The 56106-nt window shown below is 61.4% G+C and carries 54 protein-coding genes, 4 tRNA genes and 1 riboswitch (1 of these 59 only partly in view); of the genes, 18 read left to right on the forward strand and 40 right to left on the reverse strand.

What is annotated here, in order from left to right; translation table 11 throughout:
* Positions 1-22 precede the first annotated feature (22 nt).
* Positions 23-985, reverse strand: a complete 963-nt coding sequence (locus tag RG836_RS12635) for a zinc-binding dehydrogenase (RefSeq protein ID WP_310845830.1) — start codon at positions 983-985, stop codon at positions 23-25.
* Positions 986-1164: 179 nt separating this feature from the next.
* Between RG836_RS12635 and RG836_RS12640 the strand changes: the two genes are divergently transcribed.
* Both RG836_RS12640 and RG836_RS12645 read left to right on the forward strand, forming a co-directional pair.
* Positions 1165-3246 carry a carboxy terminal-processing peptidase gene (locus RG836_RS12640; protein ID WP_310845832.1) on the forward strand — a complete coding sequence of 694 codons (2082 nt, stop codon included), beginning with the start codon at positions 1165-1167 and terminating at the stop codon, positions 3244-3246.
* A 142-nt stretch (positions 3247-3388) separates the two neighbouring features.
* Positions 3389-5173, forward strand: a complete 1785-nt coding sequence (locus RG836_RS12645) for a bifunctional diguanylate cyclase/phosphodiesterase (protein WP_310845834.1) — start codon at positions 3389-3391, stop codon at positions 5171-5173.
* Between the two features lie 92 nt (positions 5174-5265).
* On the opposite strand, the gene RG836_RS12650 is transcribed toward RG836_RS12645, so the two are convergent.
* The 5 genes from RG836_RS12650 to RG836_RS12670 all read right to left on the reverse strand — a co-directional run bounded on the left by RG836_RS12650 (position 5266) and on the right by RG836_RS12670 (position 7970).
* Positions 5266-5685, reverse strand: a complete 420-nt coding sequence (locus RG836_RS12650; protein ID WP_310845835.1) for an SEL1-like repeat protein — start codon at positions 5683-5685, stop codon at positions 5266-5268.
* Positions 5686-6057 carry a hypothetical protein gene (locus RG836_RS12655; protein ID WP_003179080.1) on the reverse strand — a complete coding sequence of 124 codons (372 nt, stop codon included), beginning with the start codon at positions 6055-6057 and terminating at the stop codon, positions 5686-5688.
* Complete coding sequence (locus tag RG836_RS12660; RefSeq protein WP_310845837.1) at positions 6054-6392, reverse strand: helix-turn-helix domain-containing protein; 339 nt, start codon at positions 6390-6392, stop codon at positions 6054-6056. The genes RG836_RS12655 and RG836_RS12660 overlap by 4 nt, the downstream gene beginning before the upstream one ends.
* A 112-nt stretch (positions 6393-6504) precedes the next feature.
* Entirely contained in the window at positions 6505-6960 is a 456-nt protein-coding gene (locus tag RG836_RS12665; RefSeq protein ID WP_310845839.1) for a YkvA family protein, read from the reverse strand.
* Positions 6961-7253: 293 nt separating this feature from the next.
* Positions 7254-7970, reverse strand: a complete 717-nt coding sequence (locus tag RG836_RS12670; RefSeq protein WP_310845841.1) for an FKBP-type peptidyl-prolyl cis-trans isomerase — start codon at positions 7968-7970, stop codon at positions 7254-7256.
* Positions 7971-8240: 270 nt separating this feature from the next.
* Here RG836_RS12670 and RG836_RS12675 point away from each other — a divergent pair, with 270 nt between their 5' ends.
* Together RG836_RS12675 and RG836_RS12680 are read left to right on the forward strand one after the other, a co-directional pair.
* Positions 8241-10049: a di-heme-cytochrome C peroxidase gene (locus RG836_RS12675; protein ID WP_310845842.1), complete on the forward strand. Its 1809-nt coding sequence runs from the start codon at positions 8241-8243 to the stop codon at positions 10047-10049.
* A gap of 28 nt (positions 10050-10077) precedes the next feature.
* Entirely contained in the window at positions 10078-11223 is a 1146-nt protein-coding gene (locus tag RG836_RS12680; RefSeq protein ID WP_310845844.1) for a catalase family protein, read from the forward strand.
* A gap of 107 nt (positions 11224-11330) precedes the next feature.
* Here the strand turns inward: RG836_RS12680 and RG836_RS12685 are convergent.
* The 4 genes from RG836_RS12685 to RG836_RS12700 all read right to left on the reverse strand — a co-directional run bounded on the left by RG836_RS12685 (position 11331) and on the right by RG836_RS12700 (position 11869).
* Positions 11331-11407 (reverse strand) — tRNA-Asp (locus RG836_RS12685).
* A 15-nt stretch (positions 11408-11422) separates the two neighbouring features.
* Positions 11423-11498 (reverse strand) — tRNA-Val (locus tag RG836_RS12690).
* A gap of 199 nt (positions 11499-11697) precedes the next feature.
* Positions 11698-11774 (reverse strand) — tRNA-Asp (locus tag RG836_RS12695).
* A 19-nt stretch (positions 11775-11793) separates the two neighbouring features.
* A tRNA-Val gene (locus tag RG836_RS12700) sits at positions 11794-11869 on the reverse strand.
* Positions 11870-12029: 160 nt separating this feature from the next.
* Between RG836_RS12700 and rdgC the strand changes: the two genes are divergently transcribed.
* The 3 genes from rdgC (at position 12030) to sugE (ending at position 14505) form a co-directional block, all read left to right on the forward strand.
* Positions 12030-12950: a recombination-associated protein RdgC gene (rdgC, locus tag RG836_RS12705; RefSeq protein WP_110662726.1), complete on the forward strand. Its 921-nt coding sequence runs from the start codon at positions 12030-12032 to the stop codon at positions 12948-12950.
* Positions 12951-13105: 155 nt separating this feature from the next.
* Entirely contained in the window at positions 13106-14071 is a 966-nt protein-coding gene (locus RG836_RS12710; RefSeq protein ID WP_310845846.1) for a bile acid:sodium symporter family protein, read from the forward strand.
* 119 nt (positions 14072-14190) lie between these two features.
* Positions 14191-14505, forward strand: coding sequence for a quaternary ammonium compound efflux SMR transporter SugE (gene sugE / locus RG836_RS12715; RefSeq protein WP_310845847.1), 315 nt, complete (start codon positions 14191-14193; stop codon positions 14503-14505).
* A gap of 122 nt (positions 14506-14627) precedes the next feature.
* On the opposite strand, the gene RG836_RS12720 is transcribed toward sugE, so the two are convergent.
* Positions 14628-16496 (reverse strand): MFS transporter, encoded by a 1869-nt coding sequence (locus tag RG836_RS12720; RefSeq protein ID WP_310845848.1) that lies wholly within the window; start codon positions 16494-16496, stop codon positions 14628-14630.
* A 186-nt stretch (positions 16497-16682) separates the two neighbouring features.
* The gene (locus RG836_RS12725; RefSeq protein ID WP_310845850.1) at positions 16683-17876 is read right to left on the reverse strand and encodes an MFS transporter; all 1194 of its coding nucleotides are present in this window, start codon (positions 17874-17876) and stop codon (positions 16683-16685) included.
* A gap of 90 nt (positions 17877-17966) precedes the next feature.
* Here RG836_RS12725 and RG836_RS12730 point away from each other — a divergent pair, with 90 nt between their 5' ends.
* Both RG836_RS12730 and RG836_RS12735 read left to right on the forward strand, forming a co-directional pair.
* Complete coding sequence (locus RG836_RS12730) at positions 17967-18506, forward strand: TetR/AcrR family transcriptional regulator (RefSeq protein WP_310845851.1); 540 nt, start codon at positions 17967-17969, stop codon at positions 18504-18506.
* A 194-nt stretch (positions 18507-18700) separates the two neighbouring features.
* Positions 18701-22171 (forward strand): hybrid sensor histidine kinase/response regulator, encoded by a 3471-nt coding sequence (locus RG836_RS12735; RefSeq protein ID WP_310845853.1) that lies wholly within the window; start codon positions 18701-18703, stop codon positions 22169-22171.
* A gap of 103 nt (positions 22172-22274) precedes the next feature.
* Here RG836_RS12735 and RG836_RS12740 read toward each other — a convergent pair whose 3' ends face one another.
* From RG836_RS12740 to RG836_RS12750, 3 genes are all read right to left on the reverse strand, one after another.
* Complete coding sequence (locus RG836_RS12740) at positions 22275-23639, reverse strand: DNA recombination protein RmuC (protein WP_310845934.1); 1365 nt, start codon at positions 23637-23639, stop codon at positions 22275-22277.
* 175 nt (positions 23640-23814) lie between these two features.
* Positions 23815-24153, reverse strand: a complete 339-nt coding sequence (locus tag RG836_RS12745; protein ID WP_310845855.1) for an SEL1-like repeat protein — start codon at positions 24151-24153, stop codon at positions 23815-23817.
* 588 nt (positions 24154-24741) lie between these two features.
* Positions 24742-24897, reverse strand: coding sequence for a hypothetical protein (locus tag RG836_RS12750; protein ID WP_310845857.1), 156 nt, complete (start codon positions 24895-24897; stop codon positions 24742-24744).
* A gap of 203 nt (positions 24898-25100) precedes the next feature.
* Between RG836_RS12750 and RG836_RS12755 the strand changes: the two genes are divergently transcribed.
* From RG836_RS12755 to RG836_RS12765, 3 genes are all read left to right on the forward strand, one after another.
* Entirely contained in the window at positions 25101-25325 is a 225-nt protein-coding gene (locus tag RG836_RS12755; protein ID WP_003204606.1) for a hypothetical protein, read from the forward strand.
* A gap of 277 nt (positions 25326-25602) precedes the next feature.
* Complete coding sequence (locus tag RG836_RS12760; RefSeq protein ID WP_310845863.1) at positions 25603-26085, forward strand: hypothetical protein; 483 nt, start codon at positions 25603-25605, stop codon at positions 26083-26085.
* A gap of 146 nt (positions 26086-26231) precedes the next feature.
* Positions 26232-27503 (forward strand): OmpP1/FadL family transporter, encoded by a 1272-nt coding sequence (locus RG836_RS12765; protein ID WP_310845865.1) that lies wholly within the window; start codon positions 26232-26234, stop codon positions 27501-27503.
* Between the two features lie 89 nt (positions 27504-27592).
* Here RG836_RS12765 and RG836_RS12770 read toward each other — a convergent pair whose 3' ends face one another.
* The 14 genes from RG836_RS12770 to cobO all read right to left on the reverse strand — a co-directional run bounded on the left by RG836_RS12770 (position 27593) and on the right by cobO (position 39016).
* Positions 27593-28144: a glutathione peroxidase gene (locus RG836_RS12770; RefSeq protein ID WP_409078082.1), complete on the reverse strand. Its 552-nt coding sequence runs from the start codon at positions 28142-28144 to the stop codon at positions 27593-27595.
* Between the two features lie 70 nt (positions 28145-28214).
* Positions 28215-28337 (reverse strand): hypothetical protein, encoded by a 123-nt coding sequence (locus RG836_RS12775; RefSeq protein WP_310845866.1) that lies wholly within the window; start codon positions 28335-28337, stop codon positions 28215-28217.
* Positions 28334-29542 (reverse strand): MFS transporter, encoded by a 1209-nt coding sequence (locus tag RG836_RS12780; RefSeq protein WP_409078083.1) that lies wholly within the window; start codon positions 29540-29542, stop codon positions 28334-28336. The genes RG836_RS12775 and RG836_RS12780 overlap by 4 nt, the downstream gene beginning before the upstream one ends.
* Before the next feature lie 54 nt (positions 29543-29596).
* Entirely contained in the window at positions 29597-30001 is a 405-nt protein-coding gene (locus RG836_RS12785) for a MarR family winged helix-turn-helix transcriptional regulator (RefSeq protein WP_310845870.1), read from the reverse strand.
* Positions 30002-30124: 123 nt separating this feature from the next.
* Entirely contained in the window at positions 30125-30856 is a 732-nt protein-coding gene (locus RG836_RS12790) for an adenosylcobinamide-GDP ribazoletransferase (protein WP_310845872.1), read from the reverse strand.
* Positions 30856-31434, reverse strand: a complete 579-nt coding sequence (gene cobC, locus RG836_RS12795; protein WP_310845873.1) for an alpha-ribazole phosphatase family protein — start codon at positions 31432-31434, stop codon at positions 30856-30858. The genes RG836_RS12790 and cobC overlap by 1 nt, the downstream gene beginning before the upstream one ends.
* Positions 31431-32486: a nicotinate-nucleotide--dimethylbenzimidazole phosphoribosyltransferase gene (cobT, locus tag RG836_RS12800; protein WP_310845875.1), complete on the reverse strand. Its 1056-nt coding sequence runs from the start codon at positions 32484-32486 to the stop codon at positions 31431-31433. Before cobT ends, cobC begins: the two co-directional genes overlap by 4 nt.
* On the reverse strand, positions 32483-33004 hold the full coding sequence (cobU, locus tag RG836_RS12805; protein WP_310845877.1) for a bifunctional adenosylcobinamide kinase/adenosylcobinamide-phosphate guanylyltransferase: 522 nt from the start codon (positions 33002-33004) through the stop codon (positions 32483-32485). The genes cobT and cobU overlap by 4 nt, the downstream gene beginning before the upstream one ends.
* 81 nt (positions 33005-33085) lie before the next feature.
* The gene (locus RG836_RS12810; protein ID WP_310845879.1) at positions 33086-34537 is read right to left on the reverse strand and encodes a cobyric acid synthase; all 1452 of its coding nucleotides are present in this window, start codon (positions 34535-34537) and stop codon (positions 33086-33088) included.
* Entirely contained in the window at positions 34534-35526 is a 993-nt protein-coding gene (cobD, locus tag RG836_RS12815; RefSeq protein ID WP_310845880.1) for a threonine-phosphate decarboxylase CobD, read from the reverse strand. The genes RG836_RS12810 and cobD overlap by 4 nt, the downstream gene beginning before the upstream one ends.
* Entirely contained in the window at positions 35519-36427 is a 909-nt protein-coding gene (cbiB, locus tag RG836_RS12820; RefSeq protein WP_310845881.1) for an adenosylcobinamide-phosphate synthase CbiB, read from the reverse strand. Before cbiB ends, cobD begins: the two co-directional genes overlap by 8 nt.
* A complete protein-coding gene (bluB, locus tag RG836_RS12825) occupies positions 36424-37074 on the reverse strand; it encodes a 5,6-dimethylbenzimidazole synthase (RefSeq protein WP_310845883.1) in 651 nt (216 codons plus the stop codon). The genes cbiB and bluB overlap by 4 nt, the downstream gene beginning before the upstream one ends.
* On the reverse strand, positions 37071-38408 hold the full coding sequence (locus RG836_RS12830; RefSeq protein ID WP_310845885.1) for a cobyrinate a,c-diamide synthase: 1338 nt from the start codon (positions 38406-38408) through the stop codon (positions 37071-37073). The genes bluB and RG836_RS12830 overlap by 4 nt, the downstream gene beginning before the upstream one ends.
* Positions 38405-39016, reverse strand: a complete 612-nt coding sequence (cobO, locus tag RG836_RS12835; RefSeq protein WP_310845887.1) for a cob(I)yrinic acid a,c-diamide adenosyltransferase — start codon at positions 39014-39016, stop codon at positions 38405-38407. Before cobO ends, RG836_RS12830 begins: the two co-directional genes overlap by 4 nt.
* An 81-nt stretch (positions 39017-39097) precedes the next feature.
* Positions 39098-39340: riboswitch (cobalamin riboswitch) on the reverse strand.
* Between the two features lie 154 nt (positions 39341-39494).
* Here cobO and RG836_RS12840 point away from each other — a divergent pair.
* Together RG836_RS12840 and RG836_RS12845 are read left to right on the forward strand one after the other, a co-directional pair.
* The gene (locus tag RG836_RS12840; protein WP_310845889.1) at positions 39495-40079 is read left to right on the forward strand and encodes a hypothetical protein; all 585 of its coding nucleotides are present in this window, start codon (positions 39495-39497) and stop codon (positions 40077-40079) included.
* Positions 40080-40142: 63 nt separating this feature from the next.
* Entirely contained in the window at positions 40143-41456 is a 1314-nt protein-coding gene (locus RG836_RS12845) for a PQQ-dependent sugar dehydrogenase (protein WP_310845891.1), read from the forward strand.
* Between the two features lie 52 nt (positions 41457-41508).
* Here the strand turns inward: RG836_RS12845 and RG836_RS12850 are convergent, their stop codons facing one another.
* The 5 genes from RG836_RS12850 to RG836_RS12870 all read right to left on the reverse strand — a co-directional run bounded on the left by RG836_RS12850 (position 41509) and on the right by RG836_RS12870 (position 46191).
* Positions 41509-42048 carry a C40 family peptidase gene (locus RG836_RS12850; RefSeq protein WP_310845893.1) on the reverse strand — a complete coding sequence of 180 codons (540 nt, stop codon included), beginning with the start codon at positions 42046-42048 and terminating at the stop codon, positions 41509-41511.
* Positions 42049-42215: 167 nt separating this feature from the next.
* Positions 42216-42857 carry a C40 family peptidase gene (locus RG836_RS12855; protein WP_310845894.1) on the reverse strand — a complete coding sequence of 214 codons (642 nt, stop codon included), beginning with the start codon at positions 42855-42857 and terminating at the stop codon, positions 42216-42218.
* A gap of 222 nt (positions 42858-43079) precedes the next feature.
* Entirely contained in the window at positions 43080-43784 is a 705-nt protein-coding gene (gene hda, locus RG836_RS12860; protein WP_008033543.1) for a DnaA regulatory inactivator Hda, read from the reverse strand.
* A gap of 230 nt (positions 43785-44014) precedes the next feature.
* Positions 44015-45088 carry an AI-2E family transporter gene (locus RG836_RS12865; RefSeq protein ID WP_310845896.1) on the reverse strand — a complete coding sequence of 358 codons (1074 nt, stop codon included), beginning with the start codon at positions 45086-45088 and terminating at the stop codon, positions 44015-44017.
* A 44-nt stretch (positions 45089-45132) separates the two neighbouring features.
* Positions 45133-46191, reverse strand: coding sequence for a DUF2066 domain-containing protein (locus RG836_RS12870; RefSeq protein ID WP_310845897.1), 1059 nt, complete (start codon positions 46189-46191; stop codon positions 45133-45135).
* Positions 46192-46580: 389 nt separating this feature from the next.
* Here RG836_RS12870 and purM point away from each other — a divergent pair, with 389 nt between their 5' ends.
* From purM to RG836_RS12890, 4 genes are all read left to right on the forward strand, one after another.
* On the forward strand, positions 46581-47639 hold the full coding sequence (gene purM, locus RG836_RS12875) for a phosphoribosylformylglycinamidine cyclo-ligase (RefSeq protein WP_010456810.1): 1059 nt from the start codon (positions 46581-46583) through the stop codon (positions 47637-47639).
* The gene (purN, locus tag RG836_RS12880) at positions 47639-48289 is read left to right on the forward strand and encodes a phosphoribosylglycinamide formyltransferase (protein WP_310845898.1); all 651 of its coding nucleotides are present in this window, start codon (positions 47639-47641) and stop codon (positions 48287-48289) included. Before purM ends, purN begins: the two co-directional genes overlap by 1 nt.
* Positions 48290-48297: 8 nt before the next feature.
* Positions 48298-49011 carry a DUF3108 domain-containing protein gene (locus RG836_RS12885; protein WP_310845900.1) on the forward strand — a complete coding sequence of 238 codons (714 nt, stop codon included), beginning with the start codon at positions 48298-48300 and terminating at the stop codon, positions 49009-49011.
* A gap of 379 nt (positions 49012-49390) precedes the next feature.
* On the forward strand, positions 49391-49570 hold the full coding sequence (locus tag RG836_RS12890) for a hypothetical protein (protein ID WP_310845902.1): 180 nt from the start codon (positions 49391-49393) through the stop codon (positions 49568-49570).
* A gap of 72 nt (positions 49571-49642) precedes the next feature.
* Here RG836_RS12890 and RG836_RS12895 read toward each other — a convergent pair whose 3' ends face one another.
* The 6 genes from RG836_RS12895 to RG836_RS12920 all read right to left on the reverse strand — a co-directional run.
* Positions 49643-50185, reverse strand: a complete 543-nt coding sequence (locus RG836_RS12895) for a DUF2058 domain-containing protein (protein ID WP_310845904.1) — start codon at positions 50183-50185, stop codon at positions 49643-49645.
* A gap of 25 nt (positions 50186-50210) precedes the next feature.
* Positions 50211-51044: a nucleoside triphosphate pyrophosphohydrolase gene (mazG, locus tag RG836_RS12900; protein ID WP_310845905.1), complete on the reverse strand. Its 834-nt coding sequence runs from the start codon at positions 51042-51044 to the stop codon at positions 50211-50213.
* Positions 51045-51083: 39 nt separating this feature from the next.
* Entirely contained in the window at positions 51084-53330 is a 2247-nt protein-coding gene (gene relA / locus RG836_RS12905; RefSeq protein WP_310845907.1) for a GTP diphosphokinase, read from the reverse strand.
* Between the two features lie 124 nt (positions 53331-53454).
* Positions 53455-54807, reverse strand: a complete 1353-nt coding sequence (gene rlmD, locus RG836_RS12910) for a 23S rRNA (uracil(1939)-C(5))-methyltransferase RlmD (protein WP_310845909.1) — start codon at positions 54805-54807, stop codon at positions 53455-53457.
* On the reverse strand, positions 54807-55709 hold the full coding sequence (gene cysM / locus RG836_RS12915) for a cysteine synthase CysM (RefSeq protein WP_310845910.1): 903 nt from the start codon (positions 55707-55709) through the stop codon (positions 54807-54809). Before cysM ends, rlmD begins: the two co-directional genes overlap by 1 nt.
* A 140-nt stretch (positions 55710-55849) precedes the next feature.
* Positions 55850-56106, reverse strand: the end of a protein-coding gene (locus tag RG836_RS12920) for a sensor histidine kinase (protein WP_310845911.1). 1168 nt of this gene lie beyond the right edge of the window; the window shows 257 of its 1425 coding nt (coding positions 1169-1425); its start codon lies beyond the right edge, outside the window; it ends in the stop codon at positions 55850-55852.

A 56106-nucleotide genomic window follows, 5' to 3' on the forward strand; every position in this document is an offset into this window, starting at 1 on the left:
CCTTCACCACAAATGTCCTCGCTCAGCTGAGGCTTTCGTCAATGACCAAAACCAGCTTCCCAGCCACGGTATTGCTCGCCAGTTCGGCAAACGCTGCTTCGGCATCCTTGATCGCAAAGGTCTTGGCCAGTTGCGGGCGCAAGCGGCCTTCGGCGAACAGCGGCCAGACGTGCTGGTTCAGGTCGCTGAGCAGGTCAGCCTTGAATTGATCGCTGCGACTGCGCAATGTCGAGCCCAATAACTGCACGCGCTTGGCCAACAACGGCCCAAGGTCCAGCGGCGCTTCGCGCCCGCCCATCAAACCGATCAGCACCCAGCGGCCGTCGAGCGCCAGCAGTTTGAGGTTCAATGCTGCGTACTGGCCGCCGACCGGGTCGAGAATCACGTCGAACGGCCCCAGGTCTTTCAATCCATCGAGGCCGTCGGTGCGAATCACCCCGCCCTGGGCGCCTAGCTGCTGGCAGTAACTCAGACGCTCGGCCGAGCCCACGCTGACCCAACACGGGTTGCCAAACGCCTTGCACAGCTGAATGGCGGCTGAACCAATTCCACTTGCCCCGGCGTGCAGGAGAATTTTCTCACCGGGTTTGAGCGCCGCAAGTTGAAACACATTCAGCCAGACCGTGGCGTACACCTCGGGCAACGCCGCGGACTCGACCAGCGACACGCCGTCCGGCACAGGCAGCACATGGCGACCGTCGACCACCACCTCCTCAGCCATGCCGCCCCCTGCCAGCAAGGCGCAGACCCGGTCTCCGACTTGCCACGACGACCCCGCGCCAACCTCACTGATCACCCCGGAACACTCCAGGCCGAGCACCTCGCTCGCCCCCGGAGGCGGCGGATAGAGCCCGGCTTTTTGCAACAAATCGGCTCGATTGAGACCTGCCGCCGCGACTTGGATGCGGACTTGTCCTACATCGCAGGTAGGACGAGGCGTCTCAACCCACTCCACTTGACCTTCAACGCCTTGCAATGCCTTCACAGTGCCTCCATAGTGAGTCTGGACTGAGCCCGTAGCTATAGCGCCGGGCTTTTTGCATTATGCGACCGGCCCCGGTCGTACGAAAACGTGCCGCTTGGCAGTTTGCGTAGAACCTCGGGTACCGGCGACTTCAAAGACGGCCTAATATGCGTTATCAATTGTCCCCGCGTCGAATCAGCATGAAGCATTTGTTCCCCAGCACCGCACTCGCTCTTTTCATTGGCCTCGGCAGTTTGTCGATGTCGGCCAATACGTTCGCAGCCAATAGCTGGGACAAGCTTCAGCCTGACCGTGACGAGGTGATCGCCAGCCTTAACGTCGTCGAGTTGCTCAAGCGTCACCACTACAGCAAGCCGCCGCTGGATGACGCCCGTTCGGTGATTATCTACGACAGCTACCTCAAGCTGCTGGACCCTTCGCGCAGCTATTTCATGGCCAGCGACATTGCTGAATTCGACAAATGGAAAACCCAGTTTGACGACTTCCTCAAGAGTGGCGACCTGAACGCGGGGTTCACCATCTACAAACGCTATCTGGACCGCGTCAAGGCGCGTCTGGACTTCGCCTTGGCCGAGCTGAACAAAGGTGTCGACAAGATCGACTTCACCACCAAGGAAACCTTGCTGATCGACCGCAAGGACGCTCCGTGGCTGAAATCTTCTGCCGAGCTCGACGACTTGTGGCGCAAGCGCGTCAAGGACGAAGTGCTGCGCATGAAGATCGCCGGCAAAGAGCCCAAGCAGATCCAGGAAACCCTGACCAAGCGCTACAAGAACCAGTTGGCACGCCTGGATCAGACGCGCGCGGAAGACATCTTCCAGGCGTACATCAACACCTTCGCCATGTCCTACGATCCGCACACCAATTACCTGTCGCCGGATAACGCGGAAAACTTCGACATCAACATGAGCCTGTCCCTCGAGGGCATTGGCGCCGTGCTGCAGAGCGACAACGACCAGGTGAAAATCGTCCGGCTGGTGCCGGCAGGTCCTGCGGACAAGACCAAACAGGTCGCGCCGGCGGACAAGATCATCGGCGTGGCCCAGGCGGACAAGGAAATGGTCGACGTGGTCGGCTGGCGCCTGGACGAAGTGGTCAAACTGATCCGTGGGCCGAAAGGCACCGTGGTGCGCCTCGAAGTGATTCCGGCCAGCAATGCGCCGAACGACCAGACCACCAAGATCGTGCCGATTACCCGTGAAGCGGTGAAGCTCGAAGACCAGGCCGTGAAGAAGTCCGTGCTCAACCTCAAGCAGGATGGCAAGGACTACAAGCTCGGAGTCATCGAGATTCCGGCCTTCTACTTGGACTTCAAGGCCTTCCGTGCCGGCGACCCGGACTACAAGAGCACCACCCGCGACGTCAAGAAACTGCTGACCGAACTGCAGAAAGAGAAAGTCGACGGCGTGGTCATCGACCTGCGCAACAACGGCGGCGGCTCGTTGCAGGAAGCCACCGAGCTGACCAGCCTGTTTATCGACAAAGGCCCGACCGTGCTCGTGCGTAACGCCGATGGCCGGGTCGATGTGCTGGAAGACGAAAACCCGGGCGCTTTCTACAAAGGCCCGATGGCATTGCTGGTCAACCGCTTGTCCGCGTCGGCTTCAGAGATCTTCGCCGGTGCCATGCAGGACTATCACCGCGCGTTGATCATCGGCGGCCAGACCTTCGGCAAAGGCACCGTGCAGACCATTCAACCGCTGAACCATGGCGAGCTGAAACTGACGCTGGCCAAGTTCTACCGGGTTTCCGGGCAGAGCACGCAGCACCAGGGCGTTCTGCCGGATGTTGATTTCCCGTCGCTCATCGACACCAAGGAAATCGGTGAAAGCGCCCTGCCGGAAGCCATGCCGTGGGACACCATCAAGCCGGCGATCAAGCCTGCACTCGACCCGTTCAAGCCGTACCTCACGCAGCTCAAGTCCGAGCATGACGTGCGTTCGGACAAGGACGCCGAGTTCGTCTTCATCCGTGACAAGCTGGCCCTGGCGCAGAAGTTGATGGCGGAGAAAACCGTCAGCCTCAACGAAGCCGATCGTCGTGCCCAGCACACCGATATCGACGCCAAGCAACTGGCCATGGAGAACATTCGTCGCAAGGCGAAGGGCGAAGAACCGCTCAAAGAGCTGAAGAAAGAAGACGAGGACGCCTTGGCGGCCGAGCCGGACAAGACCAAACCGGAAGACGATGCCTACCTCAGCGAGGCGGGGCGGATTCTGCTGGATTACCTGAAGCTCAACACCACGGTGGCCAAGCACTAAAAGGCTTGCAGATGATGGCAATTTAACGCTGCCGCTCCTTCTAGCGTCATCAAACAGTCATCAATCTGTCGTGAAATACAGGACTGGCGCGACCTCCCTCACCGGGGCTCGCGCCAGTCCTTTTTTATCGCCCGAGATCGCCATGACCACGACCGAACAGCTGAGTGCCTTGAGTTCAATTCTGGCGCAAAGCGGTTTGCACAGTCTGTTCCAGCCGATCTTCAGCCTCTCGGAACGGCGTATCCTCGGTTACGAGGCGCTGACCCGTGGCCCGTCCAACAGCCCGCTCCATTCGCCTCTGGCGTTGTTCGCCGTGGCCCGCCAGGCCGGTCGTTTGAGTGAACTGGAGATCGCCTGCCGGCAAAGCGCCTGTCGCCGCTTCAATGAACAACAACTGCCCGGCAAGCTGTTCCTCAACGTCTCGCCCGAAACATTGCTTGAAGCGGCGCACCAGCCCGGTCGCACGTTGCAGTTGCTGCAGGATTTCGGTATTCCGCCGAGCCAGGTAGTGATCGAACTCACCGAACAAACACCGATCGATGATTTCCAACTGCTACAAACCGCCCTGCACCATTATCGCGATATGGGCTTCTCCATCGCTTTGGATGACTTGGGCGCTGGTTATTCGAGCCTGCGTTTGTGGTCGGAACTGCGGCCGGATTACGTGAAGATCGACCGGCACTTTATCGACGGCATTCACCAGGATGCACTGAAGCGCGAGTTCGTCGGTTCGATCCTGCAGATCGCCAAGGCCTCCCGTGCACAGGTGATCGCCGAGGGTATTGAGCTGCCGGAAGAACTGGCGGTGTTGACCGAAATGGGCGTCGATCTGATACAGGGTTATTTGCTCTGCCGTCCCCAGGAGCAACCGCCGAGGGACGCGCGCAACATGCTGCCGAAGCAGGAAAGCGTGGCGGTGGCGCTCAGCGAGGAAGGCAGCGACCTCAGCGCCCTGCTCAACGATCAGCCGGCCGTCTCCCGCGACACGCCGACGGCCACCGTGCTGGAGGCGTTTCGGCGTCAGGCCAACCTCAACTCCCTCGCTGTGCTTGACGACACCGGCCAGCCCTGCGGCATCGTTCATCGCCACTCGTTGTCCGACGCACTGCTCAAGCCCTTCGCCACTGACCTGTTCGCGCGCAAGCCGATAAGCCGCTTGATGAACGATGATTTTCTTGCCGTCGAACTGAGCCAGTCGTTGCAACAGGTCAGCCGTTTGATCACCAGCCGCGCCCGCCAGCGCATTGAAGAAGATTTCATCATCACCCTGAATGGCGCCTACCTGGGCTTGGGCCGGGTGATCGATGTGCTGAAGCTGATCACCGAACTGAAGATTCAGCAGGCCCGCTATGCCAACCCGCTGACCTTGTTGCCGGGCAACGTGCCGATCCAGCAGTGCCTGACCCGCCTGCTGCAACAGGGACGCGAGTCGGTGATCTGCTACGTTGACATCGACAGCTTCAAACCCTTTAACGACATCTACGGCTACGGGCGTGGTGATGAAGTCCTGCTGTGCCTGGCGCAATGCCTGAACGATCGCGTCGATCCTTCCCGCGACTTTGTCGGCCATATCGGCGGCGACGACTTCTTGCTGGTGCTCGGACCGGAAGACTGGCGCAAGCGCTTGAACCAACTGCTCGACGACTTCCACGGCCAGTGTCGACGCTTCTATCGCGCAGAACATCTGGAAGCTGGGTGTTTTATCGCGCCCAATCGCCAGGGGGTGCGTCAGGAGTTTGCGTTGTTATCGCTGTCAATTGGCGTGGTGCATTTGCATCCACAGGCCTGTGGACAACTCGATGCCAGCCAGTTAGCGGAGATGGCCTCGCAGGCCAAGCATCACGCGAAGAACGTGCAGGGCTACAGCATTTACGTGATCGACAGCCTGACGCCGGTGGTTGAGGAGCGCATGGCTGGCCAGAAGTGACCGCCATTAGACGCTTCGCGGGCAGGCTCCCACGGATGAATGCTCGCCTGAGTGGGAGCGAGCCTGCTCGCGAAGGCATCGGCACCCGCGTCTCAGACCTCACGCGACGACGCCGAATCACCAGCCGCCAACCCTCGCAACTTGACCTCAGCCAACGGATGCCCGGCCTTCGCCGCCATCGTCCACCACTTGGCCGCTTCGCTTGGGTCCGGCGCTTTGCTGACGTCGCCTGACAGGCTGATCACGCCCATTTGGTAAGCAGCCTTGCCGTCCCCCGCCAACGCCGCCAGACGCAGCAGACGTACGCCCTCCTCGCGCGCGCCCAGACCAACACCGCGAAAGAGCAGGATGTGCCCATAGAAGCTTTGCGCCCCGACGTCACCCAGGTTGGCCATGCGCGCGAACTGGCCTTCCAGCCAGCGCCAGCCGCGCGGCTGGCGCACCAGCCAAGGCCAATGGAACAGGCGCCGGGCCAGCCAGTAACTGGCGCGGGCCTTGAGTCTTAAAAACACTCAGGCCTCGGCCGACTCTGGGTACTCGTACTCGAACACCCGGACCACTTCCGAGGCGTGCCACGAAGCGGCGGCCACGCCATCGGAGGGCCCGGAAAAACGTCCGAGTCGCTCGACACATTCGAAAAAACCGGTGCGCGGCAAACGACTGGCGCCCTGGCTGATCACCAGCGAGCTGCGCAGTGGCTGCTCGGCGCGCGCGTCCAGCGCGGCCAGATGCTCCAGAGCCGCCGTCAGCGTCTGCATCGCCGGGCTTGGCAACTGCAAGCGTTCGAGCAATGCGCGGTAGGTCAACAAATGCCGCTGGCGTCGCGCCTGGTCCAGTTCCCCCAACAAACCATCCCAATGTTGACGACTGATGCGTACGCTCACGATTCTTCCCTCCAACCCGGTACCGCCAGTTCCCAGGCCAAGCTGCGACGAATCGCGGCGTCGGGTTGACGCTCACCGCTTTCAATCAAGGCCAGGTATGACGGGCTGATGCCTACCGTGCGGGCCAGCGCCTCGACGGCGATTCCCTTCCCTTCGCGCAAATGACGGAGCTGATCGAAACCCGGGAGATCCGGGTCGAGCGCTGCAGCGGGCGGAGCGGATGTCTGTCGTGGTGCTGGGTCGACGCCTGCAGCTTTCAATAACGCCTGATACTGAGCCCATGGCAGAACCGCATATTCGGGCTCGCCTTCGCGTGTAATTATTTGAATATCCATGTTTACCCCGTAGGACAACAACACTTAGCGAGTCAGTACTTTTCCCTAGAAGTGTAATCCTAACAGCGGCCAAGGTCGCGGGGGTATGTATCTGTGGATAAGCCTGGTTGGCTCAATGTTTCTTGGGGCCCTGGAGTTGCAATTGCTCGGGGGTATCGGGCAAGCGCTCGGCCACCACCAGTTTTTCCGGGGACTGGCGATTGCGCCAGGCGCGGAAGGCATTGAGTTCGTTATCGAGGGTTTTCATTAACCAGGCCAGCACGGCCACATCGTCGAGCATGCCGAACACCGGGATGAAATCCGGGATCGCATCCACCGGGCTGACGAAGTACATCAGGCCGGCGACTACGGCGATCAGCGACTTGCCGCTGATCGCACGGTAGTCGCCTCGCCAGTAAGCCAGGCAGAGCGCTTGCAATAGCCGCAAATCGTCTTTGAGCTTGCCGAGGCGGCCACCTTGGCTGGCGCTCTTGCTGGCGACGGCGAATAACAGCGTGGGTAAACGCCCACGGGCCAGCAGACGTCCAGCGAGCGGCAGGAAACGGGCAAAATTCCACGGTGATTTCATCTTTTCCTCCGCTGAAATGTTATCCACACAAATTGTGGATAACCTTGTGAACAGAGCTGCATTTCACGGCTGAGACCCCCGCTGCATAAGGGCTGCACTCAGATCGGGCGTTTTTTACTCACATAAAAAAACCCAATATTTCATTGACTTGGGGCCCGCCTACGGCTAGCGCGACGCCCTTAGTGGCTATGACTTCACGTCGGCGCCTGGGTTCGCTTTGTTTTCCCATGAGTGAACCCCAGATGCAACAACGCCCCGCATAAGCGAGGCGTTATCGGTGCAACCGAAACCAATTATTTGGCGGCGGCGTCTTCTTTGGCGGGATCTTTGATCGCCAGCAGTTCCAGGTCGAATACCAGCACCGAATTGGCTGGAATGGCCGGGCTCGGGCTCTGCGCGCCGTAAGCCAGGTCGCTAGGAATGTACAGCTTGTACTTTTCGCCAACGTGCATCAGTTGCAGGCCTTCGACCCAACCTGGAATCACGCCGCTGACCGGCAGATCAATCGGGCTGCCGCGCTCGACGGAGCTGTCGAATACGGTGCCGTTGGTGAGGGTACCGGTGTAATGCACGGTCACGACGTCAGTCGGCTTAGGCTGGGCGCCGTCGGCTTTCTTGACCACTTCGTATTGCAGGCCCGAAGCGGTGGTGGTGATACCCGGCTTCTTGGCGTTGTCTTCGAGGAATTTCTTGCCGGCGGCTGCCGACTCTTCACTCATTTTGGCCATGCGTTCTTCAGCACGCTTTTGCAGGGCGGCGAACGCTTCGACCAACTCGTCGTCCTTGAGCTTCTGCTCTTTCTTGCCGACGGCATCTTCGATGCCCTGGGCAACAGCCTTCGAGTCCAGATCGTCCATGCCTTCCTGAGCCAGGCTTTTGCCCATGTTCAGGCCAATCCCGTAGGAAGCTTTTTGCGCCGGGGTTTTCAGCTCTACGCTGGTCTGCGAATCACAACCCGCAAGTACCAGGCTAACCAGGGCCACCGCCGCCGCCAACCGATGCTGTTTCATGCTATTTCCTTGTTCATGCGCCAATAGGGCAATCGAGTAAAGCCGCGAGCTTATCAGGCGGCCACGACCAATGGCTACCGGCATGAGAGCAGTTAACTCCCGATAAGTTCAGGTCTTTTAACGCAATTTGCCCCGGGCCTGGATGAAGTTTCTGTCAGGCAATTCCCACCTCCCTCGCTGAGACGGACGACACGCTTTGGCGTAATGGCCACTTGCCTGCCACTCGCGGCTCAGGCATAACAGGCAGATAAATCGACAAGGATGTTCAACTTGCGTCTCTTCCTGCGCTTACTCTCGCTGATCGGGGTGTTACTGGTCATCGGCCTGGCCGTGATCCTCTATTACACCGCCAACCCGAAACTGCCGTTCTACACCCCGGCGCAGCAGGTTCACTACCTGGAGCAGTGGAGTGCTGTCGAACGCCAGACCTACTACTTCACGCCTCAAGGCACCCAGGTCAAAGGCTTGCGCTATGACTGGTTCACGGCGCTGGAACTGCCGTTTTCCGAGGAGCGTTTCGCCAGCCCCGAGTACTTGGCGCGCTTTGGTTTCCTGGTGGATCCGCGCCAGACAGCCACCCCCAATAACCCCGGGAATTTGCCCGTGGGTTTCGCTCGACACCTCAATCAAGGCAACCCGCAAGCATTTCTGGATATTACCTGCGCCGCTTGCCACACCGGTGAACTGCGTTTCAAAGGTCAGGCGATCCGCATTGACGGCGGCACCGCCCAGCATGTGTTGCCCTCCAGCGTGCCGACGCTCAAGGGCGGCAGCTTCGGCCAGGCCCTGGTGGCCAGCCTGGTGTCGACCTATTACAACCCGTGGAAATTCGAGCGCTTCGCCCGCCAGGTGCTGGGTGCTGACTACGAAGCCCGTCACGGACAACTGCGCCGGGAATTCAAAGCCTCGCTCGACACCTTCGTCAAAGTCGCCTGGAACGACACCCACCGTGGCCTCTACCCGACCCAGGAAGGCCCAGGCCGCACCGATGCGTTCGGGCGCATCGCCAACGCCACCTTCGGCGACGCTATTTCGCCGGCCAATTATCGAGTGGCTGACGCGCCGGTGGATTATCCGCAACTGTGGGACATGTGGACATTCGATTGGGTGCAGTGGAACGGCTCGGCCGAGCAACCGATGGCCCGCAATATCGGCGAGGCGCTAGGCGTAGGTGCGACGCTGAATTTCTTCGATGACAATCGCCAGCCGCTCGAGGGCGACGCCCGTTACCCGTCCAGCGTACGGGTTCGCGATTTGCATCTGATTGAACAGACCCTGCAACGATTGAAGCCGCCCGCCTGGCCCGAAGAGGTGCTCGGCACTGTGGATAAGTCCCTGGCGAGCAAGGGTCGCGCGCTGTTCATCGAAAACTGCGCCGGATGCCATGTGCCCAGCACTGCGCAGATCAATGGTCGCTGGGTGCAGAAACTGAAAATGCTGCCAGTCGCTTTTATTGGTACCGACCCTGGCGCGGCCAACAACATTGCTGACCACCGCTACGACGTGACGGCTTTGCAGTGGAACCCGGATGAGTTGAAGGCACTGGAGGTGCAATTGCATCCGAAGCCGACCGAGCCCTTGAATCTGAGCCAGCTGTCCGTCGCGAAAGGCCTGGCGTATATCACCGCGTTCGTGGAACAGCGCGCCTATCGCGAAGCCGGCGTCACCCCCGCCGAGAAACCCGACATGGACGGTTTTGGCCTGCCGATCGGCGTGCGCGAATTGCGCGCCTACAAGGCTCGGCCATTGGCCGGCGTATGGGCGACCGCGCCGTTCCTGCATAACGGTTCGGTGCCGAGCCTGTATCAATTGCTCTCACCGCAAGATGAACGCGCAACCACCTTCTATAAAGGCAACTTCGAGTACGACCCGCAGCACTTGGGTTATCGCACCGAGGCCTTTACCAACGGCTTTGTGTTCGACACGCGGATTACCGGCAACCACAACAGCGGTCACGAATTTCGCGCCGGCGCGCGGGGCAACGGGGTGATCGGCCGCTTGCTGCAACCGGAAGAACGCTGGGCACTGCTGGAATACCTGAAAGTCTTGGGTGGCCCACTGGAATCGCAATTGCCATGACCGTTGTCGTGGCTGCAAGGAGCTGACTATGTTGAGGACCCTTTGGCTGCGCTTCGGTGCATTGCTGGGCAAACTGCTGATGCGGGTGCTGATCGTAGGCTTAGTGATTTGGGGCATCAGCGCCGCCTGGTTCGCCTGGCAGCATCGTGGCCCGGTGTCGGCGCTGGAGCAGGTCCCGCCCGGCGAAGCCTTGATGACCCAAGACATCATTCAGACCGCCGTACGCATCGTCGACCAACACCGCGAGAGCACCCGCTACCTGCGCGATGCCCACGCCAAGGCCCATGGATGCGTGAAAGCCGAAGTCCAGGTGTTGGCGGATTTGCCGGCAGACTTGCGCCAAGGCGTGTTCGCCGAAGTCGGGAAAACCTGGCCAGCGACCCTGCGCCTATCCAATGGCAACGCCTACCCGCAGTTCGACAGCATCCGCGACGCCCGAGGCATGGCGCTGAAACTGCACAACGTGCCCGGCAAGCAACTGCTGGAAGACCAGCAGGCGCGGGGCGAACAGGATTTCGTGATGTTCAGTCACCCGAACTTCTTCGTCAGCGATGTCGCCGAGTACCGCCAGAACGTAGCTGCCCAAGCTGACGGCAAAAAGATCATGGCGTTCTTTCCGGGCTGGAACCCGCTGAATTGGCAGGTTCGGCATTTGTTCATTGCCCTGGCCACGCTGTCATCGCCGCCGGCCAGCCCGACGCAGACCACTTACTTCTCGGTGTCGCCGTACAAGTTCGGCGGGGTCAACGCCAAGTTTCGCGTAGCGCCTGACGCCGACAGCTGCCCGGCTTACAGCGTGCCGCCACAGAATCAGGCTTTGCCGAACTTTCTGCGCAGCGCCCTGAATCAGCAGTTGTCCACCGACCGCGTACCCGCCTGTTTTGTGCTGCAGATCCAGCGCCAGGACGCCAGCCGCTTCATGCCGATCGAGGACACCAGCATCGAGTGGAAGGAAAGCGATGCACCGTTCGAAACGGTGGCGCGGATCAAAGTCCCGGCGCAGGATTTCGACACCCCGTCGCTGAACCTGGCCTGCGACAACCAATCCTTCAACCCCTGGTTCGGCATTGAAGCGCACCGGCCGATTGGTGGTATCAATCGGCTGCGCAAAGCTGTGTATGAGGCGGTGAGCGATTATCGGCACGCGCGCAATGCCGAAGCGTCAGCGCCCTGAGCGCTGCACAAATCCCTGGGCTCAAATTCAGGGCACAAAAAAAGCCGCTTATATAAGCGGCTTTCTTTTTAGCTTCCGGGTGTTCAGTGGGCCCTGAAAGCGAAATATGGCGCAGCGGACGGGACTCGAACCCGCGACCCCCGGCGTGACAGGCCGGTATTCTAACCGACTGAACTACCGCTGCGCGTAACGTGGAAAGTGGTGGGTGATGACGGGATCGAACCGCCGACATTCTGCTTGTAAGGCAGACGCTCTCCCAGCTGAGCTAATCACCCTTTACCTTCGTTGCGGGGCGCATTCTGCCACAGAAATTCTTAACGTGCTGATTTAAATGACAAATTCATCAAAAAAAAGCTGAATCACTGTAAAAACCCAGCGCACCGCAGGAAATATCACAATCTGCAGACAGCAAAAAGCCCGCTTTAGCGGGCTTTCTGTGGTGACCTGGCGTTCAGCGTTCCAGGTTACCGAATATGGCGCAGCGGACGGGACTCGAACCCGCGACCCCCGGCGTGACAGGCCGGTATTCTAACCGACTGAACTACCGCTGCGCGTAACACTGAATGCGAATGGTGGGTGATGACGGGATCGAACCGCCGACATTCTGCTTGTAAGGCAGACGCTCTCCCAGCTGAGCTAATCACCCTTCACGTTCGGTGTGGCGCGCATTCTACGGAGCGACCCTACCTCTGGCAAGCACTTTTTTAATTAATTTTTGCAGGCCTTCCAAAGGCTTAGAGAAGGGTTGGCCTATCGCACCGCGAAGACAATAATGCCCCCCTTTGCATAAAGGAGAGACCTGTCCCATGTGGTTCAAAAACCTGCTTATCTATCGCCTGACCCAAGATCTGCCTGTTGATGCCGAGGCGTTGGAAACTGCACTGGCCACCAAACTGGCGCGTCCATGTGCAAGCCAGGAGTTGACCACCTACGGTTTCGTTGCGCCATTCGGCAAGGGCGAAGATGCCCCACTGGTGCACGTCAGTGGCGATTTCCTGCTGGTGTCCGCGCGCAAGGAAGAACGCATCCTGCCGGGCAGCGTGGTGCGTGACGCGGTGAAGGAAAAGGTCGAAGAGATCGAAGCCGAACAGATGCGCAAGGTCTATAAAAAGGAACGCGACCAGATCAAGGATGAAATCATCCAGGCCTTCCTGCCGCGTGCTTTCATTCGTCGCTCGTCGACCTTCGCCGCCATTGCGCCGAAACAAGGCCTGATCCTGGTCAACTCCGCCAGCCCGAAACGCGCTGAAGACTTGTTGTCGACCCTGCGTGAAGTGATCGGCACCCTGCCGGTGCGTCCGCTGACCGTAAAAATGTCGCCGACCGCGACCATGACCGAGTGGGTCACCACGCAGAAAGCCGCCGACGATTTCTTCGTGCTGGACGAGTGCGAACTGCGCGACACCCACGAAGACGGCGGCATTGTGCGCTGCAAGCGTCAGGACCTGACCAGCGAAGAAATCCAACTGCACCTGAGCACCGGCAAAGTGGTCACCCAGCTGTCCCTGGCCTGGCAGGACAAATTGTCCTTCGTGCTCGACGACAAAATGGTGGTCAAGCGCCTGAAGTTCGAAGACCTGCTGCAAGACCAGGCCGAACAGGACGGCGGCGAAGAAGCCCTCGGCCAACTGGACGCCAGCTTCACCCTGATGATGCTGACCTTCGGCGACTTCCTGCCGGCGTTGGTCGAAGCGTTGGGCGGAGAAGAGACGCCGCAGGGGATCTAAGCTGACGCACCATTTTTTCATTGTGGGAGCGGGCTTGCTCGCGAAGGCGTCTTTACATTCAGCATCTATGTCGACTGTCAGACCGTTTTCGCGAGCAAGCCCGCTCCCACATTTGATTTGGGGTGTTCTTGCAAATCAACATTAAGGACCAGACCATGCGCGCACTGGCTGCACTGAGCCGCTTTGTCGGCAACACCTTCGCTTACTGGGTGCTGATTTTCGCGGTGATCGCGTTTCTGCAACCGCACTGGTTCATCGGTCTCAAGGGCGCCATTGTGCCGTTGCTGGGGCTGGTGATGTTTGGCATGGGCCTGACCCTCAAACTCGAAGACTTCGCCGAAGTCGCCCGCCATCCGTGGCGCGTGGCGCTGGGCGTGGTCGCGCACTTCATCATCATGCCGGGCGTGGCGTGGTTGCTGTGCCAGGCGTTTCACCTGCCGCCGGAAATCGCTGTCGGTGTGATCCTGGTCGGCTGCTGCCCGAGCGGCACGTCGTCCAACGTCATGACCTGGCTGGCCCGTGGCGACCTGGCGTTGTCGGTGGCCATTGCCGCTGTCACCACTCTGCTCGCTCCGCTGCTGACCCCGGCGCTGATCTGGCTGCTGGCTTCAGCCTGGTTGCCGGTGTCGTTCATGGAGCTGTTCTGGTCGATCCTGCAAGTGGTGCTGCTGCCGATCGTGCTCGGCGTGCTCGCCCAGCGCATGCTCGGCGACAAGGTGCGGCACGCGGTGGACGTGCTGCCGCTGGTGTCGGTGGTCAGCATTGTGATCATTGTTACGGCCGTGGTCGCCGCCAGCCAGGCGAAGATTGCCGAGTCGGGCCTGTTGATCATGGCGGTGGTGATGCTGCACAACAGCTTCGGCTACTTGCTGGGCTACTTCACCGGACGCGTGTTCAAACTGCCGTTGGCCCAGCGCAAATCCCTGGCGCTGGAAGTCGGCATGCAGAATTCCGGGTTGGGCGCCGCGCTGGCCAGTGCGCACTTCTCGCCGCTGGCGGCGGTGCCGAGTGCGTTGTTCAGCGTATGGCACAACATTTCCGGAGCGCTGCTCTCGACCTACTTCCGCCGCATGAGCGAGAAAGAAGACCGCGACGTGGCGGCGCAGCAAGCAGCGGACTGATCGGCCAACTTGATCCCCGGGTAGATGATGGGCAAGATACTGCCCATCGCGAGGACGGCCTTGCGACTCAATCGAGTCATTTATCTGGGGACGACCCCGTCATTCGATGGAGGTCTCTCATGTCCTGGATCATCCTGTTTTGCGCCGGCCTGTTCGAAGTCGGCTGGGCTGTTGGCCTGAAATACACCGACGGTTTCAGCCGCCCGCTCCCCACCGCACTGACCATTGCCGCCATGGCCATCAGCCTTGGCTTGCTCGGTCTTGCCATGAAGGAATTGCCGCTGGGCACCGCCTATGCGATCTGGACCGGAGTCGGTGCCGTGGGCACGGTGATTGCCGGGATCGTGCTGTTTGGCGAGTCGATGGCGCTGTTTCGGCTGGTGAGTGTGGGGTTGATTGTCGCGGGGTTGATTGGCCTGAAGATCAGCACCTAGGCCTAGGCCTCATCGCTGGCAAGCCAGCTCCCACAGGTTCTATGTTTTGCCACCCAGTGGAGGCACACCATCAATCCCTGTGGGAGCTGGCTTGCCAGCGATAGGGCCCGAACAGACACCCATTATCTAACCGTTCCGCGCAAAGCCCCCACCACCGCCCGCAGTTTCTCAGGCTCGGCGCCCTCCACCGCAGTGCCGGCTACCACCGTCACCCGCGACCACAACCGGCGGAACACGCCCTTGTTCGGATCACGGCTGAAAAAACTCCCCCACAAGCCCTGCAACGCCAGCGGGATCACCGGCACCGGCGTCTCTTCGAGAATCCGCGTCACCCCGCCCTTGAACTCATTGATCTCACCATCGGCGGTCAATTTGCCTTCGGGGAAGATACACACCAGTTCGCCGTCCTTCAGGTATTGGGCGATCCGGGTGAAGGCGCTTTCGTAAATCTGGATATCTTCCTGGCGCCCGGCAATCGGAATCGTCCCGGCGGTGCGAAAGATAAAGTTGAGCACCGGCAGGTTGTAGATTTTGTAGTACATCACGAAGCGAATCGGCCGACGCACCGCGCCGCCAATCAGCAAGGCATCGACGAACGACACGTGGTTGCACACCAGCAGCGCCGCACCCTCATCGGGAATCAGCTCGAGGTTCTTGTGCTCCACGCGGTACATGGAATGGCCCAGCAGCCAGATCATGAAACGCATGGTGAATTCCGGGACGATCTTGAAGATGTAGGCGTTGACGCCGATGTTCAGCAGCGAAACCACCAGGAACAGTTGCGGGATCGACAGCTTGGCCAGGCTCAGCAAAACGATCGAGACAATCGCCGAAACCACCATGAACAGCGCATTGAGGATGTTGTTGGCGGCAATCACCCGCGCCCGCTCGTTCTCGGCAGTGCGCGACTGGATCAGAGCATACAGCGGCACGATGTAGAAACCGCCGAAAATCCCCAGGCCGAGGATATCGAACAGCACCAGCCAGGCTTGGCCAAAGCCGAGTATTTCAACCCAGCCATGGCCGGTGACCGAATCGGGAATACCGCCGGAATGCCACCACAGCAGCAGGCCAAACAGGGTCAGGCCGAACGAGCCGAACGGCACCAGACCAATCTCCACTTTGCGCCCGGAGAGCCGCTCGCAGAGCATCGAGCCCAAGGCGATGCCCACCGAAAATACAGTAAGGATCAGCGTCACTACGGTTTCGTCGCCGTGCATCCATTCCTTGGCGTAGGCCGGGATCTGCGTCAGGTAAATCGCCCCGACAAACCAGAACCACGAGTTGCCGACAATCGAGCGCGACACCGCCGGGGTTTGCCCCAGGCCCAGTTTCAGGGTGGCCCAGGACTGGCTGAAAATGTTCCAGTTCAGGCGCATCTGCGGCGAAGCAGCCGCCGCCCTGGGGATGCTGCGGCTGGCCAGGTAACCCAGCACCGCGATGCCGATGATCGCGAATGACACCACCGGCGCATAGTCAGCGCTGGACATCATGATTCCGGCGCCGATGGTCCCGGCCAGGATCGCCAGGAAGGTGCCCATTTCCACCAGTCCGTTGCCGCCCACCAGCTCATCCTCACGCAAGGCTTGCGGCAGGATCGAATACTTCACCGGGCCGAACAGCGCCGAGTGGGTGCCCATGGCGAACAGCGCCACCAGCATCAGCGACAGGTGATCGAACATAAAGCCGACCGCACCGACCGCCATGATCGCGATTTCGCCGAGTTTGATCAGGCGGATCAGCGCGTCCTTGGCGAACTTCTCGCCGAACTGCCCGGCCAGCGCTGAGAACAGGAAGAACGGCAAGATGAACAGCAAGGCGCACAGGTTGACCCAGATCGAACGATCTCCGTCGATGGTCAGCTTGTAGAGAATGGCCAGGATCAACGACTGCTTGAAGATGTTGTCGTTGAACGCGCCGAGCGACTGGGTAATGAAAAACGGCAGGAAGCGCCGGGTGCGCAACAAGCTGAACTGTGAGGCGTGGCTCATCTTCCGTGTGTCCCTGAAAGTGGGTAGCGATGTTGGGTAACGATCTTAGGCGATGACGAACAGCAATGTCGCGTAACGATCCAGGCCACACACCTTACCCAATCTTTCGGATTTATTTGCTGATTCCTCCATTGCACGGTGAAACAAACAGCTCGCCACGCCGGGCACTGATGTCGATTTCGCAGATCATTCAGTCGCAGCCCGGCTCAACTGCATCGAGCGCTGGCGCAGCAGGGCCAGCAGCGCGCCGACCGACAGAATGATCAGCACCGCGCCGTAACCGTCAGTGGTCGCCACCAGGCCGTAGGTGCGCGACAAGGTCCCGGCCGCCAAGGACGGCAAGCAAAATGCCAGGTAACACAGGGCGAGAAACGCCGACATCAGACCCGCCCGCTCATGGGGCAAGGCCAGCGGCACGATACTGCGCAAGGAACCGAGGAACCCGGCACCAAAGCCGCACCCGGCCACCAGCGTGGCGAGGAAAAACAGCGGCAGGCTGGCGCTGTGCACCGCTGCCAGAATGAGAGCAATGCCCACGGGCAGGACGCAGGCGCCGAACAGCAAGACCTTGTCCGCCGGGCGATTGCGCAAGCTGTAGATCATCAAGGCGCCGGTGGTGGTCAACGCAGCCACAGTGGCGCCGCCGGTCAAATTGGAGGTTGAAGCGGTGGCGGCCTTCACCAGCGAAGGCGCCAGCGACGCGTAGAACCCGCCCAGTGCCCAAGCCGCCAGCGACAGCGGCAACACCCGCCAGAGCATCGGCCGGACTTGCAGCGGCACATGCAAGGTAGGACGTAGCGAGGCCCACACCCCGGGAATCCGGCTGACACTTTCCGGCAGGCGCCAGACGTATAGGGCTTGCAACAGGAACAGCCCGAACAGCACCCAGTAGGTCAATTGCAACGGCAGCGGCGCGTATTCAGCCAACAGGCCACACCCCATGGCGCCCACGGACATCCCCAGCAACGGCGCGACACTGTTGACCAACGGACCGCGTTGGCGGTCGGTGTCCAGCAATGCCGCGCTCAGGGCGGCGGTGGCCATGCCGGTGGCGAAACCTTGCAGGACCCGCGCACTGAGCAACCACGTTACATCGCTGGCATTGATAAACAGCAGCATCGCCAGCATGTTGAGCAACACGGCGCAGAAAATCACCGGTTTGCGGCCCAGGTAATCCGACAGCGAGCCGACGGTGAGCAACGCCACCAGCAAACTCATGGCGTAGACGCCAAAGACCAGGGTCAGGGTCGCGGCCGAGAACTGCATCTGCTCCTGATACAGGTGATACAACGGCGTTGGCGCCGTGGACGCGGCGAGAAAACTGAGTAAGGTAACCGCCAAAAATCCTAGCGTTGAACGCTGTGAAACAGAGCTGAACATCGTATTCTCCACAAAAGCTAAGTTTTTGCTTTTGTCGAGTGTGCTACTGACGCGCGCTTAAAGCAAATTCTTTGTGTTAAGGTCCGCCCCATGACGATTAAAGAAGGTTTACGCCCCGGCGGTCGCAGCGCCCGGGTTCAGGAATCGGTGCATGCCGCCGTCCGCTCGCTCCTCGACGAACAGGACCGCGCGAGCGTGACCGTGCCGCAAATCGCCAGCCGCGCCGGGGTCACACCCTCCACCATTTATCGACGCTGGGGCGACCTGTCGACCCTACTCGCCGATGTCGCCCTCGCCCACATGCGCCCCGACAGTGAACCGCTGGCCACCGGCAACTTGCGCGACGACGTGCGCGCCTGGGCCGAGCAGTATCTGGATGAAATGAGTTCGGAGCCGGGGCGCAACATGCTGCGCGACATGCAGGCCAGCCAGACGCCGGGCCGCTGCAGCGTGCTGATTGCCACGCAGTTGCAGATCATCCTCGATCGCTTCCCCGACCAGTCAACGCCGAGCATCGACCGGTTGCTCAACCTAGTGGTGGCGCCGATGGCGTTCCGAATCCTGTTTGCCCCGGCGCCGCTGGAAGTGGCCGAGTTACATCGCTTGATCGATCTGGCGCTGTCTGAATAACCGCTTTCGCGAGCAGGCTCGCTCCCACTCTGGAATGCCGTTTCCTGTGAGAGCGAGGGCGTCAGTACGAAGCTCAAACACCCTCTGCGACACCTCGCCGCGCCACGACCTTGGTCGACACTGACTAAGCCCCGCCATCGTGCGAGACTGTCGGGCCGGGCGGGAGTCCCGGGTGTCTTTTGTGTGGAGTTGCCATGTCGTTGTCCAGCGGGCTGATCGCCGCCGTTGCCCTGGCCTATATGGCCGTGATGTTCGCTATCGCGTTCTACGGCGATCGCCGCCGCACGCCGCTGCCGCCAAGGGTGCGGGCGTGGGTGTACAGCCTGTCGCTGGCGGTCTACTGCACCAGTTGGACCTTCTTCGGCGCCGTGGGCCAGGCCGCCGAGCAATTGTGGTCATTCCTGCCGATTTACCTGGGGCCGATCCTGCTGCTGGTCTGCGCACCATGGGTGCTGCAGAAAATGGTGATGATCAGCAAGCAGGAGAACATTACCTCCATTGCCGACTTCATCGCCGCGCGCTATGGCAAATCGCAAACCCTTGCCGTGGTAGTGGCGCTGATCTGCCTGGTTGGTGTCCTGCCTTATATTGCCTTGCAACTCAAAGGCATCGTGCTGGGGGTCAACTTGCTGATCGGTGCCGGGGCCGACGCCATGGGCACGCGCGCCCAGGACACGGCGCTGATCGTGTCGCTGGTCCTGGCGCTGTTCACCATCGTCTTCGGCACTCGCAACCTCGACGTCACCGAGCACCACCGGGGCATGGTGCTGGCGATTGCCTTCGAGTCGCTGGTCAAGCTGTTCGCCTTCCTCGCGGTCGGCGCGTTCGTGACCTACGGGCTCTACGACGGTTTCGACGACCTGTTCAACCAGGCCATGCTGGCGCCGCGCCTGGAGCAATACTGGAAAGAAACCATTAACTGGCCATCGATGGTCGTGCAAACCGGTGTCGCCATGATGGCGATCATTTGCCTGCCGCGGCAGTTCCACGTCACCGTGGTGGAGAACATCGACCCGCAGGATTTGCGCCTGGCCAAGTGGGTGTTCCCGGCTTATCTGGCGCTGGCCGCGCTATTCGTGGTGCCGATTGCGCTGGCCGGGCAAATGCTCTTGCCGAGTTCGGTGTTGCCCGATTCCTTCGTGATCAGCGTGCCACTGGCCCACGCGCACCCGGCGCTGGCGTTGCTGGCGTTCATCGGCGGCGCCTCCGCGGCCACCGGCATGGTGATCGTCGCCAGCGTGGCGCTGTCGACCATGGTCTCCAACGACATGCTGTTACCGTGGCTGTTGCGCCGCACCAACGCCGAGCGCCCCTTCGAAGTCTTCCGCCACTGGATGCTCTCGGTGCGCCGGGTCAGCATCGTAGTGATTCTGCTGTTGGCCTACGTCAGTTATCGCTTGCTCGGCTCCACCGCGAGCCTGGCGACCATCGGCCAGGTCGCTTTCGCTGCCGTGACCCAACTGGCCCCGGCGATGCTCGGCGCGCTGTATTGGAAACAGGCCAACCGGCGTGGTGTGTTTGCCGGTCTGGCGGCGGGCACGTTCCTGTGGTTTTACACCCTGATCATCCCGATTGCCGCGCACAGCCTCGGCTGGTCCCTGAACACCTTTCCGGGGCTGGCGTGGCTGCACAGCAACCCGTTGAACCTGCCAATCACCCCGCTGACCCAAGGCGTGGTGCTGTCCCTGGCGGGCAACTTCACCTTGTTCGCCTGGGTCTCGGTGCTGTCGCGCACCCGCGTGTCCGAACACTGGCAGGCCGGGCGCTTCATCGGCCAGGAAATCAGCGCGCGGCCCAGCGCCCGGTCGATGCTGGCGGTGCAGATCGAGGATTTGCTGCAACTGGCGGCGCGCTTCGTCGGCGAAGAGCGGGCGCGGCAGAGCTTCATTCGCTTCGCCTATCGTCAGGGTAAGGGCTTCAACCCTAACCAGAACGCCGACAGTGACTGGATCGCCCACACTGAGCGATTACTGGCCGGTGTGCTGGGCGCCTCCTCGACCCGCGCGGTGGTGAAAGCCGCGATCGAAGGTCGCGACATGCAACTGGAAGACGTGGTGCGCATCGCCGACGAAGCGTCGGAAGTGCTGCAGTTCAACCGCGCGTTGCTGCAAGGGGCGATCGAGAACATCACCCAGGGCATCAGCGTGGTCGACCAGTCGCTGCGCCTGGTGGCGTGGAACCGCCGCTATCTGGAGCTGTTCAATTACCCGGACGGCCTGATCAGCGTTGGCCGGCCGATTGCCGACATCATCCGGCATAACGCCGAGCGTGGTTTGTGCGGGCCCGGCGAGGCGGAAGTGCACGTCGCCCGGCGCTTGCACTGGATGCGTCAGGGCCGCGCCCACACCTCGGAACGGCTGTTCCCCAACGGCCGGGTGATCGAGTTGATCGGCAACCCGATGCCCGGCGGCGGGTTCGTCATGAGTTTCACCGACATCACCGCATTCCGTGAAGCCGAGCAAGCGCTCACGGAAGCCAACGAAGGCCTGGAACAACGGGTGACGGCGCGGACCCATGAGCTGTCGCAACTCAACGTCGCGCTGACCGAAGCCAAGGGCACCGCGGAGTCGGCCAACCAGTCGAAAACCCGCTTCCTCGCCGCCGTCAGCCACGACTTGATGCAGCCACTGAACGCCGCGCGGTTGTTCTCCGCCGCCCTCTCCCATCAGGACGATGGCTTGTCGGCGGAAGCGCAGCAACTGGTGCAGCATCTCGACAGTTCGCTGCGCTCGGCGGAAGACCTGATCAGCGACTTGCTGGATATCTCGCGCCTGGAAAACGGCAAGATCAATCCGGACCGCAAGCCGTTCCTGCTCAACGAACTGTTCGACACCCTCGGCGCCGAATTCAAGGCCCTGGCGCAGGAGCAGGGTTTGCAGTTCCGGGTGCGCGGCAGTCGGTTGCGGGTCGACAGCGACATCAAACTGCTGCGGCGTATCTTGCAGAACTTCCTGACCAACGCCTTCCGCTATGCCAAGGGCCCGGTGCTGTTGGGCGTGCGGCGCCGCAACGGCGAACTGTGCCTGGAAGTCTGGGACCGGGGGCCGGGGATCGCCGAAGATAAACAGCAGGTGATTTTCGAAGAGTTCAAACGCCTCGACAGCCATCAGACCCGCGCCGAAAAAGGCCTGGGCCTGGGGCTAGCGATCGCCGATGGCCTGTGTCGCGTACTTGGCCACAGCCTGCGCGTGCGCTCGTGGCCAGGCCAGGGCAGCGTCTTTAGTGTCAGTGTGCCGCTGGCGCACACCCCGGCGCTGGTGGTGGACAAAGTTGCCGAACTCAACGGCCAATTGCCCAGCGGTGCGCAGGTGCTGTGCATCGACAATGAGGACAGCATCCTGATCGGCATGAACAGTTTGCTCAGCCGTTGGGGCTGCCAAGTGTGGACCGCGCGCAACCGCGAGGAATGCGTGGCTTTGCTGAACAACGGCGTGCGCCCGCAACTGGCGCTGGTGGATTACCACCTCGACCACGGCGAAACCGGCACCGACCTGATGGCCTGGCTGCGCGCCCGCCTGGGTGAGCCGGTGCCCGGGGTAGTAATCAGTGCGGACGGTCGCCCCGAGACCGTGGCCAAGGTGCATGCGGCGGGGCTGGAGTATCTGGCCAAACCGGTGAAACCGGCGGCGTTGCGGGCGTTGTTGAGTCGGCATTTGCCGCTTTAATTTACCCTTGTCGCTAGCCATCTGGCGCCTTCGCGAGCAGGCTCGCTCCCACAGGAACCGCAGTTGATCTTGTGGGAGCGAGCCTGCTCGCGAAGCTTTTCAACTATTCCGGCAATTGCGCCAACCCGTCGACATCGGTCATCGCCCGTTCCAGCAAATCCGCCGGCAAGCTTTTGCTGGCGCGGGCGCCGAGCAGTTTGAGTTGTTCGCTGCGGCAGACCAGGTTGCCGCGCCCTTCCGTCAGTTTGTTGCGGGCGGCGCTATAGGCTTTGTCCAGTTGCTGCAAGCGATTGCCGACTTCATCCAGATCCTGGATAAACAACACGAATTTGTCGTACAGCCACCCGGCGCGCTCGGCGATTTCACGGGCGTTCTGGCTTTGCCGCTCCTGCTTCCACAGGCTGTCGATCACCCGTAATGTCGCCAGTAACGTGGTCGGGCTGACGATCACGATGTTGCGGTCGAAGGCCTCCTGGAACAGCGTCGGCTCAGCCTGCAATGCTGCGGAAAATGCTGCCTCGATCGGCACAAAGAGCAACACGAAATCCAGGCTGTGCAGACCGTCGAGGCGTTTGTAATCCTTGCCGGCCAGGCCTTTGACGTGGTTGCGCAGCGACACTACATGCTGCTTGAGTGCCAACTGGCCAATGTCGTTGTCGTCGGCTGCCACGTATTGCTGATAGGCGGTCAGGCTGACTTTGGAATCGACCACCACCTGCTTGTCCCCCGGCAGGTAAATGATCACATCCGGCTGGAAGCGCTCGCCGTCCGGCCCCTTGAGGTTAACCTGGGTCTGGTACTCGCGGCCCTTCTCCAGTCCGGCATGTTCGAGCACTCGCTCGAGGATCAACTCACCCCAATTGCCCTGGGTTTTCTGGCCCTTGAGCGCGCGGGTCAGGTTGGTCGCCTCGTCACTCAAGCGCAGGTTCAACTGCTGCAAGCGCTCCAGTTCCTTGGCCAGGGAAAAGCGTTCGCGCGCTTCGGCCTGGTAGCTTTCCTCAACGCGTTTTTCAAAGGACTGAATCCGCTCTTTCAACGGATCGAGCAGTTGCCCGAGACTTTTCTGGCTAGTCTCGGCGAAACGTTGCTCACGCTCATCGAAGATTTTTCCTGCAAGCTCGGCGAACTGCGCCCGCAACTCATCTCGCGAGCCTTGCAGGTCGCTCAGGCGTTGTTGATGGCTGTCCTGTTGCTCGCGCAGCTCGGCATGGAGGGACGCGGCTTGGGCATCAAGCCGCCGCAGTTCGGCCTCTTTGCCAGCACGCTCAATGTTCCAGGCATGGGCGGCGTCGCGGGCGTCGTCGCGCTCGATCTGCAACAGCTCGACTTCACGGCGCACGGCCGCCAGGTCCGCTTGCCTGGCCGCGTTGGCCTGGCTCAGGTCACCGATTTCATCACGACAGGCGTCAAGTTGTGCTGTCAGACCGTCCTGGGCCAGGTGTGCCATGGCCAGGCGTTCCTCGAGCAAGGCCAAGGTCGCCTGACTGTTGCTGGCCCGGCGCTGCAGTTGCCAGGCCAGCGCCAACAACGGCAACGCGGCCCCCGCCAGACCGAGCAAGATGCTGGTCAAGTCCATAGCCATAGCGACTCCTGCCGATGAGATAAAGCCTGAAGGTTAACCAAGCCGCCGAGGCTTGGACAGCTCAGTCTTCGAGCTGACCGAGTTCCTGCAAGGCACGCCGGTCGCCGGCACGGGCGGCCTGGCGCAGCAGGTCCTGACCAATGCGACGATCCCGGGCGTTGCCGCACTCGCGGCACATCAGTTGGCCAAGTCGGCTCTGCGCCTCGACCACGCCATCGCGGGCGGATTGCTTGAGCAAGCGGCCGGCCAAATGCTTGACCTGGTGGTTATCGCCCAAGCGCGGACTGTCGAGCAACCACTGCGCCACGCGGATCGAAATCCGTTTGGTCGGCTTCACCTTGGTTGGGGTAACAGGGGCAGCTGCCGGGGTAACAGGTGTTGCTACTGTGCGAAACTTCATAAAACACTGTGGGATAGAACGGAAGGCGCGCAACTCTACTCCTTTTTTCTTACAGGTAAAGTCGAAAAAAACCGGGCACGCCCGTGCTAGAGCAAGCGCTTGGGACAATCCACAGAAGCTGTGGATAACTCAGTGGACAACCGACCCTGAACTCGCTGTAAGCCGTGTGGAATGGGGCTCGCGCTCAAACTGACGATTTTTTCACCAGTAAAAAAAACCGATGTTTTTCATTGACTTAAATTTCCATCACAGGCACCCACCGGGCTGTGGCTAGCCGTGACACCGGCGTAACAGCCTGCGCGACTAATGTGCACAAGTACCCATCAAGCGGTTATATCAGCGCCCCGTTTCGGCGCGTTTTGCCGCTAAAACCTGGGGATAAGCCGTGACAATGGCGTGATTGGCGGGGTGTGAACTTATTGCGACCGACGACGAATGGTCGCTGGATGGGCCATTGCAGGGCGAGAGGCGTGACATTGCGCCTGCGAATTGAGACAGGCAGCGGCCGTTTGGAAACTTATCGGCTAACACACTTCCTTTCCTCACTTCAATCCGTTAGTATCCGCGGCGTTAGTACCAAGCTGAAAGTCAATTCTGGTCGAACAAATCCCCCACGGCGAACCTTCCTACAAGAAGCGGCACCGACAAAGCGGGATCGACCACCTCGATGGTTTCCAGGTAAACAGCGCCACCAGGCGGCTTTACTCTGACCGAACCAGCCTGCAAATTGATCAGGATCTTCACCCCGGGCCCAGAACCTTTGCCCTTGATGTGTTGCCTGCCCTCCTAAGTACCTACCTGCCAGCCCAAGCGCGCCTATTTATCAGCGCTTCAATCTGGCTGCTTTGTTCCAGTCGGGTTCTTCGTTCGACCAATGGTGGTCGACGTTACTGGAACGTTTTAACGTTGCACGGTTCTTAACCGTGTCATTTGTAGGAACACCAAACATGTCGACTCAAATCCACGCACAGGATGCTATCCGCACCCTCACCAACGCTTTTGCACCGATGAACTGCCTGATCATGGCCGCTCGCAAAGGCTGCTTCAGCTTTACCCTGGTCAACGAACACGGCATCGCCCGTCACAGCGAACGCCTGTATCCCGATCAATACTCCAGCGCTGAACCGCTGCAGGCCGTGATCGAACGTACCCGTCAGGCCTTGGTGGCTTAAAACACCGGTAGACGCTGAACGCACAAAGGCCTCGCTTTAAACAGCGGGGCTTTTTATTGCCTGATATTTCACCCTCACCGGATTTCGGCTAAGTACCAAGCGATATAACCGTTATAACCCACTGCTGAAAATATCTTAAAAACAGCCCTTTACAGCGTGAATATGACACTACACTTCAACTCAAGCGGCTTGATCCGCTTGCGACGAGCCTGAGCCGATTCACTGCTGCCAAGCACCACTTCAGGCCTCGTCGCCCAAATTACATTTCGAGGGCTTTATGGGTATCGCTGCCAGCGAACTGTGCCGCTATGTGATCCGTCCGACGCTCATCTATCTCGGGCGCCACAGCGCAACGGCTGAATCCTTGTTATTAGGCATCGCCGCCAGCCAGTCGGCCCTCGGTTCGGCCCTGCATGATCGCCGGGGCCATGGCCTGTACCGCATTGCCGAGCCGCGGCATCAGGCTCTTTGGGATCATTACCTGGCCCTCGACCCCGAGCGTGCCAGCCTGGTTCGAGGGCTGGCCAGCCAGCATGCTTTTCTCAGCGGACCGCACCTCGAACTGACCGTTAACCTGCGTTACGCCACTGCCATTGCCTGGTTGCTGGTGGAAGAACAGAACCCCCCTCTGCCGGAAGCCGATGACCTGTTGGGTCTGGCGCGTATCTGGCGACAAACCTTCCAGCCCCAGGGACGCCTGCGCGATTTCACTTATGCCTGGCAAACCTGTGTTTCACCCATGAATCAGGTCGCTTGCTGATCCGCCGCTGCCCCAACATCGCCCAACACGCGGCGATTTCGGTCGGATTGTCCTACAAAACCGCTCTAACTCAAGCCATACAGCCTATAGCGCTGAAGCGAAAATGTTGGTAATTTTCGCCCCGGTGATCACCAGGAGTTCTAATAATGAAAAAAGTAATGCTCAAAACCACCCTTAGCTTCGCCGTTGCCATGGCATCCACCCAGATCTTCGCAGCTGGCTTTGCCATCAACGAACAAAGCATCAGCGGGATGGGGACTGGTTTTGCCGGGCGATCTTCTTCTGCCGACGACGCAAGCACTATTTACGGTAACCCTGCCGGCATGGCGCGCATCAAGCGCGAACAAGTCACTGGCGGTGTGGCCCTGCTCGATGCCCATACCGACATCAGCAAAACCAGTTCCAGCCCGAACGGTGGCACCAACAAAGGTGACATGGTGCCGTTCATTGCCGTGCCGATGGGTTACTACGTCAAGCCGATCGATGATCAATGGGCCGTCGGTGTAGGCGTGTACGCGCCCTTCGGCCTGGTCACCGATTACGAAGGCGGCTTTGCCGGCCGTTACTTTGGCAGCAAGAGCGACGTTAAAGTCGTGACCCTGCAACCGACCATCAGCTACGCCTTCAACGACAAGGTCTCGATCGGTTTCGGCCCGACCATCAACCGCATCGCCGGTGCCCTGGAGTCGGACCTCTCGATCACCCAGGCCGCGCCGGATGGCAAGGTCAAGATCAAGGGCGACGACACCGCGCTGGGCTACAACGTCGGCGTGCTGGTGCAAGCCACCGATAGCACCCGCGTCGGCCTGACCTACCACTCGAAAGTGAAGTACAAGCTCGACGGTGACACCAAGGTCAACTACGGCGTATTAGCCCTCGCTGGCCAAGCGACCCGCCAGAAGTACGATGCTTCGCTGGACCTGACCACGCCTGAATCCGTGGACTTCTCGGTCACTCATCAGCTCGATGACCAGTGGACTCTGTACGCCGGCAGCACCTGGACGCGCTGGAGCCGCCTGAAAGAAATCACCGTCGAGAACAAAGGCGTGCCTGCGGTGCTCAACGGTCAGTTCGGCAACATCACCGAAGAACAGGATTGGCACGACACCTGGGCACACGCCATCGGCGCGTCGTACCAGTTGAACAAGCAGTGGGTTCTGCGCACCGGTTTCACTGTCGACCAGGCGCCGACCAACAACACCGACCGCTCCCCGCGCATCCCGACCGGCGATCGCAAGATCTTCAGCCTGGGTGCTGGCTGGAGCCCGACCGACGACCTGACCATCGACGTGGCCTACTCGTATCTGCGTGAAGATTCGGCGAAGATCAATCTCACCAACGCCCGTGGCCAGTCCTACAGCGCCAAGTATGAAAACTCGGCGAACGGCTTCGGTGTCGGTGCGACCTACCGCTTCTGATGATTCACCGCGAGCCTGAACCCCTCGCCCGCTGAATGAAAAAGCCCCGCGTTCTGGCAGCAGACGCGGGGCTTTTTCATGCCGGCGATTCAAGGCTTGGAAGCGATGGCCTTCTGTACAGCCTCAAGGAACTCCGGGTTGTCGGGTTTGGTCAGGCTGGAGAAGTTGGCAATGACCTTGCCCTGGCGGTCCACCACGTACTTGTAGAAATTCCACTTCGGCGCACTGGACTGCTTGGCCAGCACTTTAAACAGATGCGTCGCATTGTCGCCGCGCACGGTCTGCGGTTCGGTCATGTTGAAGGTGACCCCGTAATTCACATAACACACCTTGGCGGTTTCCTCACCGTCCTTGGCCTCTTGCTTGAAGTCATTGGACGGCACGCCGAGCACTTCCAGGCCCTGCCCCTTGTATTGCTGATACAAGGCTTCGAGTCCTTTGAACTGCGGCGCGAAGCCACAGAAACTGGCGGTATTGACGACCACCAGCGGCTTACCGGCAAACCGTTGGCACAGGTCGATGGATTCCTTGGCGCGCAGTTTCGGCAGTGAACCTTGCAACACTTCCGGGCAATCGTTGGCTTGAGCCAACCCGGTAAACGCCATCAGCAACGCGGGGACGGCGAGCCAGCGCATGTGCATGTCAGTGGATCCTTGAAAAGTCGTCAGACACCGACGTTACTCGCCCTCACCGCCGCCTAGCAAGCGGCGCTTAGCAGGCGCTCATGCCCAGTTGCATCAGCGCCAGCCCACCGCGCTGCCAGCCCCACCAGACCATCGCCAGTAACAAAGCGCCGCCAGCGGTAATCAGAATCCGTGGCCAAAGACTGTTCATACCGCGCTCACCTGGGTTTGCAGACGCGCGACCGGCCGTTCGCGTACCGGCCAATTCAGCGCGGCGGCGAGCAGGCTCAAGAGAATCGACACTTGCCAGATCAAGTCATAGCTCCCGGTGCGGTCGTACACCACCCCGCCCAACCAGCCGCCGAGGAAAGAGCCGAGCTGATGGAACAGGAACACAATCCCACCGAGCATGGACAAGTTTCGTACACCGAACAAGGTCGCCACGGTGCCGTTGGTCAAGGGCACCGTCGACAGCCAGAGGAAGCCCATCGCCATGCCGAACAGGTAGGCCGTGGTTGTGGTGACCGGCGCCCACAGGAACAGCGCGATCACTAACGCGCGCAGTAAGTAGAGGCCAGTCAGCAACCGCGGCTTGGACATCCGCCCGCCGAGCCAGCCGGCGGTGTAGGTGCCAAACACGTTGAACAGACCGATCAGCGCCAGCACGGTGGTGCCGACCGTGGCCGGCAAGTGCTGATCGATCAGGTATGCCGGCAAATGCACGCCGATAAACACCACCTGGAAGCCGCAGACGAAAAACCCGAACGCCAGCAGCCAGAAACCGGAATGCGAACAGGCTTCGCGCAAGGCTTCGGACAACGATTGGTCATTGCCCAGCACGGGCAGCGGTTTATCCTTGAGCATGCTCACCAGCGGCACGATCAGCGCCACCATCAAGCCCAGGGCGAGCAACGCCGCAGACCAGCCGAGCCAACCGATCAGACCGAGCGTGCCAGGGACCATGGCGAACTGGCCGAAAGAACCGGCGGCGCTGGCGATGCCCATGCCCATGCTGCGTTTTTCCGGCGGCACCGCCCGCCCGACCACGCCGAGAATCACTGAGAACGACGTGCCAGACAACCCGAGGCCGATCAGCAAACCGGCACTCAACGACAGCGACCAGGCCGAATCGGACATGCCCATCAACACCAAGCCCACGGCGTACAACACGCCGCCGACCAGCACGGTTTTAGCGGCGCCGAAGCGGTCAGCCAGGGCGCCGGTAAAGGGTTGCGCCAGACCCCAGATCAGGTTCTGCAAGGCAATGGCGAAGGCGAAGGTTTCCCGGCCCCAGCCGAATTCCTGACTCATCGGCGCCAGGAACAACCCGAAACCATGTCGCACACCCAAGGACAAGGCCAGGATCAGCGCTCCTCCCAGCAACACCCAACCACACGAACGCCACATCGAGGACATCTTCTTATTCTCCGGTCGCGGGTATATACCCGCGTGTGATCGAACAAACCCGCGTCAGGCGAGTTCATCCAGCAAAGCCAGCAAGGTGGCGCGTTTCTCGGCGCCCAGACGATCGACCAAACGCTGTTGCGCCGCTTCCCACGCCGGCAGGGCCGCGACTAACCGTTGTTGGCCGGCCTCCGTGAGTCGGACGATACGATTGCGCATGTCTTCGCCCTCGGCCAGGTGCACCAGACCTTCGCCCTCCAGCACGCGCAAGTTGCGGCCCAGCGTGCTGCGGTCCAGGCCCATGGCCTCGGCCAATACGGAAATGCTCGGCTGATCCAGCTTCTGCAAGTTGCACAGCAGAGAATACTGGGCAACGTTGATCCCGAAGCCATCAAGAGCGCCGTCGTAATGCCTGCTGACGCCACGGGCGGCACGTCGCAGGTTGATGCATAAACATTGGGAATCGAGCATGGTGCGTGTATATACCCGTGATCTTGTTAAAGCAAGTTACAAGTGCCTTGAGAGGTGCAGTGTCTGTCAGGCCGCCATCGCGGGAAAGCCCGCTCCCACAGGTTCGGTGGATTACCAAAAACCTCAGACCAACACCAACCCCACCAGCACCGCCATCTCCATCAATTCCAGCATGGCCCCTGCGGTATCGCCGGTCGCGCCACCGAGCCGTCGCAGCATCACCTGACGCAACCAGGCGAACATTACCGCCGCCATCAGCAACGCCCACATCCCGCTGAACCCGCCAATCAACAGGCATGCCATCGCACTCGCCAGCAACACCAGACGCCCCGTCGAACGCGGCAGATGATCGGCCAGCGCCTGGCCCAACCCGCCGGCCCGCACGTAAGGCGTGGTGAGGAAAAGGCCCAACAGCGCCGCCCGTCCGATCATTGGCACGATCAGCAGCATCACGCCCTGTCCCTGCTCGATCAGCGCCAGCAATGCGGCAAATTTCAGCAACAACACCAGCACCAATGTCACCACGGCGATCGGCCCGCTGCGTGGGTCTTTCATAATCAGCAGGGTACGTTCACGATCGCCAAAACCGCCGAGCCAGGCATCGGCGCTGTCGGCCAGGCCATCCAGGTGCAGCCCGCCGCTGAGCAGCACCCAGGCACTGAGCAATAGCGCCGCGTGCAGCAGCGACGGTGTGCCCAGCAGCAAACCGTTCAGCAACCAGAGCAAAGCGCCGAACAACAGACCCACCAGCGGATAAAACAACAGCGAACGGCCCATTTGCTGCGGCTCGGGCATGCCCGGCAGGCGAATCGGCAAGCTGCTGAGAAACTGCAAGGCGATCCAGAACGGCAGCATCAACGCAGCCCTTCGCGCAGTACGCCAGCCGCCTCGACCTGCAACGCAAACAGCGCGCCATGGCCGACTTCGACGTTGAGCAGTTGCTCGCGGGGCAACCCCCGCGCCCGGGCCAGCAGCAAACGCATGACGCCGCCGTGGGTGACGAGCAAAACCCGCTCACCGGCATAACGCGCGTGCAACCGCTCGACCGCTTCCAGCACTCGCGTCGAGAACGCCAACACCGGCTCACCCTGTGGCGGGGTGAACGAATAAGGATCCGCCCAAAAAACGCCTAACGCCTCGGCGTCCGTCTCCATCAACGCGGCGGCGCTCCGCCCTTCCCAAGCGCCGAAATGCAGCTCCTGCAAGTCTTTCTCCAGATGCACCGAGAGGCCCAGTTGCGCACCCAGTTCTTCGGCGAAACGCGCACAACGCTGCAACGGCGAGCTGATCACCCGCGTCCACGGCCCTTGCGCAATCACCGCTGCGCGCATCTGCGCCCAACCGTTGGCGGTCAAGGCATCGTCGAGGCTGCCACGCAGGCCGCCGCCGAGCTCGGTTTCGCCGTGGCGCAGCAGGTCGAGGTGCAAGGTCATGCCGGGCGATCCGCGACGGCGGCTTCGGCGAAGGTCGCCATCTGCCCGTGCAGGTCGCACGCCAGGCGCAACAGCGGCACGGCCAGCGCTGCGCCGCTGCCTTCACCGAGGCGCAGGCCCAGGTCGAGCAAAGGCTCGGCGCCCAAGGCGTCGAGCACGTGGCGATGGCCCGGCTCGGCACCACGATGGCCGAACAGCAGCCACTCGCGGCAGCCCGGATTGAGGCGCACCGCCAGCAGCGCGGCGACGCTGCAGATAAAGCCGTCCACCAGCACGGCGACGCCTTCCTGGGCACAGGCCAGGTAGGCGCCGACCAACGCGGCGATTTCAAATCCGCCGAGGTTGAACAGCGTCTGCAAGGCATCGTCGCGTTGGCTCGCATGCAGGGCCACCGCGCGTTCGATCACTTGGACTTTATGGCTGACACCCGCCACATCGAGCCCGGTGCCGGGCCCCGCGAGGTGTGTCACCGGGCAGTCGAGCAAGGCGCAGGCCAGGGCGCTGGCGGCGGTGGTGTTGCCGATCCCCATCTCGCCGCCGATAAACAACTGCGCACCGTGCGCCACCGCGCGCAACACGCTGTCGCGACCGGCCTGCAAGGCTTGCTCGCCCTGCTCCGTCGTCATCGCCGCACCGAGGACGAAATTCGCCGTGCCCGGGCCGATGTGCAAGTGGCGCACGCCCGGCAGGTTTAGCGCCGGATCGATGGTCCCGAGGTCGATCACTTCCAGGGTCGCGAGCAACTGCCGCGCCAGCACGCTGATCGCCGCGCCACCGCCGACAAAATTGGCCAGCATCTGCCCGGTGACCGCTTGCGGAAACGCCGAGACACCTTCCGCCACCACACCGTGGTCGCCGGCAAAAATCGCGATCCACACTGACTCGACGCTCGGCTTGACCCGCCCTTGCAAACCGGCCAACTGCACCGCCAGCGCTTCGAGCTGGCCGAGGGAACCGGCGGGTTTGGTCAACTGCTGCTGACGCTCGGCCGCCTGCTCCCGCGTGGCGTGGTCGATAGGTTTGCAAGGGTTCAACCACCAGGCTTGGCTCATAACGCAGGTCCTTTCAAAATCAGGGGCAGGCCGGCGACGGTCAGGACAACACGCTGACAGCGCTCGGCCAAAGCTTGATGCAGCCAACCGGCTTCATCGACATAACGGCGAGTCAATTCGCCCAGCGGCACGACACCCATGCCGGTCTCGTTACTGACAAAAATGATTTCACCCGGTAGCGACGCCAGGCATTCGAGCAAGGCATCCCGCTCGGCGCTCAGTCGCGCGGCATCTTCGAGCATCAGCAGGTTGGTCAGCCACAGCGTCAGGCAATCGACCAGCAGGCAGCGTTCGGCGCTGGCGTGCTCGCGCAGTACCTGCGCCAGTGCCAGCGGTTCTTCGATCAGCGCCCAATGCGCCGGACGCCGAGCGCGGTGGTGAGCCACGCGCTCGTTCATCTCGCCATCCAGCGGTTGGCTGGTGGCGATGTAGGTCACGGCGAGTTGTGTGTCGCTGGCGAGCTGTTCCGCCAGCCGACTCTTGCCGGAGCGGGCGCCACCGAGGATCAGTTGCAACATGATTCATCCTGGATAAATAAGCGGTAAGGCGGCTGGCGCTATCGCTGGCAAGCCAGCTCCCACAGGGTTTTGTGCAGTCCTTTAGATCCCACAGAGTTCTCGCAGCAAACCGGTATCCAGATGCCGCTCGACCAGATCCGCCAAACGCTCGATATCGCGCTCGCGCAGTGCGTGGTAATCGACTTCCTGCACATCGTGCAACCCGGCCCAGCGCAACAGCGCCGAACACGCTGCAGGGGATTCGAACAAGCCGTGCAAGTAAGTACCGAACACTTGTCCATCGAGACTTTGCGCGCCGTCGCAGCGGCCATCGTCCAGTTGCACGGCGGCGTTTTCCAGGCCTGGCCCGGTGGTCACGCCCGCGTGGATTTCATACCCGCTGACTTCAGCGTTTTCCAGCACCAATCGCCCACGTACGTTGCGCAATTGCTTCTCGGCTTCCAGCACCGTGTCGAATGCCAACAGGCCAAGGCCGACGCTGGAACCCGGCGCGCCTTCCAGGCCCAGCGGATCGTGCAGTTGCTCGCCGAGCATTTGCAGGCCGCCGCAAATCCCGAGGACCTTGCCGCCATAACGCAGGTGCCGGGCCATGGCCGTGTCCCAGCCGTTGGCGCGCAAGTACAGCAAGTCGCTGCGCACGCTTTTCGAGCCGGGCAGGATGATCAGGTCAGCGGGCGGAATCGCCTGGCCGGGGCCGATGAATTGCAGGTCGACTTGCGGATGCAAGCGCAGCGGATCGAAATCGGTGTGGTTACTGATCCGCGGCAACACCGGCACCACCACCCGAAGCACCTGCTCGGCCTTGTCGGTCTGGCGTTGATCGATGCCGTCCTCGGCCTCCAGGTGCAAATCCATGACGTAGGGCAACACGCCGATCACCGGTTTGCCGGTGCGCTGCTCCAGCCAGTCGAGGCCCGGTTGCAGCAGGGCGAGGTCGCCGCGAAAACGGTTGATGATGAAACCCTTGACCCGCGCCTGTTCGCTCGGCGACAGCAGTTCAAGGGTGCCGACCAAGTGGGCAAACACGCCGCCGCGATTGATATCGGCAATCAAAATAACCGGGCAATCCACCGCTTCGGCGAAACCCATGTTGGCGATGTCGCCGGCGCGCAGGTTGATCTCGGCTGGCGAGCCGGCGCCTTCGACCATCACCACTGGATACGCCGCGCTTAGTCGCGAGTGGGAGGCGAGCACCGCTTGCATCGCGATGGCTTTGTAATCGTGATAGGCCACGGCGTTCATGGTGGTGACGGCGCGACCATGAATGATCACTTGCGCGCCAGTGTCGCTGTTCGGTTTGAGCAGCACCGGGTTCATGTCGGTGTGCGGCGCGAGGAATGCGGCTTGTGCCTGCACAGCCTGGGCGCGTCCGATCTCGCCACCGTCGGCAGTCACGGCACTATTGAGCGCCATGTTCTGCGGTTTGAACGGCACCACTGCAATATTCTGTCGCGTGACCCAGCGGCACAGCGCGGTCACCAGCGTGCTTTTGCCAGCGTCGGACGTGGTGCCTTGCACCATCAGCGTGGTCATGCCAATTCCTTGGTCAGTGCGTCGAAAGCCTGCTCGAGCCGCAGCCAGTCGGCCTCCTCGCCGGGCAAGCCGAAACGCAGACTGCTGGTGGCCGGGAACAGCCGCAGGAGGATGCCGCGCCGGGCCATGAAGTCGTGCACATGTTCGGCGTGTTCGGTCACCACCCACTGAAACAAAGCGCAGCCGCCCTCGGGCTGGAAGCCGACACGCTCCAGTAACAGCGCCAGGCGTTGGCTCGCCGCGTCACTGCGCAACCGCTGTCGAGTCTGCCCCGCGCTATCTTGCAGGCAAACCTGTCCGAGCACTCGCGTCGGGCCGCTGACTGCCCAGGGCCCGACCTGCTCCGCCAACAACTTGAGCAGTTTGCGCTCAGCCAGGACGAAGCCGAGACGCACCCCGGCCAGGCCGAAAAACTTGCCGAACGAACGCAACACAATCAACCCGACCTGATTGGCAAACGCCGCCACGCTCAGCAACGGCGTGTTATCCATGAAGGCCTCATCCACCACCAACCAGCCGCCGCGCTGAGCCAGCCGTGCGTGCCAATCCAGCAAGCGCTCCGGCGACAACATCAGCCCGGTGGGGTTGTTCGGATTGACCACGACCAGCACGTCGAGGGAATCGACAAAGAAATCTACTTCCTGCTCCAGCACTTCGCGCACGATGTAGCCATTGCGGCGCCAGGCTTCGGCGTGCTCGGCGTAACAGGGCGACAGCACGCCAACTTTGCCGGCCCGGCGCAAACGCGGCAGCAGTTGGATGGCCATCTGCGAGCCGGCCACCGGCAGCACTTGGGCTGCACCGTAATAAGTACACGCGGCCTGCTCCAAGCCGTCGTCCGTTTCCGGCAAGCGGGCCCAGGCGCGCAGGGGAATTTCCGGCACCGGGAAGGGCCAGGGCGCGAGGCCACTGGAGAGGTCCAGCCAATCGGCTTCGGCAATCCCGTATTGCGACGCCGCTTTACGCAGCCGACCACCGTGCTCAAGCATAGAACTCAGCCCCCAGGCAAAGAATCAGCAGCCATAACCATACCCCGCGCTGGACCAATTGCCAGCCACGGTCGATGGCATCGGCGTCCGCCGGCACGCCCTCGCCCAGTTGCGGACGCACGTGCAACTCGCCGTGATAAATCGCCGCTCCGCCTAACTCGACGCCCAATGCACCCGCGCCAGCGGCCATCACCGGGCCGGCGTTGGGGCTGTCCCAGGTCGAGCCTTGCGTGCGCCAGCATTTAAACGCCAGTCGGGTTTTTCCCAATAGTGCGTAGGTCAACGCGACAAGCCGCGCCGGAATGTAGTTGAGGACGTCGTCGATTTTCGCCGCCGCCCAGCCGAAACGTTCGAAGCGTTCATTGCGATAACCCCACATCGCATCCAGGGTATTGCTCAAGCGATAGAGCACTACGCCGGGCGCGCCGGCCACCACGAACCAGAACAGCGCGGCGAACACCGCATCGCTGCCGTTCTCCAGCACCGATTCGGTGGCGGCGCGCGCCACTTCGGTCTCGTCCAGTTCACTGGTCTGGCGGCTGACCAGGTAACCGACACGCTTGCGCGCCTCTTCCAGATCACCACTGCGCAAGGCCTGGGCCACTGGCGAGACATGCTCGCCGAGACTGCGCAGGCCGAGGGCGCAATACAGCGCCAGAATCTCCACCAGCCAACCGACATAAGGCGCCCAGGACAATGCCGTGGCCAGCAGGGTCAGCGGCAACACCACGATCACCCACGCGGTGACGCCATGGCTGCGCCAGCCGCGCCCGGCGGCGTTCAGACGTTGCTCGACGCGCTCGGCAAATCGACCAAACGCAACCAGCGGATGCCAGCGTTTTGGTTCACCGAGCAGCGCATCCAGCGCCACCGCAGCGACGCTCAGCAACGCCACACTCATGCTTTGACTCCCCAATAATTCTCATACAGCAACTCGGCCAACGGGCGCTCTTGCGCCCAGCCTTCGAGCACCAGCATGGGCGCCGGATAGAACGCCTCGACCGGGCCCAGGCACAACACCGCCAGCGGCTTGGCACCCGGCGGCAATTGCAGGAGATCGGCCAGGGCCTGGGGTTCGAACAGCGACACCCAGCCCATGCCCAGGCCTTCGACGCGCGCCGCCAGCCACAGGTTCTGGATCGCGCAGGACAGCGACGCCATGTCCATTTCCGGCAAGGTGCGGCGGCCGAAAATATGCCGCTCGCGATCGTCCATCAACGCCGCCACCCATACTTCGGCGCAATCGTTGATGCCTTCGACTTTAAGCTTCATGAATTCATCGGTGCGCTCGCCGAGGGCTTCGGCGGTGCGTATCCGTTCTTCTTCCACCAGGTTGCGGATCTGCCCGCGCAGGCCACGATCGCTGATGCGGATAAAGCGCCACGGCTGCATCAGGCCGACACTTGGGGCCTGATGCGCGGCTTCGAGCAGGCGCTGCAGTATTTGCGGCGCGACCGTGCCGCCGCTGAAATGGCGCATGTCGCGGCGTTCGGCGATGGCTTTATAGACCGCCGCGCGCTCGGCTTCGGTAAATGCGTTGTCGGTCATGGCCCTATCGCTGGCAAGCCAGCTCCCACAGGGATTGAGTCAGGCGCGAACAGTGCGGCGATGGCTGAGGGGTTCGACGGGAAGTAGAAGTGCACATACGAAGCGGTCATGCGCCCATCGCGGTACACCGCTTCATTGCCGCGTCCGCCGTTGGGGCTGAGGCCGCGCGCGATTGGCTGCCACTCGGTGGTGGTCAACGAGTGATGGTAGGTGTGCCCGCGCAAGGTGCCTTCCGGCAGTTCAACCGCTTGCAGCGCCAGTGCGGCGAGGCGCTTTTGCATCACCGCATCGCCCTCCAGCAGCCCCACCAATTCGGCGCGGGTGCCTTCGACATCGGTCAGCGAATCGAGTAGGTACAGCATGCCGCCGCACTCGGCGAGCAAGGGTTTGCCGGCAGCATGGTGAGCGCGGATTGCGTCGAGCATCGCGGTGTTTTGCGACAGCGCCACATGGTGCAATTCCGGGTAGCCACCGGGCAGGTAAAGGCTGTCCGCCGGCGGCAACTCGCAGTCACGAATCGGCGAGAAGAAACTCAACTCGGCGCCCATCGCGCGCAACAGATCGAGGCTGGCGCCGTAAGTGAAGGCGAACGCTTCGTCGTGGGCCACGGCGATCCGCACCCCAGCCAGCAAAGGCTCGGCGTCGATCAATGTCGGTGCGGCGAATTCGACTGCTGGTGGCAGCGCTACCTCGCAGCTGCCGGCCAAGGCTTCGGCGGCGGCGTCGAGACGCAGGTCGAGGTCGTTCAGTTCGCTGGCCTGGACCAGGCCCAAATGGCGGCTGGGCAACTCGATGCCGGTTTCCCGCGAGAGCGCGCCGTACCAGCGCAGGCCTTCGGTGAGGCTGCCTTCAAGCAATTGCGCGTGGCGCAAGGTCCCGACCCGGTTGGCCAGCACACCGGCGAACGGCAGGTCTGGCTGGTAGCGCGCCAGGCCCAAGGCCAATGCGCCGAAGGTTTGGGCCATGGCGGTGCCGTCGATCACCGCGAGCACCGGCACGCCAAAGTGGCGCGCCAGGTCGGCACTGGACGGCGTGCCGTCGAACAGGCCCATCACGCCTTCGATCAGAATCAGGTCGGCCTCGGCGGCAGCCTCCCACAACAGACGACGGCTTTCCTGCTCGCCGACCATCCACATGTCCAATTGATAGACCGGCGCACCGCTGGCGCGCTCGAGGATCATCGGGTCGAGGAAGTCCGGGCCGCATTTGAACACGCGCACCTTGCGCCCCTGATTGCGATGCAAACGGGCCAGCGCGGCGGTGACGGTGGTTTTGCCCTGACCGGAGGCCGGCGCGGCGATCAGTACCGCCGGGCAATGACGTGGCTGAGTCAAAGTTCGACGCCTTTCTGCGCTTTGATCCCGGCCTGGAAGGCGTGCTTGATCATGCCCATTTCGGTCACGGTGTCGGCCAGTTCGATCATTTCCGGTTTGGCGCCGCGCCCCGTTACCACCACGTGCTGCATCGGCGGGCGGGCCTGCAAATCACTGAGCACCTGATCGAGATCGAGGTAGCCGTGCTTGAGGGCGATGTTCAGTTCATCCAGCACTACCAAGCCGATCGACGGGTCGCGCAGCAATTCGCGGGACACTGCCCACGCGGCTTCGGCGGCGGCGATGTCGCGCTGGCGGTCCTGGGTTTCCCAGGTGAAGCCCTCGCCCATCACATGAAAACGTACTTGTTCGGGAAATCGCCGGAAGAACAATTCTTCGCCGGTGCTGTTGCGGCCCTTGATGAACTGCACCACGCCGCACTGCATGCCGTGGCCCATGGACCGCGCGAGCATGCCGAACGCCGAGCTGCTCTTGCCTTTACCGTTGCCGCTGAGCACTAGCAGCAAACCGCATTCGTTGGGGGAATTGGCGATGCGTTCATCGATCACGGCTTTTTTGCGCAGCATGCGTGCCAGGTGGCGTTCGTCACGTTCGGGGGAATCAGTCATGGGGCAGCTCTCCGTTGAGGCGGGGTCACGGCGGGCGGGCACAGGAATAGACGGCAAAAAGCCTGGCATCGCCCACCGTGATGCCGCTGGATGGATCAGGCCGGTCTCCGGGCTCATGAGCGGCGCAGGCCGGGCTGCGCGCCTTCCCATGCCGGATTGGCACAGTGGCTGGCCCTGGTTAAAGGGCTGGCGCAGCTTTCACTCATTTACCGTTGCGGGGGCAGCACCGGGATCGTGGTTTCAGCAATAGAAGCAGCACTCACCGGTTTCCCTGTTTCACCCTGTCGACCGTGGCCACAGAGCACCTGAAACAAGCCGCGAAGGTTAGAGGGTTGGGGGTGGAGCGTCAATGAAAGCAGGACCGCCGTCGCCGTTTATCCGCCGCCGCTCAAATATCTGACGTCAATCTTGTGCGACGCTTGTCACAGTGATATCAAAGCGCCATAAATTTAACATCACACAAAGAAGGGTGAGCCCCATGCAAGGCATGATCATCAGCAATCCGAAGCTGGAATTCCTGCGCCCGGTGCTGGAGCGCTGGTTCGACTGCATCGACCGCTACAACGCTGTGCGCGGCGATAACGACTCGCCATATTGGTTTGACGAACAAGCCAACCTCGGCCTGCTGTCGGCGGCGGCCTGGATGGCAGAGATGGTCACGCTGCAACACACCAGCACCCGCAAGCAACTCGAAGAAGGCGAACGCAACGCCCGCGCCGATCTGATGATTGCCGGCGCCGAACAGCGCGCTTACCTGCAAACCACCCAGCGCTGGCCGAAGGTCAACAACCTCAACCTGACCCAAGCCTTGCAAGACATCACCAGCGACGCCAAACGCATCAGCTACGCCAGCGACCTGAAACTCGGCTGCCTGTTTGTCTCCCCGCAAAAAGCCCAGCAAAGCGCGACGCCGGAAGAATTGCAGGACATGGTCGACGACCTGCAGAAGGAGCACACCTGTGCCGTCGCCTGGTACTTCCCTTATGCATATCGCAAGTTGCGTAACGAATCGGGCAACTATCACCCCGGAATTGCGATGCTGTTCAAGGAAGCGCGCGGCTGAGGTTGAACCATCGCGGCGCCGAGTGTCTCTACCACTACACAGTGCACTCAAAGGGATGCCCGCATGTTCAAGCCTCAATTCGTTGTCGTCATTGCGCTCGCCGCCGGCCTGGTCGCCTGCGGCGAGTCCTCCACACTGCAAGTGTCGGATGGCACCGGGGCTTCGCCCAAGTTGCCGGAACCGAACAAAACCCTGATTCCCACCGTTAACATCGCCCCGGCAATCGGCTGGCCGGACGGCGGCAAACCGGTTGCGGCCCAGGGCCTGCAAGTAGGCGCCTTCGCCAAAGGCCTGGATCATCCGCGCTGGCTGTACAAGCTGCCGAACGGCGACGTATTGGTCGCTGAAACCAACGCGCCGCCGAAACCCGATGACAGCAAAGGCATTCGTGGCTGGGTCATGGAAAAAGTCATGGGCCGCGCCGGCGCCGGCGTGCCGAGCGCGAACCGCATCACCCTGCTGCGCGACAGCAACCACGACGGCGTGGCGGAAACCCGCACGGTGTTCCTGCAAAACCTCAACTCGCCGTTCGGCATGACCCTGGTCGGCAACGATCTGTACGTGGCCGACTCGGACAAATTGATCCGCTTCCCCTACAAGGACGGCGATACCTCGATCAGCGCGCCAGCGACCAAAGTTGTCGACTTGCCGGGCGGCCCGTTGAATCACCACTGGACCAAAAACGTCATCGCCAGCAAGGACGGCAGCAAGCTGTACGTGACCGTCGGTTCGAACAGCAACGTTGCGGAAAACGGCTTCGAAGCGGAAACCGGGCGTGCGGCGATCTGGGAAGTCGATCGCGCCAGTGGCCAGCACCGGATCTTCGCCTCCGGCCTGCGCAATCCCAATGGCATGAGCTGGGAACCGCAAAGCGGCGCGCTGTGGACCGCAGTCAACGAGCGCGACGAAATCGGCAGCGACCTGGTGCCGGATTACATTACCTCGGTCAAGGACGGCGGCTTCTATGGCTGGCCCTACAGCTATTACGGCCAACACGTCGACGTGCGCGTTACGCCGCAAGACCCGAACCTAGTCGCCAAGGCTATCGCCCCGGATTACGCGGTCGGCCCGCACACCGCGTCATTGGGCCTGACTTTCGCCGAAGGCAGCACGCTGCCGGCGCCGTTCACCGAGGGTGCGTTCATTGGCCAGCACGGCTCGTGGAACCGCAAACCGCACAGCGGCTACAAGGTGATATTCGTGCCTTTCGCCGCTGGCAAGCCGAACGGCCAGCCGCTGGACGTGCTGACCGGTTTCCTCAACGAGGATGAGAAAGCCATGGGTCGCCCGGTTGGCGTGATCATCGATCAGCAGGGTGATTTGCTGGTGGCGGATGATGTGGGCAACAAGATCTGGCGAGTGTCGGCCACGAAATAAAAAAACCCTGTGAGAGGCGACTCCCACAGGGTTTTTTCTATGGCGCGGACCGCTAGGGGTTATGCGCCAGGTGCTCAGGCTGCAACACGCGCTTGGCGCTGAGGTAGGCTTTCTGCCAATAAGCTTTGGACAGGCTGTCGAGCTTCACCGTGCCGCCAGTGGCGGGCGCATGGACGAAGCGCCCTTCGCCAACGTAGATGCCGGCGTGGCTGACTTGCGAGCCGCCATTGGTGGCGAAGAAAATCAGGTCGCCGGTTTGCAGGCCTTCCTTGCCGACGTTCTGGGCGCGCATGCTGATCATCTCGCGGGTCGAACGCGGCAGGCTGATGCCTGCGGCATCACGGTAAACGTAGCCGATCAGGCCGCTGCAATCGAACCCTGAGTCCGGCGTGTTGCCGCCCCAGCGATAGGGCGTGCCCACCAGGCCCAAGGCGCGGAACAGCACATCTTCAGCGGCAGGCGAGAACGATTGGGCCGGCCCGAAGACGATGGGGGCGCGAACGACTGGGGCAGGCGGCGGCGGAGTACGACTGGCACAGGCACTGAGCAGCGCTGCGAACAGGATGAGCGTGAGGCGAGCGGTAGTCGACATATGCAGAACAACCCTGATCTGGATACGGCCTTCTCTGCCGTGAGCCGGAGAAAACAAAACCGCCTGCGTCGGACGCAGGCGGTTTGCCATCAACTATAGATCAGGATTCTAGCCCTTACGGCGCAAACTTCAAGTAAGACTTTAACTTCGCCCTACAAGTGGTGCGTTTACTTGTTGCTGGCGGTGACCACCGTCGGAGCCATAGCGAGTGCGCGCTTGGCTTCGATGAAGGTTTTGCTCCAGTAACTGTCGCCCAGGCTATCGATTCGCACGCCGCCGCTTTTGCTGCTGCTGGAATGGATAAATTGATTGTCGCCCAGATAGATCCCGGCGTGACTGACGCGACCGCGACGGCCGTTGGTGGCGAAGAACAGCAGGTCGCCCGGCTCCAGCTTGCTACGGGACACCAGCGGTGCATCAACGTTGATCATTTCGCGGGTGGAGCGCGGCAGGTTCATGCCGGCTTCTTCGCGGAACAGATAACCGATGAAGCCACTGCAATCGAAACCAGCTTCAGAGGTGCCACCGAAACGGTAACGGGTACCGATCAGGGACATGCCGCGTTCGAGAATGCTATCGGCCAGAACCGGGAGCTGATAAGACTTGCCGCCGGCGAAGTCCGCGAGTTCTTTTTCGGTGGACTTCTCTTCGAGGAAAAGAGCGTCCTGGTAACGGACCGAAGATTGGGCAGTAACGGAATTTTTCACCTGCGGGTTTTGCACGTGCTCGGACACTGGAGAGTGAGCGGCGCAACCAAACAACAGGGTAACCAGTGCGAGAGGCACGAGGGGTGCGAAGCGATTTAGCATGGGCACGACCGTGGCTGAAGTTGTAAAGAAGCCGAGACTATGCCCGCTATCGACTTCATTTGCAAATTCAATCGAACTTTATGTGACTTGTTGGTTTCTCGTTAACATCTAAGCGCTTAGCCTCGATTTCACTGGGCGAAACCGCTGTAGCCCTTGTGGCTCGCGGGTTTTCTGGCGCCTGAAATCCGACAAAAGGTGGCTGTAAGCCACTATTTTTTCGCTTTACCAGCCGAGGGTTTCTTTCAGGAAGGGGATGGTCAGCTTGCGCTGAGCCTGGAGCGAGGCCTGGTCGAGACGCTCAAGCAATTCGAACAACGCGCTCATGCTGCGGGTACCGCGGGTCAAGATAAAGTGCCCGACCTCATCGGTCAAATGCAGACCGCGACGCGACGCGCGCAGTTGCAGCGCACGCAATTTGTCTTCATCGGACAAGGGACGCATCTGGAAGATCAGGGCCAGGGTCAGGCGCGACTTGAGGTCCGCCAGCTTCACCGGCAACTCCCGAGGCGAGGTGGATGCGGCGATCAGCAGGCGCCGACCGCTGTCACGCAGGCGATTGAACAAGTGGAACAGTGCCTCCTCCCAATCCGCCCGACCGGCGACCGCTTGCAAGTCGTCGAGGCAGACCAGTTCGTACTGTTCGAGGTTGTCGAGGATTTCGATGCCACGGTCCAGCAGCTCCGCGAGCGGCAGATACACCGCCGGCTCACCCAATTGCTCGAAGCGCAGGCACGCCGCCTGCAGCAAATGCGTGCGCCCTACCCCGTCCTTGCCCCACAGGTAGATCAGACTTTCCGTCCAGCCGGCGTCGGCTTCGCAAAGCCGCTCGACATAGCCGAGTGCAGCGGCATTGGCGCCTGGGTAGTAATTGATAAAGGTAGCGTCATCACGCAGACGCACACCTAGGGGCAGCTGAATCGGTTTCATGCTGACTGAACGGTTCCGAAGGAACCATTAGTGGCCTCTGTGTAAAGTTTGCGAAGTTTATACCCGTGAGCCGGACCGCACAATGCGCCGGTCCACAAGCAAAATCAAAGGTTTGCGTGGGTGCCCTGGATTGGCGTCAGTTTCTATGGCGCCGCTTGTGACAGGCGCAGGTGCACAAAGGGCGAGTCCGACAATCCATCGGCTCGCCCTTTTTCATGCGCCTCGGACCGCTACAAATCAGGGTCCTCGACACCGCTGTACATGTCCGAATCCTTATACAAATCACGTACGTGACGCACCAGCACCATGATCACCGCCGCCACCGGCAACGCCAGCAGAATGCCGGTAAACCCGAACAGCTCGCCGCCGGCCAGGATCGCGAAAATCACCGCCACCGGGTGCAGGCCGATCCGGTCGCCGACCAGCAATGGCGTCAGCACCATGCCTTCGAGTGCCTGACCGACCATGAACACCGCGACGATCCCGATCATCGGGTACAGGTCGCCACCGAACTGGAACAACCCGGCGATCAGCGCGGCGCCAATGCCGATGACGAAGCCCATATACGGCACGATGGCGGCTAGCCCGGCGATCATGCCGATCAACAGGCCCAACTCCAGGCCGAGCAGCATCAACCCGGCGGCGTAAATCACACCCAACGCGACCATCACCAGCAATTGCCCGCGAACGAAGGCGCCCAGCACTTCATGACATTCACCCGCCAGGGACACCACGCGCTCCTCGCGATCACGGGGCAGCAGATTGCGGATCTTGGCCATCATCAGGTCCCAGTCCCGCAGCAGGTAGAAGCTCACCACCGGGATCAGCACCAGATTGGCGATCCAGCCGATCAGCGCCAAGCCCGAGGCCGTGGCTTGGCTCAGGACCACGCCGACGATGTCGGTGGTCTGGCCCATGTGCTCGCTGATGGCAGCTTTGACCTTGTCGAACTTCCAGAACCCGTCCGCCAACCCCAGCTTCGACTGCGCCCACGGCATCGCCGTGTGCTGCAACCAGTCGAGCATTTGCGGCGCCAGCTCATATAGCCGCACTAACTGCTTGGCCAGCATCGGCACCAATACCAGCAGCAACACCGTGACGATCAAGGTGAACAGCGCGAACACCGCGATCACGCCCCAGGTTCGCGACAACCCGAGCTTTTCCAGACGGTCGACCAGCGGATCGAACAGATAGGCCAGCAACAGCGCCACCAGGAATGGCGTGAGGATCGGATGCAGCAAATAAATGAACGCGCAAAGCAGGACCAACCCACCAAGCCAGAACCAACGCCGCGTATCGGCCATGTACCACTCCCTGCTGTTATTAATAGAAAGCTATATAGAAAGACTTACCAGCGAAACCGCAGTTGCGGCACTGGCGGTGCGACGGGCGCCACGGCCGGAGCGGAACCGTCAGCCACTGGCTGGACCGGCGCCGGCTCGGGCAACGCTTCGCCCGCTGGCACTTCCTGCAAATGCCCGAGGGCCAACTGCGCCTTCAATTGTTCGAGGCTGCCGTTGACCCGATAAACGATGCTGTCGCCGTCGACCCGCTGCAGACGCGCGGCAAACGGTTCGAGCAGACGACCCAGGGCCGCGTAACGCTCCAGATTCATGCCCTGCACTTGCAGCAGTTGTTCGGACGCCACACCGGCCTTGGTCACGAAGCGCGGCGCCAGGCGTTCGGTGATCGCCAGCATCACACCGTCCGCCAGGGCCGCCGGGTCAGCGCCCTGCACACTGCCGGCCTCTTTTTGCGTGCCCAGCCACAATTGCCACTTGGCCTGCCATTGCCCGCCTTCTTCACGGGCATGCACCGCCAGCAAGGCGTCGGCGTTGTAGCGCTCGGAGGCACCGCGCAACGGCGCCGGGTCACTGCTTTCGAGATTCGGCGCGGTAGCGACAATCTGCTCATTAAGATCAGCCAGCGGCAAACGCAACGGCAAGCCACGGTGTTGCGCGGCACGCCGCAACGGTGCGGCGGAGGCCTGGCCATCACCCACCAGGCTCGAGCCTTCGGTGGATTCGTTCAACCACCAGCCAAGAATCGACGGCCGATTGCTGCCCCACAGCGACAAACCGGCCTGGCGCAACACGCGGTCGGTGGTCGCCGGATCGAAATCGACATTGAGGGTTTCCGGCGGGCCGGCGTCGTAGCCGTACTGGCTGATGATTTGCTGCGGATCCTTGCGCAGCGCCGCCAGGCCAGGATGCTGCGGTGCCTTCGGGTCGCCAGTCAGGCGTAGCACCAACGTGTCGAGGGCACGCTGAGTGGCTTCATCCCGTTCCGCTGGCGCCTGGCTGGTGACCGGCTGCCGCACTTGATAGAGGCCTTTGAGGGATTCGGCATGACTCGCCAGGCTGACCAGGGATAAACAGCCCACAAACAAGAATGTACACAGACGCATGGAGGATTCCTGACGGCAAAGCGGCTGGACCGACCGCGTGAAGACACTTGAGCATGCTGTGACCACAGGCCCGGGCAATTCATTCACAGGGCCAGTGGAAGTTTTCGCGCTGCCTTAACCATAGCCGGTTAACGGCCTTGGCTGATACAGGCAGACTACTGCCAGTCACCGCCGCGCGCTGTCCTCGATCCGTGTTTTTTTGCAGGATATGGCCCTGCCCGTCGGCCCGAGGATGGCCGCTGCCCCTCAAGCCTGATAAAATCGCGCGCCTTCGCAGACCGGCAACAGCCGGGCGCCCTGAAAATCGCGTACGGCCACCGCCCACGTCTGTTTCAGCGGCCCCGTTGAATTCGGTCGTTACCCCTGAATCCCCCCTAAAGGCCTGGATCATGAGCAAGCAACCCTCCCTGAGCTACAAGGACGCCGGTGTAGACATCGACGCCGGTGAAGCATTGGTCGAACGCATCAAGAGCGTCGCCAAGCGCACTGCGCGCCCGGAAGTCATGGGCGGCCTGGGCGGTTTCGGCGCCCTCTGCGAAATCCCGGCCGGCTACAAACAGCCAGTGCTGGTCTCCGGCACCGACGGCGTGGGCACCAAGCTGCGCCTGGCCTTGAACCTGAACAAGCATGACAGCATCGGCATCGACCTGGTGGCCATGTGCGTCAACGACCTGGTGGTGTGCGGCGCCGAGCCGCTGTTCTTCCTGGACTACTACGCCACCGGCAAGCTCAACGTTGAAACCGCGACCCAAGTGGTCACTGGCATCGGCGCTGGCTGCGAACTGTCCGGTTGCTCCCTGGTCGGCGGCGAAACCGCTGAAATGCCGGGCATGTACGAAGGCGAAGACTACGACCTGGCCGGCTTCTGCGTCGGCGTCGTGGAAAAATCGGAAATCATCGACGGTTCCAAAGTCGCGGCTGGCGATGCCCTGCTCGCCCTGCCATCGTCCGGTCCGCACTCCAACGGCTACTCGCTGATCCGCAAGATCATCGAAGTGTCCGGTGCCGACATTGAGAACATCCAGCTCGACGGCAAGCCATTGACCGACCTGCTGATGGCGCCGACCCGCATCTACGTCAAGCCGTTGCTCAAGCTGATCAAGGACACCGGCGCGGTCAAGGCCATGGCCCACATCACCGGCGGCGGCCTGCTGGACAACATCCCGCGCGTGTTGCCTAAAGGCGCGCAAGCCGTGGTCGACGTAGCAAGCTGGACCCGCCCGGCGGTGTTCGACTGGCTGCAGGAAAAAGGCAACGTCGACGAAAACGAAATGCACCGCGTGCTGAACTGCGGCGTTGGCATGGTCATCTGCGTGGCGCAAGAGCACGTTGAGACCGCGCTGAACGTACTGCGCGAAGCCGGCGAGCAGCCTTGGGTGATCGGCCAGATCGCCACCGCCGCTGAAGGCGCTGCCCAGGTTGAGCTGAAGAACCTTAAGGCACATTGATGTCTGCTACCTGTAATGTCGTGGTGCTGTTGTCCGGCACCGGCAGCAATTTGCAGGCCCTGATCGACAGCGTGAGCACCGGCGATAGCCCGGTGCGCATCGCTGCGGTGATTTCCAACCGCGCTGACGCCTACGGCTTGCAGCGCGCCCGGGACGCGGGTATCGCCACGCGCTCCCTCGATCACCAGGCATACGATGGCCGCGAAGCCTTCGACGCCGCGCTGGTCGAACTGATCGATGCCTTCGATCCGCAACTGGTGGTCCTGGCCGGTTTCATGCGCATCCTCAGCGCTGACTTCGTGCGCCACTACCAGGGCCGACTGCTGAATATCCACCCGTCGCTGCTGCCAAAATACAAAGGGTTACACACTCATCAACGCGCGCTGGAGGCCGGGGACGCCGAGCACGGCTGCTCTGTGCACTTTGTCACCGAGGAACTCGATGGCGGACCTCTGGTCGTACAGGCAGTAATACCGGTAGAGTTGCACGACACGCCGCACAGTCTGGCGCAGCGGGTCCATGCCCAGGAACACCGGATCTACCCGATGGCCGTACAGTGGTTCGCCGAAGGTCGGCTGACACTCAATGACCAGGGTGCTTTACTGGACGGGCAGTTACTCGCGGCCAGCGGCCACTTGATTCGTATCTAGGAGATTTTATGCGTCGCGCCCTGCTCTTCGCTTGCGCTCTGTTGGCCCTGCCTCTGGCACAGGCTGCAGACCTTCAACCGTTCTCCGCCAGCTACACCGCCGACTGGAAACAGCTGCCCATGAGCGGCACCGCCGAGCGCAGTTTGACCAAGGAAGCCAATGGTGTCTGGAAGCTGAGCTTCAAGGCCTCGATGATGATCGCCAGCCTGTCTGAAGAAAGCACCCTGACCGTCGACAAAGAGACCTTGCTCCCGCAGTCCTATCACTTCGAGCGTGGCGGTCTGGGTAAAGCCAAGAAAGCCGACCTGGATTTCGACTGGAACAGCAAATTCGTCACCGGCACTGATCGCGGCGACGCGGTGAAGATCCCGCTGAACCGTGGCATGGTCGACAAATCCACCTACCAACTGGCGCTGCAACATGACGTGGCCGCCGGCAAGAAAAGCATGAGCTATCAGGTAGTCGATGATGGCGAAGTCGATACCTACGACTTCCGCGTGCTGGGTTCGGAAAAAGTCGACACCAAGGCTGGCCAGATTGACGCGATCAAGGTCGAGCGCGTGCGCGACCCGACCCAAAGCAAGCGCATCACCGTGCTGTGGTTCGCCAAGGATTGGGACTACTTGCTGGTTCGCCTTCAGCAAATGGAAACCGACGGCAAGGAGTACAACATCATGCTCCAGGACGGTACGGTCAACGGCAAGGCTGTGAAAGGCAGCTAAGTCGCTTTGATCATGAAGAGCCTCGCTGACTGCGGGGCTTTTTTATGGCTGTTGGCAGGTGGCGTGAGTGACATCGATTTCGCGAGCAGGCTCGCTCCCACGGGAAATGTATTTCATGGTAGGAGCGAGCCTGCTCGCGAAGAGGCCTCAACCGCCCCGCAAATGCCCGCCCAATATGAAACCTTTGTCATGCAACTTCAGCCCCTGCGGCCGAATGCCGCGGTTTACAAGGGCTGCAGCATTTTGTCCAAATCGGTAAAAATCCGTTTCCAAATTCAGCGATTTACCTAGCCAGCTAACTAACTCTATAACAGAGTCCTGCACACGCCCGCAGCATCTAACCTACGTGTGCAGATCAACTGAACAGTGGAGTTAGCCAATGACTGTAAAAGTGACTGAACGCGACGATTCGCACAAATCCCACGAAGTGGTAGCCGCCGGCATTCGCATCTGGGATGTGCATCAGCAAGACCTGTTAGTGGGCATGTTTCATTCTGAAACCGATGCTCACAACTACAAGGCGGAACTGGAAACCCTGGAACAGAAAAGGCAATCCTGAAGGAACACATGCGTAACCACAGACTTGTAAAAACAAACCCCGCACTTGGCGGGGTTTGTCGTTTTCAGCGCCTCACCACATCAGATCATCAGGGATCTGGTAAGCGGCGTACGGATCGTCCTCAGCGCTGACTTCTTCGGTCTGCACGTTGAGCTGGACGATGCGCTGCGGGTCGCGTTCCTGGATCTTCAGCGCCGCCTCACGGGGAATCACTTCGTAGCCGCCGGCGTGATGGACGATCGCCAGCGAGCCACTGCTGAGCTTGTTACGCATCAACGTATTGACCGACAGGCGCTTGACCTTCTTGTCGTCGACGAAGTTGTAGTAATCCTCGGTGGTCAATTTCGGCAAGCGCGACACTTCGATCAACTGCTTGATCTGCGCCGCACGGGCTTTGGCCTCGGCTTTCTCTTGCTGCTGGCGATTCAGCTCCTGGTCGCGCTTGATCTTCTCGGCCTTGGCTTCCTGGGCCGCACGCTGCTGTGAATCATCCAGTTCGATCTGGCCTTTATGCGCCAGGCGCTGCTGCTTCTGCTTGTCTTTGCCGACCTGTTTGGCCTGCTTCTGGTTGACCAGCCCTGCTTTGAGTAACTGGTCGCGAAGGGAAATGCTCATGGTGCTTTCTCACTTGGGCAACGGCTCAGCCGCAGCTGGGCAAATTCTTTTCCTGGCGTTTGGCTTCGCCCCACAAGGCGTCCAACTCTTCGAGGGTGCAATCTTCCATGGGACGGCGGGTGTCGCGCAATGCCTGTTCGATAAAACGGAAGCGTCGTTCAAATTTAACGTTGGCGCCGCGCAGCGCGGTTTCCGAATCGACCTTCAGATGCCGCGCCAGGTTAACCACGGAAAACAGCAGGTCGCCAATCTCGGCAGCCACCGCCTCCGGGTCGTTTTCAGCCATGGCTTCGAGCACTTCGTCGAGTTCTTCGCGGACCTTGTCCAGCACCGGCAACGCATCCGGCCAGTCGAAGCCGACCTGCGCGGCGCGCTTCTGCAGTTTCGCCGAGCGCGACAGGGCCGGCAGTGCGGCGGGCACATCATCGAGCAGCGACAACTGCTCCGGCGCCGCCGACTGTTCAGCGCGCTCCTCGGCCTTGATGGCTTCCCAGCGCTGCTTGACCTGTTCTTCACTCAGCCGCGGCACATCCAGCGGCGCATACAGGTCGCCAGTGGGGAACACATGCGGATGCCGGCGAATCAGTTTGCGGGTGATGCCGTCGACCACGCCGGCAAACTCGAACCGCCCTTCCTCCCGCGCCAACTGGCTGTAATACACCACCTGAAACAACAGATCGCCCAACTCGCCCTGCAAGTGCGCGAAATCACCGCGCTCGATGGCATCGGCGACTTCATAGGCTTCTTCCAGGGTATGCGGGACGATGCTGGCGTAGGTTTGCTTGATGTCCCACGGGCAACCAAACTGCGGATCGCGCAGGCGGTTCATCAGGTGCAACAGGTCTTCAAGTGAATACATTGACAGGACTCTGCAAGAAGCACATTAAATCGGCGGCCATCATCCAGGCGTACGATTACGCCGCGTCTCGATGATGTTCGGCAACTGCGAAATCCGCCCCAGCAACCGCCCCAGCGCATCCAGCCCCGGGATCTCGATGGTCAGGGACATCAGCGCGGTGTTGTCTTCCTTGTTCGAACGGGTGTTGACCGCCAGCACGTTGATCCGCTCGTTGAGCAGCACCTGCGACACGTCGCGCAGCAACCCGGAACGGTCGTAGGCGCGGATGATGATGTCCACCGGGTAGGTCAGCACCGGCACCGGGCCCCAACTGACCTGGATAATCCGTTCCGGCTCGCGCCCGCCCAGTTGCAGCACCGAAGCGCAGTCCTGGCGGTGAATGCTCACTCCGCGCCCCTGGGTGATGTAGCCGACGATCGCGTCACCTGGCAACGGCTGGCAGCAACCGGCCATCTGCGTCATCAGGTTGCCGACGCCCTGGATTTGAATGTCGCCACGCTTGCCCGGTTTGTAACCGGTCGCCTTGCGCGGGATCAGTTCCAGTTGTTCGTTGCCGCGCTCCGGCTCCACCAGCTGCTGCGCCAGATTGACCAGTTGCGCCAGGCGCAAGTCGCCGGCACCGAGGGCGGCGAACATGTCCTCGGCGGTTTTCATGTTGGCTTTTTCGGCGAGCTTCTCGAAATCCACCGCTGGCAGGCCGAGGCGAATCAGCTCGCGTTCCAGCAAGGTTTTACCGGCCGCGACGTTCTGGTCACGGGCCTGCAATTTGAACCAATGGACAATCTTCGCCCGCGCCCGCGAAGTGGTCACGTAGCCCAGGTTCGAGTTCAGCCAGTCGCGGCTCGGCGTGCCGTGCTTGCTGGTGATGATCTCGACCTGCTCACCGGTCTGCAGGCTGTAGTTGAGCGGCACGATCCGCCCGTTGATCTTCGCGCCTCGGCAGTTATGGCCGATCTCAGTGTGCACGCGGTAGGCAAAGTCCAGCGGCGTCGCCCCTTTCGGCAAGTCGATGGCGTGGCCGTCGGGGGTGAAGATGTAGACACGGTCCGGTTCGATATCGACCCGCAATTGTTCCGCCAGGCCACCGATATCTCCCAGCTCTTCGTGCCATTCCAGCACTTGCCGCAGCCAGGAGATTTTCTCTTCGTAATGATTGGAGCCGGATTTGACGTCAGTGCCTTTATAGCGCCAGTGCGCGCACACCCCGAGCTCGGCTTCCTCGTGCATGGAATGGGTGCGGATCTGCACTTCCAGCACTTTGCCTTCAGGCCCAATCACCGCAGTGTGCAGCGAGCGGTAGCCGTTCTCTTTCGGATTGGCGATGTAGTCGTCGAACTCTTTCGGAATGTGCCGCCACAAGGTGTGGACGATGCCCAGCGCGGTGTAGCAGTCGCGCATTTCCGGTACCAGCACCCGCACCGCGCGCACGTCGTAGATCTGGCTGAACTCCAGACCCTTGCGCTGCATTTTGCGCCAGATCGAATAGATGTGTTTGGCCCGGCCGCTGATGTCCGCGTCGACCCCGGTGGCGGTCAGTTCATTCTTGAGCTGGCTCATCACGTCGGCGATAAAGCGCTCGCGATCCAGCCGCCGCTCGTGGAGCAACTTGGCGATCTGTTTGTACTGATCGGGCTCAAGGTAACGGAAGGATAAGTCCTCCAGTTCCCACTTGATGTGGCCGATGCCCAGGCGATGCGCGAGTGGCGCGTAGATGTCGAAAACTTCCCGAGCGACGCGGTTGCGCTTCTCGTCGTCGGCGGTTTTAACCGCACGGATCGCACAAGTGCGTTCGGCCAGTTTGATCAGCGCGACGCGCACGTCGTCGACCATGGCCACCAGCATTTTGCGCAGATTCTCGACCTGGCCCTGGGTGCCCAGCACCATCGACTGACGCGGGCTGAGGCTGGCACTGATCGCCGCCATGCGCAGCACGCCGTCGATCAATTTGGCCACCACCGGGCCGAAGCGCTGGCTGACCGCCGGCAACTGGATCTGCCCTTCGCGCACGCCGCGGTACAGCACCGCCGCCACCAGCGAATCCTGATCGAGTTTCAGGTCGGCGAGGATCTCGGCGATCTCAAGCCCGGTGCGAAAGCTGGAGTTGCCTTCGGACCATAAATTCTTTGCCGCATTGGCTTGCTGCTCCGCCGCTCGCGCGAATTCGCAAGCCTCCTTCAAGGCTTCGCGGTCCAGCGCCAGGTCGACGCTCACCGCATGATCGAGCCATGCCTCGAGGTTGATGCTGCCGTCAGTGTTGATCGGCTGGTGCGCTCTCACCTGTACCATCTTGCTTTACCTTCCCTACGACGCAGATTCAATGCGTCAAATCGCTGACCTTCGATGCCCACAAACGCCGCGCGGGGCAGGCGCGGACATTCACGGGCGGGCCAGTCGGACCAGACGAGTCATCCTAACTCGCTTCAAATAACGCCATGGCCTCGACATGTGCCGTCTGAGGAAACATATCGAGAATCCCGGCACGTTTTAACCGGTAGCCCTGCTTGATCAGTTCGACCGTATCGCGCGCCAGCGTGGCCGGGTTGCATGACACGTAAACCAACCTTTTGGCGCCCAGCGACGCCAGCTTGCGCACCACCTCGTAAGCACCGTCACGGGGTGGGTCCAAGAGTACCGCACAAAAGCCGTCCACTGCCCATTCGGCATCGGCCAAAGGCTGGGATAAATCGGCCTGAAAAAACTTCGCGTTATGCAGATTGTTGCTAGCTGCATTCGCCGCCGCGCGCTCGACCATCGCCTGCACGCCTTCCACCGCCACCACTTCGCGCACTCGCTGCGCCAGCGGCAAGGCAAAGTTGCCAAGGCCGCAGAACAGGTCCAGCACACGCTCATCGGCGGCCGGCTTCAGCCAGTCCAGCGCCTGGGCGATCATCGCCTCGTTGACGCCGGCATTGACCTGAATGAAATCCCCGGGTCGGTAAGCCAGATGCAGGTTCCACGTCTCCAAGTCATAGCCCAAAGACAGATCGCCGTCGACCGGATGCGGCTCACTGTCGCCATGCAACCACAACTGCGCTTCGTGGAACGCGCAAAACTCCTTGAGAACCGTCAGGTCCGCCTCAGACAGCGGCGCCGTGTGCCGCAACAACACTGCCAGTTTCGAACCGCTGAACAATTCAACGTGGCCGAGCGCCTGCGGTTTACTCAGGCGCCGGAGCATCTCCGGCAAACGGGTCATGATCGGCTGCAAGGGCTGTACCAAAACCGGACACTCGCTGATGCCAACGATGTCCTGACTGCCCGCCGCGCGGAAACCCACTTCGAGGGTTTTAGCCTTCTGGTCCCAGCGCACGGCCACCCGGGCGCGTCGTCGGTAGGCGAATTCGGGGCCGCTCAAAGGGGCGGCCCACGCTTGCGGTTCGACGCCGGCTACCCGCGACAATTGCTCGGCGAGCATGCGCTGTTTAAGGGCGAGTTGTTCGTCGTGAGGCAGATGTTGCACGCTGCAACCGCCGCAGCGGCCGAAGTGCACACAGGGCGCCGGGCGTCGCAGTTCGCTGGCCTTGAACACACGCTCGGTGCGGGCCTCGACCACTTTGCCGTGGGCGCCCAGCACCCGCGCTTCGATCTCTTCGCCGGCCAGGGCACCGAGGACGAACCAGGTGCGGCCTTCCAGAAAAGCGATACCGCGACCGTCATTGGCCAGGCGCTCGATGGTCAGGCGCTGCTTCTTGCCGGTCGGGACTTGTGGGGCCTTGCTGCCGCCAGTGGGCTGGAAGCGCAGGCCTCTCTCGTGCTTGGCCATCAGTTGGGCGCGTCGAAAATACCGGTCGACAAGTAACGGTCGCCACGGTCGCAGATGATCGCGACGATCACCGCGTTTTCCACTTCTTTGCTCAAGCGCAACATCGCCGCCACCGCACCGCCCGAGGAGACGCCGCAGAAGATGCCTTCTTCGCGGGCCAGGCGACGGGTCACGTCCTCGGCTTCGCTTTGCGCCATGTCGACGATGCGGTCAACGCGCTCGGCCTGATAAATCTTCGGCAGGTATTCCTGCGGCCAGCGACGAATGCCCGGAATCGCCGAGCCTTCCATCGGTTGCAGGCCGACGATCTGCACGCTGTCGCTTTGCTCTTTCAAGTAGCGCGACACACCCATGATGGTGCCGGTGGTGCCCATCGAGCTGACAAAATGGGTGATGGAGCCTTGGGTCTGGCGCCAGATTTCCGGGCCGGTGCTGGTGTAGTGCGCTTCTGGATTGTCACCGTTGGCGAACTGATCGAGCACCGTGCCTCGGCCTTCGGCCTCCATGCGTTGGGCCAGGTCGCGGGCCCCTTCCATGCCTTCTTCCTGGGTTACCTGGATCAGCTCGGCTCCGTAAGCGGTCATCGCCGCTTTGCGCTCGGCGCTGGAGTTGCCGGGCATGATCAAAATCATCTTGTAACCCTTGATCGCCGCAGCCATGGCCAGGGCGATGCCGGTGTTGCCCGACGTGGCTTCGATCAGCGTGTCACCTGGCTTGATCTGCCCGCGCAACTCGGCGCGGGTAATCATCGACAACGCCGGACGGTCCTTGACCGAACCCGCCGGGTTGTTCCCTTCCAGCTTGAGCAAAAGGGTGTTGCTGGTGGCGCCAGGCAGGCGCTGCAAACGAACCAGCGGAGTGTTGCCGACGCAATCGGCGATGGTTGGGTACTGCAAGGTCATGGCGTATTCGCAATCCAGACTGCGGGGGCGCCCATCATACCGGCAAACCCGCGAAGGCCATATCACGCAAAGTGTGATGCTTATGGCTAATGGGAATAAGCACGGTTCAGTGCTTCTCTCTCTGTGGGAATCCTGACGCTTTAAGCAACCCGCGAGCACCCCACTTCCTCTGTGGGCGCGAGCCTGCTCGCGAAGGCATCATCGCGCCCCCGCACATCCTCCGCCACCAGCCGCAAGTGCAGGCGCAAGCCGCGTTCGCCATTCTCGGCCCAGACGCTGCCGCCCTGGCGCTGCACCGCATTGCGGGCAATGCTCAGGCCCAGGCCGAAACCGCCGTCACCGGGGCGCGAGCCGTCGAGGCGGGTGAAGGGGTCGAAGATCCGTTGCAGGTCTTGCT

This window comes from Pseudomonas rhizozeae, assembly GCF_031583775.1.
Classification (GTDB): domain Bacteria; phylum Pseudomonadota; class Gammaproteobacteria; order Pseudomonadales; family Pseudomonadaceae; genus Aquipseudomonas.

What these genes read in the sequence shown, in the direction of transcription:
- RG836_RS12640 (WP_310845832.1), top strand. Translation starts at nt 1,165, where the DNA reads ATGAAGCATTTGTTCCCCAGCACCGCACTCGCTCTTTTCATTGGCCTC.
- RG836_RS12645 (WP_310845834.1), top strand. Translation starts at nt 3,389, where the DNA reads ATGACCACGACCGAACAGCTGAGTGCCTTGAGTTCAATTCTGGCGCAA.
- RG836_RS12660 (WP_310845837.1), bottom strand. Translation starts at nt 6,392, where the DNA reads ATGGATATTCAAATAATTACACGCGAAGGCGAGCCCGAATATGCGGTT.
- RG836_RS12665 (WP_310845839.1), bottom strand. Translation starts at nt 6,960, where the DNA reads ATGAAATCACCGTGGAATTTTGCCCGTTTCCTGCCGCTCGCTGGACGT.
- RG836_RS12670 (WP_310845841.1), bottom strand. Translation starts at nt 7,970, where the DNA reads ATGAAACAGCATCGGTTGGCGGCGGCGGTGGCCCTGGTTAGCCTGGTA.
- RG836_RS12680 (WP_310845844.1), top strand. Translation starts at nt 10,078, where the DNA reads ATGTTGAGGACCCTTTGGCTGCGCTTCGGTGCATTGCTGGGCAAACTG.
- rdgC (WP_110662726.1), top strand. Translation starts at nt 12,030, where the DNA reads ATGTGGTTCAAAAACCTGCTTATCTATCGCCTGACCCAAGATCTGCCT.
- RG836_RS12710 (WP_310845846.1), top strand. Translation starts at nt 13,106, where the DNA reads ATGCGCGCACTGGCTGCACTGAGCCGCTTTGTCGGCAACACCTTCGCT.
- sugE (WP_310845847.1), top strand. Translation starts at nt 14,191, where the DNA reads ATGTCCTGGATCATCCTGTTTTGCGCCGGCCTGTTCGAAGTCGGCTGG.
- RG836_RS12720 (WP_310845848.1), bottom strand. Translation starts at nt 16,496, where the DNA reads ATGAGCCACGCCTCACAGTTCAGCTTGTTGCGCACCCGGCGCTTCCTG.
- RG836_RS12725 (WP_310845850.1), bottom strand. Translation starts at nt 17,876, where the DNA reads ATGTTCAGCTCTGTTTCACAGCGTTCAACGCTAGGATTTTTGGCGGTT.
- RG836_RS12730 (WP_310845851.1), top strand. Translation starts at nt 17,967, where the DNA reads ATGACGATTAAAGAAGGTTTACGCCCCGGCGGTCGCAGCGCCCGGGTT.
- RG836_RS12735 (WP_310845853.1), top strand. Translation starts at nt 18,701, where the DNA reads ATGTCGTTGTCCAGCGGGCTGATCGCCGCCGTTGCCCTGGCCTATATG.
- RG836_RS12745 (WP_310845855.1), bottom strand. Translation starts at nt 24,153, where the DNA reads ATGAAGTTTCGCACAGTAGCAACACCTGTTACCCCGGCAGCTGCCCCT.
- RG836_RS12755 (WP_003204606.1), top strand. Translation starts at nt 25,101, where the DNA reads ATGTCGACTCAAATCCACGCACAGGATGCTATCCGCACCCTCACCAAC.
- RG836_RS12760 (WP_310845863.1), top strand. Translation starts at nt 25,603, where the DNA reads ATGGGTATCGCTGCCAGCGAACTGTGCCGCTATGTGATCCGTCCGACG.
- RG836_RS12765 (WP_310845865.1), top strand. Translation starts at nt 26,232, where the DNA reads ATGAAAAAAGTAATGCTCAAAACCACCCTTAGCTTCGCCGTTGCCATG.
- RG836_RS12770 (WP_409078082.1), bottom strand. Translation starts at nt 28,144, where the DNA reads ATGCACATGCGCTGGCTCGCCGTCCCCGCGTTGCTGATGGCGTTTACC.
- RG836_RS12775 (WP_310845866.1), bottom strand. Translation starts at nt 28,337, where the DNA reads ATGAACAGTCTTTGGCCACGGATTCTGATTACCGCTGGCGGCGCTTTG.
- RG836_RS12780 (WP_409078083.1), bottom strand. Translation starts at nt 29,542, where the DNA reads ATGTCCTCGATGTGGCGTTCGTGTGGTTGGGTGTTGCTGGGAGGAGCG.
- RG836_RS12785 (WP_310845870.1), bottom strand. Translation starts at nt 30,001, where the DNA reads ATGCTCGATTCCCAATGTTTATGCATCAACCTGCGACGTGCCGCCCGT.
- RG836_RS12790 (WP_310845872.1), bottom strand. Translation starts at nt 30,856, where the DNA reads ATGCTGCCGTTCTGGATCGCCTTGCAGTTTCTCAGCAGCTTGCCGATT.
- cobC (WP_310845873.1), bottom strand. Translation starts at nt 31,434, where the DNA reads ATGACCTTGCACCTCGACCTGCTGCGCCACGGCGAAACCGAGCTCGGC.
- cobT (WP_310845875.1), bottom strand. Translation starts at nt 32,486, where the DNA reads ATGAGCCAAGCCTGGTGGTTGAACCCTTGCAAACCTATCGACCACGCC.
- cobU (WP_310845877.1), bottom strand. Translation starts at nt 33,004, where the DNA reads ATGTTGCAACTGATCCTCGGTGGCGCCCGCTCCGGCAAGAGTCGGCTG.
- RG836_RS12810 (WP_310845879.1), bottom strand. Translation starts at nt 34,537, where the DNA reads ATGACCACGCTGATGGTGCAAGGCACCACGTCCGACGCTGGCAAAAGC.
- cobD (WP_310845880.1), bottom strand. Translation starts at nt 35,526, where the DNA reads ATGCTTGAGCACGGTGGTCGGCTGCGTAAAGCGGCGTCGCAATACGGG.
- cbiB (WP_310845881.1), bottom strand. Translation starts at nt 36,427, where the DNA reads ATGAGTGTGGCGTTGCTGAGCGTCGCTGCGGTGGCGCTGGATGCGCTG.
- bluB (WP_310845883.1), bottom strand. Translation starts at nt 37,074, where the DNA reads ATGACCGACAACGCATTTACCGAAGCCGAGCGCGCGGCGGTCTATAAA.
- cobO (WP_310845887.1), bottom strand. Translation starts at nt 39,016, where the DNA reads ATGACTGATTCCCCCGAACGTGACGAACGCCACCTGGCACGCATGCTG.
- RG836_RS12840 (WP_310845889.1), top strand. Translation starts at nt 39,495, where the DNA reads ATGCAAGGCATGATCATCAGCAATCCGAAGCTGGAATTCCTGCGCCCG.
- RG836_RS12845 (WP_310845891.1), top strand. Translation starts at nt 40,143, where the DNA reads ATGTTCAAGCCTCAATTCGTTGTCGTCATTGCGCTCGCCGCCGGCCTG.
- RG836_RS12850 (WP_310845893.1), bottom strand. Translation starts at nt 42,048, where the DNA reads ATGTCGACTACCGCTCGCCTCACGCTCATCCTGTTCGCAGCGCTGCTC.
- RG836_RS12855 (WP_310845894.1), bottom strand. Translation starts at nt 42,857, where the DNA reads ATGCTAAATCGCTTCGCACCCCTCGTGCCTCTCGCACTGGTTACCCTG.
- hda (WP_008033543.1), bottom strand. Translation starts at nt 43,784, where the DNA reads ATGAAACCGATTCAGCTGCCCCTAGGTGTGCGTCTGCGTGATGACGCT.
- RG836_RS12865 (WP_310845896.1), bottom strand. Translation starts at nt 45,088, where the DNA reads ATGGCCGATACGCGGCGTTGGTTCTGGCTTGGTGGGTTGGTCCTGCTT.
- RG836_RS12870 (WP_310845897.1), bottom strand. Translation starts at nt 46,191, where the DNA reads ATGCGTCTGTGTACATTCTTGTTTGTGGGCTGTTTATCCCTGGTCAGC.
- purM (WP_010456810.1), top strand. Translation starts at nt 46,581, where the DNA reads ATGAGCAAGCAACCCTCCCTGAGCTACAAGGACGCCGGTGTAGACATC.
- purN (WP_310845898.1), top strand. Translation starts at nt 47,639, where the DNA reads ATGTCTGCTACCTGTAATGTCGTGGTGCTGTTGTCCGGCACCGGCAGC.
- RG836_RS12885 (WP_310845900.1), top strand. Translation starts at nt 48,298, where the DNA reads ATGCGTCGCGCCCTGCTCTTCGCTTGCGCTCTGTTGGCCCTGCCTCTG.
- RG836_RS12890 (WP_310845902.1), top strand. Translation starts at nt 49,391, where the DNA reads ATGACTGTAAAAGTGACTGAACGCGACGATTCGCACAAATCCCACGAA.
- RG836_RS12895 (WP_310845904.1), bottom strand. Translation starts at nt 50,185, where the DNA reads ATGAGCATTTCCCTTCGCGACCAGTTACTCAAAGCAGGGCTGGTCAAC.
- mazG (WP_310845905.1), bottom strand. Translation starts at nt 51,044, where the DNA reads ATGTATTCACTTGAAGACCTGTTGCACCTGATGAACCGCCTGCGCGAT.
- relA (WP_310845907.1), bottom strand. Translation starts at nt 53,330, where the DNA reads ATGGTACAGGTGAGAGCGCACCAGCCGATCAACACTGACGGCAGCATC.
- rlmD (WP_310845909.1), bottom strand. Translation starts at nt 54,807, where the DNA reads ATGGCCAAGCACGAGAGAGGCCTGCGCTTCCAGCCCACTGGCGGCAGC.
- cysM (WP_310845910.1), bottom strand. Translation starts at nt 55,709, where the DNA reads ATGACCTTGCAGTACCCAACCATCGCCGATTGCGTCGGCAACACTCCG.